This is a genomic window from Novosphingobium sp. APW14 (assembly GCF_032337075.1).
In the GTDB taxonomy this organism is placed as follows: Bacteria; Pseudomonadota; Alphaproteobacteria; order Sphingomonadales; family Sphingomonadaceae; genus Novosphingobium.
Genome location: NZ_JAVYAB010000001.1, coordinates 336,635 through 393,293, shown reverse-complemented (window position 1 = coordinate 393,293; position 56,659 = coordinate 336,635). Strand labels below are relative to the sequence as shown.

At 62.3% G+C, this 56,659-nt stretch carries 53 protein-coding genes, 1 tRNA gene and 1 pseudogene (2 of these 55 cut by a window edge); 30 read left to right on the top strand and 25 right to left on the bottom strand.

Annotation, left to right across the window (positions count from 1 at the left end; all coding sequences use genetic code 11):
* Positions 1-149 carry the beginning of a CvpA family protein gene (locus tag RQP55_RS02005; protein ID WP_315608500.1) on the bottom strand. 388 nt of this gene lie to the left of the window's left edge, so only the first 149 of its 537 coding nucleotides appear in the window; its start codon is at positions 147-149; its stop codon lies beyond the left edge, outside the window.
* A gap of 10 nt (positions 150-159) precedes the next feature.
* Positions 160-1,521, bottom strand: coding sequence for a DNA repair protein RadA (gene radA, locus RQP55_RS02000; protein ID WP_315608499.1), 1,362 nt, complete (start codon positions 1,519-1,521; stop codon positions 160-162).
* A 94-nt stretch (positions 1,522-1,615) separates the two neighbouring features.
* Here radA and RQP55_RS01995 point away from each other — a divergent pair, with 94 nt between their 5' ends.
* Positions 1,616-3,934: a patatin-like protein gene (locus RQP55_RS01995; RefSeq protein WP_315608498.1), complete on the top strand. Its 2,319-nt coding sequence runs from the start codon at positions 1,616-1,618 to the stop codon at positions 3,932-3,934.
* Here the strand turns inward: RQP55_RS01995 and dnaJ are convergent.
* Both dnaJ and dnaK read right to left on the bottom strand, forming a co-directional pair.
* Positions 3,931-5,061 (bottom strand): molecular chaperone DnaJ, encoded by a 1,131-nt coding sequence (dnaJ, locus tag RQP55_RS01990; RefSeq protein WP_315608497.1) that lies wholly within the window; start codon positions 5,059-5,061, stop codon positions 3,931-3,933. The two genes, RQP55_RS01995 and dnaJ, sit on opposite strands and share 4 nt — an antisense overlap.
* Before the next feature lie 143 nt (positions 5,062-5,204).
* Positions 5,205-7,124 carry a molecular chaperone DnaK gene (gene dnaK, locus RQP55_RS01985; protein WP_315608496.1) on the bottom strand — a complete coding sequence of 640 codons (1,920 nt, stop codon included), beginning with the start codon at positions 7,122-7,124 and terminating at the stop codon, positions 5,205-5,207.
* 173 nt (positions 7,125-7,297) lie between these two features.
* Here dnaK and RQP55_RS01980 point away from each other — a divergent pair, with 173 nt between their 5' ends.
* On the top strand, positions 7,298-7,816 hold the full coding sequence (locus tag RQP55_RS01980) for a copper chaperone PCu(A)C (RefSeq protein ID WP_315608495.1): 519 nt from the start codon (positions 7,298-7,300) through the stop codon (positions 7,814-7,816).
* Between the two features lie 62 nt (positions 7,817-7,878).
* The gene (locus RQP55_RS01975; protein WP_315608494.1) at positions 7,879-8,310 is read left to right on the top strand and encodes a vgr related protein; all 432 of its coding nucleotides are present in this window, start codon (positions 7,879-7,881) and stop codon (positions 8,308-8,310) included.
* Here the strand turns inward: RQP55_RS01975 and grpE are convergent.
* Together grpE and hrcA are read right to left on the bottom strand one after the other, a co-directional pair.
* Positions 8,307-8,873, bottom strand: coding sequence for a nucleotide exchange factor GrpE (grpE, locus tag RQP55_RS01970; protein WP_315608493.1), 567 nt, complete (start codon positions 8,871-8,873; stop codon positions 8,307-8,309). The genes RQP55_RS01975 and grpE overlap by 4 nt on opposite strands.
* 16 nt (positions 8,874-8,889) lie before the next feature.
* Positions 8,890-9,930, bottom strand: a complete 1,041-nt coding sequence (gene hrcA / locus RQP55_RS01965) for a heat-inducible transcriptional repressor HrcA (RefSeq protein WP_315608492.1) — start codon at positions 9,928-9,930, stop codon at positions 8,890-8,892.
* A gap of 81 nt (positions 9,931-10,011) precedes the next feature.
* Between hrcA and rph the strand changes: the two genes are divergently transcribed.
* The 4 genes from rph to RQP55_RS01945 are packed head-to-tail and all read left to right on the top strand — an operon-like array spanning position 10,012 to position 13,408.
* Positions 10,012-10,728 carry a ribonuclease PH gene (rph, locus tag RQP55_RS01960; protein WP_315608626.1) on the top strand — a complete coding sequence of 239 codons (717 nt, stop codon included), beginning with the start codon at positions 10,012-10,014 and terminating at the stop codon, positions 10,726-10,728.
* On the top strand, positions 10,725-11,354 hold the full coding sequence (gene rdgB / locus RQP55_RS01955; RefSeq protein ID WP_315608491.1) for an RdgB/HAM1 family non-canonical purine NTP pyrophosphatase: 630 nt from the start codon (positions 10,725-10,727) through the stop codon (positions 11,352-11,354). The genes rph and rdgB overlap by 4 nt, the downstream gene beginning before the upstream one ends.
* Positions 11,355-11,363: 9 nt before the next feature.
* Positions 11,364-12,515 carry a radical SAM family heme chaperone HemW gene (gene hemW, locus RQP55_RS01950; protein WP_315608490.1) on the top strand — a complete coding sequence of 384 codons (1,152 nt, stop codon included), beginning with the start codon at positions 11,364-11,366 and terminating at the stop codon, positions 12,513-12,515.
* Positions 12,512-13,408: a tyrosine recombinase XerC gene (locus RQP55_RS01945; RefSeq protein WP_315608489.1), complete on the top strand. Its 897-nt coding sequence runs from the start codon at positions 12,512-12,514 to the stop codon at positions 13,406-13,408. The genes hemW and RQP55_RS01945 overlap by 4 nt, the downstream gene beginning before the upstream one ends.
* On the opposite strand, the gene RQP55_RS01940 is transcribed toward RQP55_RS01945, so the two are convergent.
* Genes RQP55_RS01940 through rsmI form a run of 4 tightly spaced genes read right to left on the bottom strand, consistent with a single transcriptional unit; the run spans position 13,405 to position 16,148 of the window.
* Entirely contained in the window at positions 13,405-13,992 is a 588-nt protein-coding gene (locus RQP55_RS01940; RefSeq protein WP_315608488.1) for a DedA family protein, read from the bottom strand. The genes RQP55_RS01945 and RQP55_RS01940 overlap by 4 nt on opposite strands.
* Before the next feature lie 12 nt (positions 13,993-14,004).
* Positions 14,005-14,961, bottom strand: a complete 957-nt coding sequence (gene gshB, locus RQP55_RS01935) for a glutathione synthase (RefSeq protein ID WP_315608487.1) — start codon at positions 14,959-14,961, stop codon at positions 14,005-14,007.
* 9 nt (positions 14,962-14,970) lie between these two features.
* Positions 14,971-15,324 (bottom strand): YraN family protein, encoded by a 354-nt coding sequence (locus tag RQP55_RS01930; RefSeq protein WP_315608486.1) that lies wholly within the window; start codon positions 15,322-15,324, stop codon positions 14,971-14,973.
* Complete coding sequence (rsmI, locus tag RQP55_RS01925; RefSeq protein WP_315608485.1) at positions 15,321-16,148, bottom strand: 16S rRNA (cytidine(1402)-2'-O)-methyltransferase; 828 nt, start codon at positions 16,146-16,148, stop codon at positions 15,321-15,323. Before rsmI ends, RQP55_RS01930 begins: the two co-directional genes overlap by 4 nt.
* A gap of 38 nt (positions 16,149-16,186) precedes the next feature.
* Between rsmI and RQP55_RS01920 the strand changes: the two genes are divergently transcribed.
* Positions 16,187-17,332 (top strand): penicillin-binding protein activator, encoded by a 1,146-nt coding sequence (locus RQP55_RS01920; protein ID WP_315608484.1) that lies wholly within the window; start codon positions 16,187-16,189, stop codon positions 17,330-17,332.
* Between the two features lie 57 nt (positions 17,333-17,389).
* Positions 17,390-19,375, top strand: a complete 1,986-nt coding sequence (gene parE, locus RQP55_RS01915; RefSeq protein ID WP_315608483.1) for a DNA topoisomerase IV subunit B — start codon at positions 17,390-17,392, stop codon at positions 19,373-19,375.
* 8 nt (positions 19,376-19,383) lie between these two features.
* On the opposite strand, the gene RQP55_RS01910 is transcribed toward parE, so the two are convergent.
* Positions 19,384-20,277: a sensor histidine kinase gene (locus RQP55_RS01910; protein WP_315608482.1), complete on the bottom strand. Its 894-nt coding sequence runs from the start codon at positions 20,275-20,277 to the stop codon at positions 19,384-19,386.
* A gap of 255 nt (positions 20,278-20,532) precedes the next feature.
* Between RQP55_RS01910 and RQP55_RS01905 the strand changes: the two genes are divergently transcribed.
* The 3 genes from RQP55_RS01905 to RQP55_RS01895 all read left to right on the top strand — a co-directional run bounded on the left by RQP55_RS01905 (position 20,533) and on the right by RQP55_RS01895 (position 23,452).
* Positions 20,533-21,378, top strand: a complete 846-nt coding sequence (locus tag RQP55_RS01905; RefSeq protein WP_315608625.1) for a MoxR family ATPase — start codon at positions 20,533-20,535, stop codon at positions 21,376-21,378.
* Between the two features lie 18 nt (positions 21,379-21,396).
* Positions 21,397-22,578, top strand: a complete 1,182-nt coding sequence (locus RQP55_RS01900; protein ID WP_315608481.1) for a vWA domain-containing protein — start codon at positions 21,397-21,399, stop codon at positions 22,576-22,578.
* A gap of 70 nt (positions 22,579-22,648) precedes the next feature.
* Entirely contained in the window at positions 22,649-23,452 is an 804-nt protein-coding gene (locus RQP55_RS01895) for a lipid II flippase Amj family protein (protein WP_315608480.1), read from the top strand.
* Positions 23,453-23,456: 4 nt separating this feature from the next.
* Here RQP55_RS01895 and RQP55_RS01890 read toward each other — a convergent pair whose 3' ends face one another.
* The 3 genes from RQP55_RS01890 to RQP55_RS01880 all read right to left on the bottom strand — a co-directional run bounded on the left by RQP55_RS01890 (position 23,457) and on the right by RQP55_RS01880 (position 26,560).
* Positions 23,457-24,758: an MFS transporter gene (locus tag RQP55_RS01890; protein ID WP_315608479.1), complete on the bottom strand. Its 1,302-nt coding sequence runs from the start codon at positions 24,756-24,758 to the stop codon at positions 23,457-23,459.
* 87 nt (positions 24,759-24,845) lie between these two features.
* Positions 24,846-26,048: a DUF1343 domain-containing protein gene (locus RQP55_RS01885; RefSeq protein WP_315608624.1), complete on the bottom strand. Its 1,203-nt coding sequence runs from the start codon at positions 26,046-26,048 to the stop codon at positions 24,846-24,848.
* Between the two features lie 2 nt (positions 26,049-26,050).
* Positions 26,051-26,560, bottom strand: coding sequence for a hypothetical protein (locus RQP55_RS01880; RefSeq protein ID WP_315608478.1), 510 nt, complete (start codon positions 26,558-26,560; stop codon positions 26,051-26,053).
* Between the two features lie 92 nt (positions 26,561-26,652).
* Here RQP55_RS01880 and tyrS point away from each other — a divergent pair, with 92 nt between their 5' ends.
* From tyrS to cysK, 5 genes are all read left to right on the top strand, one after another.
* Positions 26,653-27,876: a tyrosine--tRNA ligase gene (gene tyrS / locus RQP55_RS01875; RefSeq protein ID WP_315608477.1), complete on the top strand. Its 1,224-nt coding sequence runs from the start codon at positions 26,653-26,655 to the stop codon at positions 27,874-27,876.
* A gap of 96 nt (positions 27,877-27,972) precedes the next feature.
* On the top strand, positions 27,973-28,314 hold the full coding sequence (locus RQP55_RS01870; protein ID WP_315608476.1) for a PilZ domain-containing protein: 342 nt from the start codon (positions 27,973-27,975) through the stop codon (positions 28,312-28,314).
* A gap of 76 nt (positions 28,315-28,390) precedes the next feature.
* Positions 28,391-30,490 carry a TonB-dependent receptor gene (locus tag RQP55_RS01865; protein WP_315608475.1) on the top strand — a complete coding sequence of 700 codons (2,100 nt, stop codon included), beginning with the start codon at positions 28,391-28,393 and terminating at the stop codon, positions 30,488-30,490.
* 55 nt (positions 30,491-30,545) lie between these two features.
* Positions 30,546-31,829, top strand: coding sequence for an MFS transporter (locus RQP55_RS01860; RefSeq protein ID WP_315608474.1), 1,284 nt, complete (start codon positions 30,546-30,548; stop codon positions 31,827-31,829).
* Positions 31,819-32,736 (top strand): cysteine synthase A, encoded by a 918-nt coding sequence (gene cysK, locus RQP55_RS01855; protein ID WP_315608473.1) that lies wholly within the window; start codon positions 31,819-31,821, stop codon positions 32,734-32,736. The genes RQP55_RS01860 and cysK overlap by 11 nt, the downstream gene beginning before the upstream one ends.
* Positions 32,737-32,748: 12 nt before the next feature.
* Here the strand turns inward: cysK and RQP55_RS01850 are convergent, their stop codons facing one another.
* From RQP55_RS01850 to RQP55_RS01830, 5 genes and pseudogenes are all read right to left on the bottom strand, one after another.
* On the bottom strand, positions 32,749-34,551 hold the full coding sequence (locus RQP55_RS01850; RefSeq protein ID WP_315608472.1) for an acyl-CoA dehydrogenase C-terminal domain-containing protein: 1,803 nt from the start codon (positions 34,549-34,551) through the stop codon (positions 32,749-32,751).
* 24 nt (positions 34,552-34,575) lie between these two features.
* Positions 34,576-35,022, bottom strand: coding sequence for a MerR family DNA-binding transcriptional regulator (locus RQP55_RS01845; RefSeq protein ID WP_315608471.1), 447 nt, complete (start codon positions 35,020-35,022; stop codon positions 34,576-34,578).
* Between the two features lie 33 nt (positions 35,023-35,055).
* Positions 35,056-35,427, bottom strand: coding sequence for a phosphoribosyl-AMP cyclohydrolase (gene hisI / locus RQP55_RS01840; protein WP_315608623.1), 372 nt, complete (start codon positions 35,425-35,427; stop codon positions 35,056-35,058).
* Positions 35,428-35,694: 267 nt separating this feature from the next.
* Positions 35,695-36,162: a ComF family protein gene (locus RQP55_RS01835; RefSeq protein ID WP_315608622.1), complete on the bottom strand. Its 468-nt coding sequence runs from the start codon at positions 36,160-36,162 to the stop codon at positions 35,695-35,697.
* Positions 36,163-36,240: 78 nt separating this feature from the next.
* Positions 36,241-36,435: pseudogene (locus RQP55_RS01830) on the bottom strand (double zinc ribbon domain-containing protein); the annotation flags it as partial.
* A 53-nt stretch (positions 36,436-36,488) separates the two neighbouring features.
* Here RQP55_RS01830 and RQP55_RS01825 point away from each other — a divergent pair.
* Complete coding sequence (locus RQP55_RS01825) at positions 36,489-37,247, top strand: methyltransferase domain-containing protein (RefSeq protein ID WP_315608470.1); 759 nt, start codon at positions 36,489-36,491, stop codon at positions 37,245-37,247.
* On the opposite strand, the gene ppdK is transcribed toward RQP55_RS01825, so the two are convergent.
* The 3 genes from ppdK to RQP55_RS01810 are packed head-to-tail and all read right to left on the bottom strand — an operon-like array spanning position 37,239 to position 42,857.
* On the bottom strand, positions 37,239-39,911 hold the full coding sequence (gene ppdK, locus RQP55_RS01820; protein WP_315608469.1) for a pyruvate, phosphate dikinase: 2,673 nt from the start codon (positions 39,909-39,911) through the stop codon (positions 37,239-37,241). The genes RQP55_RS01825 and ppdK overlap by 9 nt on opposite strands.
* A gap of 52 nt (positions 39,912-39,963) precedes the next feature.
* Positions 39,964-41,958 (bottom strand): glycine--tRNA ligase subunit beta, encoded by a 1,995-nt coding sequence (gene glyS, locus RQP55_RS01815; RefSeq protein ID WP_315608468.1) that lies wholly within the window; start codon positions 41,956-41,958, stop codon positions 39,964-39,966.
* On the bottom strand, positions 41,955-42,857 hold the full coding sequence (locus RQP55_RS01810; RefSeq protein ID WP_315608467.1) for a glycine--tRNA ligase subunit alpha: 903 nt from the start codon (positions 42,855-42,857) through the stop codon (positions 41,955-41,957). The genes glyS and RQP55_RS01810 overlap by 4 nt, the downstream gene beginning before the upstream one ends.
* A gap of 109 nt (positions 42,858-42,966) precedes the next feature.
* Between RQP55_RS01810 and RQP55_RS01805 the strand changes: the two genes are divergently transcribed.
* From RQP55_RS01805 to RQP55_RS01780, 6 genes are all read left to right on the top strand, one after another.
* Positions 42,967-43,875 carry a TraB/GumN family protein gene (locus tag RQP55_RS01805; RefSeq protein WP_315608466.1) on the top strand — a complete coding sequence of 303 codons (909 nt, stop codon included), beginning with the start codon at positions 42,967-42,969 and terminating at the stop codon, positions 43,873-43,875.
* Complete coding sequence (locus RQP55_RS01800; protein WP_315608465.1) at positions 43,865-44,731, top strand: TraB/GumN family protein; 867 nt, start codon at positions 43,865-43,867, stop codon at positions 44,729-44,731. Before RQP55_RS01805 ends, RQP55_RS01800 begins: the two co-directional genes overlap by 11 nt.
* Before the next feature lie 108 nt (positions 44,732-44,839).
* The gene (locus tag RQP55_RS01795; protein WP_315608464.1) at positions 44,840-45,454 is read left to right on the top strand and encodes a 50S ribosomal protein L25/general stress protein Ctc; all 615 of its coding nucleotides are present in this window, start codon (positions 44,840-44,842) and stop codon (positions 45,452-45,454) included.
* A 102-nt stretch (positions 45,455-45,556) separates the two neighbouring features.
* A complete protein-coding gene (pth, locus tag RQP55_RS01790; RefSeq protein ID WP_315608463.1) occupies positions 45,557-46,126 on the top strand; it encodes an aminoacyl-tRNA hydrolase in 570 nt (189 codons plus the stop codon).
* 100 nt (positions 46,127-46,226) lie between these two features.
* Positions 46,227-47,327 (top strand): redox-regulated ATPase YchF, encoded by a 1,101-nt coding sequence (gene ychF, locus RQP55_RS01785; RefSeq protein ID WP_315608462.1) that lies wholly within the window; start codon positions 46,227-46,229, stop codon positions 47,325-47,327.
* A gap of 19 nt (positions 47,328-47,346) precedes the next feature.
* Positions 47,347-47,805, top strand: a complete 459-nt coding sequence (locus tag RQP55_RS01780) for a MaoC family dehydratase (protein WP_315608621.1) — start codon at positions 47,347-47,349, stop codon at positions 47,803-47,805.
* Here the strand turns inward: RQP55_RS01780 and mutL are convergent.
* Entirely contained in the window at positions 47,802-49,592 is a 1,791-nt protein-coding gene (gene mutL / locus RQP55_RS01775; protein ID WP_315608461.1) for a DNA mismatch repair endonuclease MutL, read from the bottom strand. The two genes, RQP55_RS01780 and mutL, sit on opposite strands and share 4 nt — an antisense overlap.
* A gap of 189 nt (positions 49,593-49,781) precedes the next feature.
* Here mutL and RQP55_RS01770 point away from each other — a divergent pair, with 189 nt between their 5' ends.
* From RQP55_RS01770 to RQP55_RS01745, 6 genes are all read left to right on the top strand, one after another.
* Positions 49,782-50,831, top strand: coding sequence for a rod shape-determining protein (locus tag RQP55_RS01770; protein ID WP_315608460.1), 1,050 nt, complete (start codon positions 49,782-49,784; stop codon positions 50,829-50,831).
* Positions 50,832-50,859: 28 nt separating this feature from the next.
* Positions 50,860-51,750 (top strand): rod shape-determining protein MreC, encoded by an 891-nt coding sequence (gene mreC / locus RQP55_RS01765; RefSeq protein ID WP_315608459.1) that lies wholly within the window; start codon positions 50,860-50,862, stop codon positions 51,748-51,750.
* On the top strand, positions 51,750-52,301 hold the full coding sequence (locus tag RQP55_RS01760; RefSeq protein ID WP_315608458.1) for a rod shape-determining protein MreD: 552 nt from the start codon (positions 51,750-51,752) through the stop codon (positions 52,299-52,301). The genes mreC and RQP55_RS01760 overlap by 1 nt, the downstream gene beginning before the upstream one ends.
* Positions 52,301-54,373, top strand: coding sequence for a penicillin-binding protein 2 (gene mrdA, locus RQP55_RS01755; RefSeq protein ID WP_315608457.1), 2,073 nt, complete (start codon positions 52,301-52,303; stop codon positions 54,371-54,373). The genes RQP55_RS01760 and mrdA overlap by 1 nt, the downstream gene beginning before the upstream one ends.
* Positions 54,370-55,485 carry a rod shape-determining protein RodA gene (gene rodA, locus RQP55_RS01750; RefSeq protein WP_315608456.1) on the top strand — a complete coding sequence of 372 codons (1,116 nt, stop codon included), beginning with the start codon at positions 54,370-54,372 and terminating at the stop codon, positions 55,483-55,485. The genes mrdA and rodA overlap by 4 nt, the downstream gene beginning before the upstream one ends.
* A gap of 91 nt (positions 55,486-55,576) precedes the next feature.
* Positions 55,577-55,652: transfer RNA gene (locus RQP55_RS01745), tRNA-Lys, on the top strand.
* A 70-nt stretch (positions 55,653-55,722) separates the two neighbouring features.
* Here the strand turns inward: RQP55_RS01745 and RQP55_RS01740 are convergent.
* Together RQP55_RS01740 and RQP55_RS01735 are read right to left on the bottom strand one after the other, a co-directional pair.
* Positions 55,723-56,505: an SDR family NAD(P)-dependent oxidoreductase gene (locus RQP55_RS01740; protein ID WP_315608455.1), complete on the bottom strand. Its 783-nt coding sequence runs from the start codon at positions 56,503-56,505 to the stop codon at positions 55,723-55,725.
* Positions 56,506-56,540: 35 nt separating this feature from the next.
* A protein-coding gene (locus tag RQP55_RS01735) for a FadD3 family acyl-CoA ligase (RefSeq protein WP_315608454.1) crosses the window boundary here: on the bottom strand, positions 56,541-56,659 show its final stretch. It continues 1,417 nt past the right edge of the window; 119 of the gene's 1,536 nt are visible here — the last part of the coding sequence; the start codon falls outside the window, past its right edge — the gene reads right to left on this strand; its stop codon occupies positions 56,541-56,543.

Here is a 56,659-nt window from a genome sequence, read left to right as displayed (position 1 = left end):
CCAGTCATCGGCGTATGCAGGTTGTGGATTGCAAACAGAGCGATGACCCAAGCCGCCAGCGCGAGAATTTCCTGCACGAAACCGCGCAAGAACCCAGTGATGGCGCCCAGCCCAACAAGAACCAGTACGGCTATATCGAAACCTGTCATGGCGCTTGATTTATGATCCACCCATTACCTGGTCAACGAGATTTCGGAGCAGGGTAATCTCGCGGTGCCCCTTGGACAAACCAGCGCCATCGCCGGGGCCAAAGGCCTTTGCGAACCCAAGCTTGGCCGCTTCCTTGAGGCGCAGCGGACCATGGGCGACAGGGCGCACCTCTCCTGCCAGCGAAACCTCGCCAAACCAGACGGCATCGTTTGGCAAGGGACGATCCGCCAATGCCGAAATCAGCGCCGCGGCCACAGCCAGGTCCGCGGCCGGATCACCCAGACGGTACCCGCCAGCCACGTTCAGATAGACCTCGCAGGACGAAAAATTCAGCCCGCAACGCGCTTCAAGTACGGCCAAAAGCATGGCCAGCCGGCCGTTATCCCACCCGACTACGGCGCGGCGCGGGGTTGCGCCGCTGGCAAGCCGCACGATCAGGGCCTGGATCTCCACCAACACCGGGCGGGTGCCTTCCATCGCCGGAAAAACCGCACTTCCCGGCACCGCATTCTCACGCCCTGAGAGGAAGAGCATCGATGGATTGCCGACCTCTTCCAGGCCCTGACCGGCCATAGCGAAAACGCCGATTTCGTCGACCGGGCCGAAGCGGTTCTTGAGGTTGCGCAGGATCCGGTATTGATGGCTCCGCTCCCCCTCAAAGCTCATCACCACGTCGACCATGTGCTCCAACACGCGTGGCCCGGCAATCGAGCCGTCCTTGGTAACGTGTCCCACCAGCACCAGCGCCGCGCCGCATTCCTTGGCAAAGCGGATCAGTTCAAACGCCGAAGCGCGAACCTGGCTTACCGTGCCCGGCGCACCCTCGATCTGATCGGAATGCATCGTCTGGATCGAATCGATTACCAACAATGCCGGTGGAGCCATGCTGCCCAGCGTGGTCAGGATGTCGCGAACCGAAGTCGCCGCCGCCAACCGGATCGGCGCGTCGGACAGCCCAAGGCGTTCGGCCCGAAGGCGAACTTGCCCGGCGGCTTCTTCGCCACTGATATAGACCACCTCTCCACCAGCGCGCGCCATCTGCGCGGCGGCCTGGATCAGGAGAGTTGACTTCCCGATCCCCGGATCACCGCCCATCAATACGGCCGAACCGGGTACCAGCCCTCCGCCCAGAGCCCGGTCGAACTCGGCAATTCCCGTGCTGCGACGCACCAGCTTCTCACCCGGCTTGTCCAGCGGTTCGAAGGCAATCGTGCGACCGCCACCGGAAAGATCGTGCTTCGCGGAAAACACCGTTTCCGGGGCCTCTTCACTCAGCGTGTTCCATTCTCCGCAATCGGCGCACTGCCCCTGCCAGCGATGCGTGACGCTGCCGCAGGCTTGGCAGATATATCGACGTTTGGGTTTTGCCATACCTGGGCGATAATCGGAACGAAGCAGGAACGCAAGGCTTGCCAAAAAAGCGACAAGTTATCGCCAAGTGACAATTTGCGGGTATATGAAAGCCATGCGCCAAAAGGAACTCCGCATCGCCCTTATCTGTTACGGAGGGGTGAGCCTTGCGGTTTACATGCACGGCGTGACCAAGGAATTGTGGAAGCTGGCCCGCGCCAGTCGCGCGCACATTTCGGGCGATAAGCCACCTTCAGGTACCGAAGGCGTATACCTTAAGCTGTTGCGCAGCATCGAACAGAACCAAAAACTGCGCATCCGTGTACTGCCCGACATCGTCGCCGGTGCCAGCGCCGGTGGCATTAATGGTGTGTTTCTCGCTCAGGCGATCCACTCCGGCCAAAGTCTGGAGCCCCTGACGGATCTATGGCTGGAGCGCGCGGATGTGGATATTCTGCTCGATCCTGACGCGCGACCATGGTGGCGGTTCGCAAAATTCTGGGCGATGCCCATTGTCTGGTTCCTGCTATCGCGTCGGGGAAATGTCGTTTCCCAAAGCGTAGCACCTGAAACGCGCGGTGAGGTTCGAACCAAACTTTCCCGCCTGATCCGATCGCGCTGGTTTGAACCGCCTTTTGCTGGTCTCGGTTTTTCCCGCCTTCTGGCCGAGGCGCTGGATGCAATGGCCAAGGGACCAGCCGAGGCGCCGCTGCTTCCTCCGGGGCACCCGATTGACCTGTTCGTCACGGCAACCGACTTTAAGGGACATTTGCAAACGCTTAGCTTGAATAGCCCCGCCAATGCCGAGGAAAGCGAGCACAGGCTTTCAATAGGTTTCCGCAGCAAGACCCCTGTTAGCGGCAAGGATGCGTTGGCCCCGATACCTGAGCTTGTCTTTGCAGCGCGCGCGACAGCCAGCTTTCCTGGGGCTTTCCCGGCACTGCAGACTGCAGAAATCGATGCACTTGTTGCAGAGCGCGGCGAACGCTGGGACAGCCGGGCAGCATTCTTCACCCGGATCATGCCAAACCATGCCAAGCTGGCAGACCTTGAAGGGGTTGCACTGATTGACGGTTCGGTTCTGGTGAATGCACCTTTCGCCGAAGCGATGGGCGTCCTGCGCGACCGCCCCGCCCAGCGAGAGGTTGACCGGCGCTTTGTCTATGTTGACCCTCACCCCGACCGGGTGGGCGGCATGCGGCGCAACGACCCACGCCCACCAGGGTTCTTCTCGGTGATCTTTGGGTCGCTGTCATCAATTCCGCGTGAACAGCCCGTGCGCGACAATCTAGAGACAATTGCCGAACGTTCGCGGGAGTTGGATGAATTGAAGCGGGTGGTTGATGCGCTCCGACCGGATGTCGAAGACGCCGTCGAGCGATTATTCGGCCGTACCCTGCTGTTTGAGTGGCCCAGCCAGCGGCGCCTGACCGCCTGGCGAAAAAAAGCGCAAGACGCTGCAGCCATTGGGGCAGGATATGCCTACCACAGCTACGGACAAATCAAATTCACCGCCATCGTCAAGGACCTGGCCCATACGATCCACGCCGCAGCGCCAGACATTTGTCCGTCGGCGAGCGGCTTAGAGCGGCATCTCAAATCCTGGCTAGACGCGATGGGATTTGACCAACTCGCTGCGATCAAAGGCGGGGCATCAATGGAAGCGGTCGCGTTTTTCCGCGATCACGATCTTGGCTACCGCATACGCCGTCTGCGCCATCTTGCCCGGCGGCTGTCCGAGGACTGGGACGACATTGATAGTGAGCATCCCCGTGCCCGCGAAGATGCCCGCGATGCAGTCTACCGCGCGCTGGGGCTTTACTTTGAGCGAGAGGGTGCAGCTTTCCTGGGCCAGGACTTTCTGCCCTTGGCGCGCAAGGTGTTTGAAGATCCTGCACCAGTCTTGGCAACAATGGCCGAGAAGCGCGGACTGGCTGACCTTGACGTGCAAGCAGAAGGTCTGCTGCTGGCGGCTCTGAAGCCCCTGCCCCGCGAATTGCGGAGGCGGATCCTGCTAACCTATCTTGGTTTCCCGTTTTACGACACGGCTACCCTGCCGCTGTTGCGCGGCGAAAACATCAATGAACTTGACCCAGCCAAGGTTGACCGGATTTCGCCCAATGATTGCCCGTCTATTCGAGCCGGCGGTGCGGCCGAGACGCTACGCGGGGTAGAGTTCTATAACTTCGGTGCCTTCTTCAGCCGCGCCTACCGTGAGAACGATTACCTGTGGGGACGCCTGCATGGAGCCGAGCGCATGATCGATCTTGTCGCCTCCGCCCTGCCCGCCGGTAGTATCGTTGAACCAAACGAGCTCATCGCCCTAAAACGGGAAGCGTTCCTCACAATCCTGGAAGAAGAGGATGCGCGTTTGCAAGCGGACCCCAATCTAATCGAACGGATCAGGGCAGAAGTTCAGGCCATCGAAAGCTAATCGGTCAGATCGCTCCAGGCTTCCTTGAGCTTATCAAAGAAGCCTTTGGATTCCGGACATTCATCACCAGTCTCGGTATCCTGAAGCTCGCGCAGCAGTTCTTTTTGCCGGGCGGTGAGCTTGGTCGGCGTTTCGACCATGATTTCCATCACCAGGTCCCCGCGCCCGCGTCCTTGCAGCACTGGCATGCCTGCACCGCGACGGCGGAGCTGCTTGCCCGATTGGATTCCGGCCGGGATCGGCACGGTGTGGCGCTCACCATCGATGCCAGGCAATTCAATCTCCCCGCCCAGTGCCGCAGTGGTGAAGCTGATCGGCACACGAGTCAGCAGCGTCGTACCATCACGCTCAAACACCGCATGGCGGCGAACGTGGACGAAAATGTACAGGTCACCGGCCGGCGCCCCGAATGGGCCCGCCTCACCCTTGCCGCCCAGGCGGATCCGGGTGCCGGTATCGACGCCCGGTGGAATTGTAACGTCAAGCGTTTGTGGTTGGTCAACTCGCCCTTCCCCGCCGCACTTGCGACAGGGCTTTTCGATCACCTCGCCGCGGCCGTGACAGGTCGGGCAGGTCCGCTCAACCATGAAGAAGCCCTGCTGGGCCCGAACCTGACCATGCCCGCCGCACAGGTTGCAACGCCGCGTTCCGGTTCCTGGCTCGCTGCCTGAACCGTTGCACGGCTGGCAATTGGCCGCGACTTCAATTTCGATCTGGGCTTGCTTGCCGTGGAAGGCTTCCTCGAGGCTGACCTCTAGATCATAGCGCAGGTCCGCGCCGCGCCGCGCCTGCTGGCGGCCACCGCCACCGAAGGCACTACCAAAGATCGTCTCGAAAATGTCACCCAAGTCGGAGAAACCGCCACCGGATCCGGCGCCACCACCCATGCCGCCATTCTGGAAGGCCGCATGGCCGAACCGGTCATAGGCTGCGCGCTTTTGTGGATCCTTCAGGCAATCGTAAGCCTCGCTGATAGCCTTGAATCGTGCTTCGGCTTCGGCATCGCCGGGGTTCTTATCCGGGTGCCAGCGCATCGCCAGCTTGCGGTACGACGACTTGATCGTGGCATCGTCCGCTCCGCGCTCCACCTCAAGCAATTCGTAATAGTCGATTTCGGCGCCCGCCACGTCGGTCTATCCCCCAACAAACCCCGTCACCCCCGCAAAAGCGGGGCCCCACCTCGAATGGTTGCGTTCGGCGGAACGAACCGGAGATGGGTTCCCGCATTCGCGGGAATGACGACGGCTGCTTTTTCGTGCTTCGATCAGGCTTAGCCCTTGTTGTTATCGTCGACTTCCGAGAATTCGGCATCGACCACATCTTCCGATCCCTCGGCAGCGGTCGCGCCGGCACCCGGGGAAGCGGCCGCGGCCTGTTCCTTCTCGTAAATCACCTGGCCCATTTTCATGGCCTTTTCGGTCAGGGCCTGGGTCTTGGCAGTCATGTCATCAGCGTCACCGCTTTCGATCGCGGTCTTCGCCTCGGCAATGGCAGCTTCGATTTCAGCCTTAAGGTCGGCATCAAGCTTGTCGCCATGCTCAGCCAGCTGCTGCTCGGTGGCATGGACCAGGCTGTCAGCATTGTTCTTCGCCTCGGCAGCAGCACGACGCTGCTTGTCTTCCTCGGCAAAGCGCTCGGCATCCTTGACCATCTGATCGATATCGGAGTCAGAGAGACCGCCCGATGCCTGGATCTTGATCTGCTGTTCCTTGCCCGTGCCCTTGTCCTTGGCACTGACGTTCACGATGCCGTTGGCATCGATGTCGAAAGTCACTTCGATCTGCGGCACACCGCGGCGGGCCGGTGGAATACCGACCAGATCAAACTGGCCGAGCAGCTTGTTGTCGGCCGCCATCTCGCGCTCACCCTGGAACACGCGGATCGTCACCGCCTGCTGGTTGTCCTCGGCAGTCGAGTAGACCTGGCTCTTCTTGGTCGGGATCGTGGTGTTGCGGTCGATCATGCGGGTGAACACCCCGCCCAGCGTTTCGATGCCGAGCGACAACGGCGTCACGTCGAGCAGCAGCACGTCCTTGACGTCGCCCTGCAGCACGCCAGCCTGGATCGCCGCGCCCATCGCCACGACCTCATCCGGGTTCACGCCGGTGTGCGGTTCCTTGCCGAAGAAGTCCTTCACAACTTCGCGAACGCGCGGCATGCGGGTCATCCCGCCGACCAGCACGACATCGTCGATGTCCGAAGCCTTGAGGCCGGCATCAGCCAGCGCCTTGCGGCACGGTTCCAGCGTGCGCTGGATCAGGTCTGCAACCAGCTTTTCCAGATCCGCACGGCTGATCGTTTCGACCAGGTGCAACGGCGTGGTGGCGCCGCCTTCCATGCGAGCGGTGATGAACGGCAGGTTGATTTCGGTGGTCTGGGCGCTCGACAGTTCGATCTTGGCCTTTTCGGCGGCTTCCTTAAGCCGCTGAAGCGCCAGCTTGTCGGTCTTCAGATCCATGTTTTCCTTGGCCTTGAACTTGTCGGCCAGGTACTCAACCAGCTTCGAGTCAAAGTCTTCACCGCCCAGGAACGTGTCACCGTTGGTCGACTTCACCTCGAACACGCCATCACCGATCTCAAGGACCGAGATATCGAAGGTGCCGCCGCCAAGGTCATAGACCGCGATGGTCTTACCGTCGTTCTTGTCGAGGCCATAGGCCAGCGCGGCCGCAGTCGGCTCGTTGATGATGCGCAGCACTTCAAGCCCGGCGATCTGGCCGGCATCCTTGGTTGCCTGGCGCTGCGCGTCGTTGAAGTAGGCCGGAACCGTGATTACCGCCTGGGTGACCGTTTCACCCAGATAGCTCTCTGCCGTTTCCTTCATCTTCTGCAGGGTGAAGGCGCTGATCTGGCTGGGCGAATAGTCTTCCCCGCCGGCTGCCACCCAAGCGTCGCCGTTCTTGCCCTTGGTGATGTTGTAAGGGACGAGCTCCATGTCCTTCTTGGTCAGGGGATCGTCAAACCGGCGGCCAATAAGGCGCTTCACCGCGAAAACTGTATTGTCAGGATTGGTCACTGCCTGGCGCTTGGCCGGCTGGCCAATCAGTCGCTCACCATCCTTGGTGAATGCGACGATCGAGGGGGTCGTCCGCGCACCCTCGGAATTTTCGATAACCTTAGGCTTACCGCCATCCATCACTGCAACGCAGCTGTTGGTCGTGCCGAGGTCGATACCGATTACTTTACCCATAGTACTGCCCATCCTTGGTCATATTCTGGACACCGCCCCCGCACCTTCCCAATCCCGGCAAAGGTGCCCTGCGGCTCATTGACCCGGCGGATATAGGAGCGGTTTTGCTTGGCACAAGGGCAGCGCAGCATTAGTCAGCACAGCAATATAGAACCCCAGCCCCGAGGATCCCCATGAAGCGCCTTGCCCCCCTGCTCCTGGCAATTTCGATCACTGCACTCGCCGCATGCGGACAGCAGGCCAGCAAGGATTCGGCAGCAGAATCTGCACCGGAGGCCAAGCCCGGTCTGGCCGTTACCGGGGCCGAACTGGTGCTGCCCGCGGTTAAGGGCAATCCGGCCGGCGGCTATTTCACCCTCGTCAATAACAGCGACAAGCCGGTTACCTTGGCGGCCGTCAGCATTGACGGTGCGGCCAAGGCCGAAATGCATGAAACCAAAGGTGGCACGATGGCTCCGCTAGCCAATCTCGAAATCAAGCCTGGTGAGACCGTAAAGTTTGAGCGCGGCGGCAAACACGTGATGGCCTTTGACCTCGATGCCAAGCTTACCGCAGGCGGCAATTCAGAGCTTACCCTGACCTTTGCCGATGGCGACAAGGTTTCGGCGCCCATCAAGCTAGCAGCAGCTGGTGCGGCGATGGAGCATATCGAAGGTATGGAAGGCATGGATCACTCGGAGCATTCCAACTGAGCAAGGCTGGCGCGGGTCATGCCTGCCCGGTCGGCGGTGAACGGCCGCTGACCGGCGGCGAAGTGGCGCTGGTCCAATCGGTTTTTAGCGCGGCGATTGACTGCGACATCGTCCGCATTCGCCGCCGCCGCTGGTTCCCGCTGCAACCGCGCCGGGTGACCATGGCGCCGATGGGGCACCTACACTTTCACCCGGCGTCCGAAAACTACTGCGACGATTTCGCCGCTGCCGACCTGCAACTGCAGGGGCATTTTATCCACGAGATGACCCACGTCTGGCAGGCCCAGACCCGCGGGCGCTGGCACCTGGTCCTGCGCCGTCATCCATTCTGCCGCTATGCCTATAGTCTGAAGCCGGGATGGCCACTCGAACGCTATGGGCTGGAACAGCAGGCAGAGATCGTCCGCCATGCCTTCCTGCTGCGCAACGGCCTACGGCTGGCCGGGGTCAGCGACCCCGGCGCCTATGCCGAACTGCTCAGATTTCCGGCCTAGTCCGGCTTCTTCGCCACGGCGACCATCGCCGGACGCAGCAGGCGGTCCTTGATCATGTAACCGGCCTGAAGCTCCTGAATCACCGTGCCCGGCGCGGCATCGGCCGAGGGCACTTCGATCATGGCTTGGTGCTGATTGGGATCGAGCGGCAGCCCCATCGCGGCAATGCGGTTGATGCCATGGGCCGCGAAGGCCTTGTCAATTTCACGCGCGGTGGCTTCGATCCCGGCGACCAGGTTCTTGAGCTTGTCATCCTCACGCAGTTCGGCGGGGATCGATTCCAGCGCGCGACTGAGGTTGTCCGACACCGAGAGGATATCCCGGGCGAAGCCCGTTGCCGCGTAAGCCCGCGCATCCTGGATATCCTTCTCGAGACGACGGCGGACATTCTGCGTCTCGGCCTTGGCGTAAAGCACTTCCTGCTTGGCCGCTTCAAGGTCTTCGCGCAGCCGGTCGAGCGCTTCGCCCAGCTTGTCGGTTTCCTGGTCCAGCAGTTCTTCGGGAACGCCAGCGAGTTCGGCTTCCACCGCGGGATCACCCTGCGGCTTGGTATCGTCAGTCATGTGCTCAAAAACCTGTCTATCGGATCAGCTTGCCCAGCGACTGGGCTGTGAAATCCACCATGGGGACTAGCCGCGCATAATTCAACCGCGTCGGCCCGATAACTCCCACCACGCCCACGACACGCCCATCCCGATCACGGTACGGCGAAGCGATCACCGAAGATCCGGAAAGCGCGAACAGCCGGTTTTCCGATCCGATGAATATCCGCGTCGCCTCTGCCTCGCGCGCGGCGTCAAGCAAGTCGGCCACCGATTGGCGGTTTTCCAGGTCGTCGAGCAATTGCCGGACCCGGTCGATATCGGTCATCGCGCCTTCGTCCAGCAGGTTGGCCTGCCCGCGCACGATCAGCACCGGACGCTGGGCTGCATCCTGGCTCCAGACCGCCAGGCCGCGTTCAACCAGGTCGCGGCTGGCCGCGTCCAGCGCGCTCTGCCCGGCGGCAATTTCAGCCCGCATCGCCCGCGCCGCTTCTGCCAATGTCCGGCCAGCAAGATGGGCGGTGATGTAATTCGATGCCTGCTCCAACGCGCCGGGAGTCAGCCCCAGCGGCAGCTCGACCACCCGGTTCTCTACCGCGCCGTCTGCGCCAACCAGCACGGCAAGCGCCCGCCCGGGAGCCAGCGGAACCAACTGCAAATGCTGCAATCGCGGCTCACGGCGCGGCACCATCACGACCCCGGCTGCGGCGGAAAGCTCGGACAGGATGGCACTGGTTGCCGTCAAGGCCGCCTCGATCGGGCCGGGTTGGCCCAGGCGACTTTCAATCGCGGCGCGCTCTTCAGCCGTCGGCTCGGCCACCTGCATCATGCCGTCCACAAACAGTCGCAGCCCCTGTTCGGTCGGCATCCGGCCTGCGCTGGTATGCGGCGCAGCCAGCAGGCCCAGCATCTCAAGCTCTTGCAGCACCGAGCGGATTGACGCCGGAGAAAGGTTCAATCCCGTCCCAGCCAAGGTCTTCGAGCCAACCGGTTGGCCCGAAGACAGATATCCCTCCACCACCAGGCGGAAAATATCGCGAGCGCGAGAGGTCAATTCGGTGATCGGCGAGGTGGACATTACAATGACAATTTAGAGCATGGGCTTGCAGCCTCAAGCCCAATGCGCCTAACGCTCCCCGAAACCAAGCGAGGATTTACCATGCGACCTTCCGGCCGCGCGCCCGACGAGATGCGCGCTATCAGCTTTGAGCCCCACTTCACCAAGCATGCCGAAGGTTCGGTGTTGGTCAGCTTCGGCCATACCAAGGTGATCTGCACGGCCTCGGTCGAGGAGCGCGTCCCGCCGTTCCTGCGCGGCAAGGGCGAAGGCTGGGTCACGGCGGAATACTCGATGCTGCCCCGCGCCACCCACACCCGCGGCAGCCGCGAAGCCGCCAAGGGCAAGCAATCGGGCCGCACCCAGGAAATTCAGCGCCTGATTGGCCGCAGCTTGCGCGCCGTCACCGATCTCAAGGCCCTCGGCGAACGCCAGATCACGCTCGATTGCGATGTGATCCAGGCCGACGGCGGTACCCGCACGGCGGCGATTTCCGGCGCCTGGGTGGCGCTGCGCCTTGCTGTTGACGGGCTGATCAAGCAGGGGCTGATCAGTGGCGATCCGCTGCCGCGCAAGGTTGCGGCAGTCAGCTGCGGCATCCATCAGGGCACCCCGGTGCTTGACCTGGATTACGATGAGGATTCGTCGGCCGATGCCGATGCCAACTTCGTGCTGATCGAAGGCGGCCAAATCGCTGAGGTGCAGGCGACCGCAGAAGGTGCAACCTATGATGAGGAAGGCCTGCTGCGCCTGCTTCGCCTCGCCCGGATCGGCTGCAACGGGATCTTCGCCGCGCAGGACAAGGCGGTTGGCAAGTGACCAAGCGACTGGGCGCCGAGACCCTGGTCATTGCCACGCATAACGCGGGCAAGCTCAAGGAAATCGGCACCCTGCTTGATCCCTATGGCATCAACTGCATCTCCGCCGGTTCACTAGGGCTTCCGGAGCCTGCAGAAACCGGCAAGACCTTTATCGAGAACGCGCTGATCAAGGCGCACGCCGCGGCAGAAGCTTCGGGCCTTCCTGCCTTGGCCGACGATTCCGGCCTCTGCGTCGATGCGCTTGGCGGGCGTCCCGGTGTCTACACCGCAGACTGGGCCGAGCGGCAATGGTTCGAGGGGCCCGCCGGGCGCGACTGGTACATGGCGATGGGCAAGGTTGAAGGGCTGCTGTGCGAACTTGGCCCCGCTGCCGATCGGTCATGCCATTTCGCCTGCGTCCTAGCGATTGCCTGGCCCGACGGGGAAAGCCTTGTTTACGAAGGCCGAGCCAATGGTACTTTGACCTGGCCCCCTCGCGGAACCTTGGGTTTCGGCTATGACCCAGTCTTCGTGCCACTGGGTGACACCCGCACCTTTGCCGAGCACGACCCCTTAGAAAAGCACGCAATCAGCCACCGCGCCGATGCCTTTGCCAAGCTGGTGGCGGAGCAGTTTGGCGGTTAAGACCGCAATATGGCCCGCGCACTCTACATCCATTGGCCGTTCTGCCTCGCAAAGTGCCCCTATTGCGACTTCAATAGCCATGTCCGCGAGACGGTAGACCATGCCGCGTGGGAAGCCACACTACTGGCAGACCTGCGGCATGAGGCAGAGCTTGCCGCCGGGGAACCACTCGGCAGCATTTTCTTCGGTGGCGGCACGCCATCGCTGATGCCGCCTGCCCTGGTCGCGCGGTTGCTGGCTGAGGCCGAACAGCTGTGGGGCTTTGCGCCAGGGATCGAGATTACCCTTGAAGGCAACCCATCATCGGTTGAAGCGGCGAACTATGCCGCACTGGCTGCCGCCGGCGTAAATCGGGCATCGCTTGGCATCCAGGCGCTCGATGACCAGACGCTGCGTTTCCTGGGCAGACTGCACGATGCGGACGAGGGATTGCGGGCGCTGGAAACGGCGCAGCGCGCGTTCAGCCGCGTCTCGTTTGACCTGATCTATGCCCGGCCGGGACAGACTGCTGAAGCATGGGCCGCCGAACTGCAACGCGCGCTCGGCTTCGGCACCAGCCACCTCTCGCTTTATCAACTGACGATCGAGCCGGGAACGCGGTTTGAAAGCATGGTCCGCCGAGGCGAATTTGCGCCGTTGGATGACGATAGTTGCGCCGATCTGTTTTCCCTGACCCGTCAAATAACCGCTGCTTCCGGTCTGCCGGCCTACGAAATCAGCAACCATGCGCGTCTGGGTGACGAGAGCCGCCATAACCTGACCTATTGGCGCTATCAGGATTACGTCGGGATCGGCCCCGGGGCGCACGGCCGCCGCAACGGGACAGCAACCGTGCGGCACAAGAAGCCGGAAAACTGGCTTAACGCCGTCGCAGCCAATGGCCATGGCATTGCCGAAAGCCGGGTTTTGGGGGATAATGAGCAAGCCGCCGAAGCCATGCTGATGGGCCTGCGGCTGCGCGAAGGGATCGATCTGGCAGCCATGTCTGCACGGTTCGGGCTGGCCGAGACTGCCCTGCTCGTTCCCGCCAAGGCTGAGCTCTACCAGCAACAAGGCCTGGTCTGGCAGAATGGCGCGAAAGCCGGCGTGACCGAAGCGGGAATGCCGCTGCTCGACGCCCTGCTCGGTGAACTGGTCCCCGCGGAACTGGTCGACGCATGAGCGCCAGCACCATTCTCAATGCCTGGCACGATCACCTGAGCCAAAGCCGCCGCCGCTCACCCCACACGGTGCGCGCCTATGTCGCCACGGCCGAGCGGCTGATCGAGGCGACCGGCCAGACCGACTGGCCAGCCCTCGCCCGGATCGATGCCGCCGCCCTGCGTCAGCAACTCGCCCGCCGCCGGGCCGAGGGGATTGGCAATGCCTCGACCGCGCGTGAACTTTCGGCCCTCAAGGGCTTTGTCGCTTTTGCCCGGGCTCAGGCGGGGATGACTGACCCTACCGCCCCACGCATGCGCGGCCCTCGCGTCAAGAAAGGCCTGCCGCGTCCGGTCACGCCGGACGAGGCGATAAATCTGGCAGCTGGGGTCGAGGAGAACACCGCGATCGAATGGATAGGGGCACGTGATCGGGCCGTCCTGCTGCTGCTGTACGGCGCAGGCCTACGTATCGCCGAGGCGCTCTCGCTCACCGGCGGGGCATTGCCGCTGGGCGATGTCCTGACCGTTACCGGCAAAGGCGGCAAGCAGCGCGCCGTGCCAGTCTTGCCGCTGGTTGCCGAAGCCGTTGCCGACTATGCGGCCAAGTGCCCGTGGTCGCTGGAACGCGACAAGCCGCTATTCTTGGGCGCACGCGGCGGGCCACTGTCGCAAGGCATGGTGCAAAAGGCGATGGCGGGAGCGCGCAAGGCGCTGGGCCTGCCGCCCACCGCAACGCCCCATGCGCTGCGCCACTCCTTCGCAACCCATCTGCTTAGCGCGGGGGCTGACTTACGCAGTTTGCAGGAACTACTCGGCCACGCCAGCCTGGGGTCGACCCAGATCTACACCAAAGTCGATGCGGCTGTGCTGTTGGATGTCTATCGCCACGCGCACCCGCGCGAGGTCGGTTAACCCTTTGGCTTCCAGGTAATCACGCGCCAGAGATAGGCCGCGACCGCCAATCCCATCATTCCGGTCACCGCCGGGCCGATCAGGTCTTGCTGGGTAGCCAGCCATTGCCCGCCCAGGATCAGGGCGGTGTTCCAGATCGCAGCGCCGGCAAAGGTAAACACCAGAAACCGGATATGGCTCATATGGGCCAGGCCGGCGGGCAAGGAAACAACGGTCCGCAGCAAAGGTGAAAAACGCAGGAAGAAGACAACCCACTGGCCGTGTCGCCGGAAGAATTCGGTGCCCTTCTCGATATCGTCCCACTCCACCGTAAGCCAGCGCCCCCAGCGAACCACGAAAGGCTCAAGCCGCTTGTAGGACAGCCGGTCACCCAGCAGGAACCAGACGTAATTGCCCATAGTCGAGCCAATCGTACCGATCAGCAGCAGCGGCCAGAAGGCAAATGTGCCCCGCGCCACGCCGACGCCGCCCAGACCCATAATGACCTCTGACGGGATCGGCGGGAAAACGTTCTCCAGGAACATCAGCAAGGCGATGCCCCAATATCCGCCCTGCTCGATCAGGCGGAGAATCCACTCATGCATTATCGGGGTTCCCTAACGGTGCTGCAGCCGCGCCTCGATTGCGTCCCAGATCCTGCCCGGCGTATCCGTGCCGTTGAAGCGATCGATCGCCAGGATCCCCGTGGGCGATGTCACGTTGATTTCCGTCAGCCACTTTCCGCCGATGACGTCGATGCCGACAAAAATCAAACCAAGCCGCTTCAGCTCAGGACCCATCGCGGCGCAAATTTCCAGCTCGCGTGCGGTAAGCTCGGTCGCTTCCGCGCTGCCGCCAACGGCCAGGTTGGACCGGAACTCCCCCTCGCCCGGCTTGCGGTTGATCGCGCCGGTCACTTCACCGTCGATCAGCACGATCCGCTTATCGCCCTGCGCCACTTCGGGCAGGAACGGTTGGACCATGTGCGGTTCTGGCCAGGTCTGGTTGAAAACCTCGAACAGGGCAGACAGGTTGTCTCCCTCGGCAGGCACGCGGAAGATTGCCTTGCCGCCGTTGCCGTGGATCGGCTTGACCACCACGGCCCCATGCTCAGCCTGAAAGGCGCGTACCTCGTCGACCGAGCGCGTGACCAGCGTTGGCGGCATGAAGCGGCGATAGTCCAGCACCATGACCTTTTCGGGCGCATTGCGGACCGAGCGCGGGTTATTGACCACAAGCGTCTCATGCTCGATCCGCTCCAGCAGGTGGGTCGCAGTAATGTAGCCCATATGAAACGGCGGATCCTGCCGCATCAACACCACATCGATATCGCGGCCCAGATCAAGCCGGACGGGATCGCCCTTGGTGAAATGATCACCGGAAACGCGCTGTACGGTTACCGGGTGCGCCACGGCGGTCAGCCGGTCATTGGCATCGAGCGTAAGCGCATTCACGTCATAGTGATAGACGCGGTGCCCGCGGGCCTGCGCCGCCAGCATCAGCGCAAAGCTGGAATCGCCATGGATGTTGATCGTTTCGATGGGGTCCATCTGGACCGCGACACGCAGGGTCATGCAAGTTCCTCAAGCCACCAGGGCGTTTTCCAGATGGCGCGGGAAGCGCCACGGTGCAAGCAGGAGAACGTCGATCCGGACAAGATCACCCTGTTTGGCATAACGGTGCGCCACGGCCTCGGCCGCTGCGGCGACCCGCCGCAACCGCCATGGATCAACCGCCTGATCGAGCAGAATGGCCGAAGCGCGCCATTTAACCTCAACGAAAATAACCGTTTTGCCGCGCCGGGCGATGAGATCGATTTCCCCACGCGGCGTCTTCACCCGCCGGGCCAGCATCCGCCATCCCTTGAGCCCCAGATAGAGCGCAGCCAGCGCCTCACCGCGGCGCCCCTGTGCCTCGCGCCGCGCGCGCTCGTTCACTTGAGCTCCAGCGCGCGGGCGTAAAGCACCTTGCGGTCCAACCCGGTTGCCCGGGAAACCGCCGCCGCAGCTTGCGAAGCTTTCTCGGTGGCCAGTGCAGCGAGCAGCAGGGCGTCGACATCGTGTTCAACCGCCGGGCCTGCTCCCGGCGGGGCAATGACCAGCGCGATCTCACCCTTGGGTGGGGCGGCGGTGTAATGGGCGATCAGTTCGGCTGCACTGCCGGTCCGGCATTCTTCAAACCGCTTGGTCAATTCGCGGGCTACGGCAATTTCGCGCGCCGGCAATTCCTCACCAATCGCAGCCAGGGCATCGGTCAACCGGGGCGCGGTTTCATAAAGCACCAGCGTGGCATTGATCGCGGCCAGTCCCCGCAGCGCTTCGCGCCGTGCCTTGTCCTTGCTGGGCAGGAAGCCCGCAAACAGGAAGCGGTCGCTTGGCAAACCGGCCAGGGTCAAGGCCATGATCGCCGCGCTCGGTCCCGGCAGGCTGGTCACCGCAATGCCCCGTTCGCGTGCGGCTCGAACCAGCTTGAACCCCGGGTCGGAGATCAACGGCGTCCCGGCATCGCTGACCAAAGCCACCGGCTTTTCACCAGCAAGAGCAAGGATATGATCGCGGGTCGCCTCGCTCGCATGATCATCATAGCGGATAAGCCGCTGTTTTATTTCGAGATGGTGCAGAAGTTTGCCGGTGACACGGGTATCCTCACAGGCTACCGCAGCCACGCCACGCAACGTCGTGATGGCACGGAGGCTTATATCCCCCAGATTGCCAATCGGTGTGGCAACAATATAAAGTCCCGGTGAAAGCGGCGCGTCCATAATCGGTTAATGGACTGCCACGAGGAGAGCGTAAAGTGATGACCTTCAATCGGCGCAATGTCGTCATGCTGGGTGCCCTCGTTCTGCTCGCCGGGTGCAAGGTCATACCCAAGGGCGTGCCGTCTTCGGCCCCGCCGCCGGATGAGCGTCCGGGCGATGGCCTGCCCGCCGATCAGCTGCGGCACCGGGTCGCCCTGCTGGTTCCGCTAAGCGGCCCGAATGCCGATGTCGGCCAGTCGATTGCCAATGCAACAACCATGGCCCTGCTTGATACCAATGCGCAGAACCTGCGCATCACCACCTATGATACCTCTGCCGGTCCCGCCGCGGCTGCGAACAAGGCTGTCCAGGATGGCAACAAGCTGATCCTCGGCCCGCTGGTGGGCGCTGAGGTGCCGTCCGTGGCCACCATCGCCCGCGCCGCCAAAGTGCCGATGATCTCCTATGCCACGGACCTGGGGGTGAATGCCCGCGATGTATTCGCGATGGGCACTGCACCGGGCAATTCGCTGGAACGGACCGTGGCTTTTGCCAAGGGCCGCGGGCTTGAACGGTTCGCGCTGCTGTTCCCCAATGGCGACTATGGCGCACGGGTCCGCGTGGCCTATGACAACGCCATCAAGGCCGCCGGCGGCAGCCTGGTTTCGGTTGAAAGCTATGACCGTTCCAACCCTTCGATCGTCAGCGCGGCCCGCCGCCTGCGCACGCGCGGCGGCTTTGATGCGGTCCTGATCGCGGATGGTGCCCGGTTCGCAGCCATGGCCGCGCCACAGCTCAAGGCTGCCGGCGCCGCGTCGCCGCGGATCCTCGGTACGGAACTGTGGAGCGGCGAAAGCGTGCTCAGCGCCACGCCGGCCCTGCGCGGTGCCTGGTTCTCCTCGATCACCGATTCCCGGTTCAAGACCTTTGCCGAAAGCTACCAGACCCGGTTCGGCGCGCGGCCATTCCGCGTTGCGACCCAGGGCTATGACTCAGTCTTGCTGACGATCCGCGTTGCGCGCGATTGGCGACCGGGCACCCCCTTCCCCACTGCCCGATTGGCTGATGTGGGCGGCTTCCTTGGCTTGGATGGCCCGTTCCGCTTCTCTCCCTCAGGCCAGATTGAGCGTGCGCTCGAAGTGCGCGAAGTCCGCGCTGGCTCCATCGCCGTGGTCAGCCCCGCCCCAGACAAGTTCGCGGACTGACGAAAACCCTCGCCCCCGCCTTGCTTCGCGGATTCCCTGCGTTCTATAGCCATGCCCATGGCTGATGACCTGTTTGAGAAGCTGCCCCAAAGCAGCGGCGATTCCTACGATGGTTCCGCGATTGAGGTTCTGGAGGGGCTTGAGCCCGTCCGGCGGCGCCCGGGCATGTACATCGGCGGTACCGATGAGCGGGCGCTGCATCACCTTGTGGCCGAAGTGCTCGACAACGCGATGGATGAAGCCGTTGCCGGCCATGCCAACCGGATTGAAGTGACGCTGGAAGAAGGCAACCGCCTGACCATCACCGATAACGGCCGCGGCATCCCGGTTGACGAACACCCGAAGTATCCCGGCAAATCCGCGCTCGAGGTGATCCTCACCACGCTGCACTCGGGCGGCAAGTTCTCGGGCAAGGCCTATGCCACTTCGGGCGGCCTGCACGGGGTTGGGGTCTCTGTGGTCAATGCGCTCTCCACCCTCACCCGGATCGAGGTGGCCCGCAACAAGGAGCTTTACGCGCAGGAATTCTCGCGCGGTTTGCCCACTGGCCCGCTTCAGCACCTGGGCGGCACCCCCAATCGGCGCGGCACGTCCGTCACCTTTGTCCCGGATCTCGAGATTTTCGGTGAGGATGCAAAGTTCAAGCCGGCCCGCCTGTTCAAGTTGGTCCGCTCAAAGGCATACCTCTTTGCCGGGGTCGAAATCCGCTGGAAGTGCGCCGCCAGTCTTGCCAGCGAAGACGTGCCGGCAGAGGCCGTGTTCCAGTTCCCCGGCGGCCTGGCCGATCACCTGAAGGAACAGATTGGCCCGCGCGAATGCGTTACCAGCCAGTTCTTCTCCGGCTCGCAGGACTTTCCCGGTGAAGAACAGGGACGCGTCGAATGGGCTGTCGCCTGGCCGCTGTGGAGCGACGGCGCCTATTCGTGGTATTGCAATACGATCCCGACCCCCGATGGCGGCACCCACGAAGCCGGCCTGCGCGCCGCGCTGACCAAGGGCATCCGCGCCTTCGCAGATCTTGTCGGCCAGAAAAAAGCCAAGGATATCACACCGGAAGACGTGATCACCGGCAGCGAGATCATGCTTTCGGTCTTTATCCGCGACCCCCAGTTCCAGAGCCAGACCAAGGACCGACTGACTTCGCCCGAAGCCGCGCGACTGGTGGAAAACGCGGTGCGCGATCACTTCGACCATTTCCTGACCGACAACATGGAGCGCGGCAAGGCGCTGCTCGGCCATGTGCTGGAACGGATGGATGAGCGCCTGCGCCGCAAGCAGGAGCGCGAGGTCAAGCGCAAGACCGCAACCAATGCCCGCAAACTGCGCCTGCCCGGCAAGCTGACCGACTGCACCGGCGAAGGCGATGCCGAAACCGAACTGTTCATCGTCGAAGGCGATAGCGCCGGTGGCAGCGCCAAGCAGGCCCGCGATCGCAAGACCCAGGCGATCCTGCCGATCCGCGGCAAGATCCTGAATGTCGCCAGCGCCACGGCGGACAAGATCCGCGCCAACAGTGAAATTGCTGATCTTGGCCTCGCGCTTGGTTGCGGCTTCCGCAAGGACTGCAACCCGGATAACCTGCGCTATGACCGCATCATCATCATGACCGATGCCGACGTGGACGGGGCGCATATCGCCACGCTGCTGATGACCTTCTTCTTCCAGGAGATGCCGGAAATCGTACGCCGCGGACACCTTTATCTGGCGCAGCCGCCGCTCTACCGCCTTACCGCCGGCAAGGAGAGCGCCTATGCCCGCGACGATGCCCACCGTGCCGAACTGGAAGCAACCCGGTTCAAGGGGAAGAAGGTTGAAGTCGGCCGGTTCAAGGGTCTGGGGGAAATGAACCCTGGCCAGCTGCGCGAAACGACGATGGACCCGGCCAAGCGCAGTCTGATCCGCATTACTCTGCCTCCCGAATACGAAGGCCGCGCGGCGGTAAAGGATCTGGTTGATCGCTTGATGGGACGCGATCCTGCGCAGCGTTTCATGTTCATCCAGAACCGCGCAGCCGATATCGATCCGGATTTAATCGACGCCTGATCCGAATTTCAGTCTGACGGCGCCAGAGCGGCCACTGCAAGCTTAAGCCGCATCTGGCACTTCAGTCCGTCAGGCTCGAAGGACAGGATCGCCGGCCCAAGGCTTGGGTGCACCAAAAGTGCGCTGCCGAGACCTTGATGCACAGGACGGCGCACGGCAGGGCCGCCAGTCTCCTTCCAGAGAAGACTTGCTTCATGATAGGTCTGATCGATCTCAAGTTCGATTGTGACCCTTCCACCAGGCACAGAAAGCGCCCCGTGCTTTAACGCGTTGGTGCAAAGCTCGTGAACCGCCAAAGTCAGCGGAACGCAGCTCGCCCCTGCCAAATCACCTGTTGATCCAAGCACTTCGATACGGTTGTCCTGCATGAATGGTTCACACGCGATCTCCACTATTTCGCGCAGATCGCATTGATCGGCGCCATTGCGCGACAGGATATCCAGACCGCGCGCCATAGCGTTCATGCGCTTGGTAAAAATGGGCATGAACCCCATCGGATCAGACTTGTAAGTTAGCGCGGCCAGGGCGTTTACGATGACCAGCGAGTTTCGAACCCGATGCATCAACTCGCGGTTAAGAAACTCTGCTCGATTGTTGGCGTCTTGCAGCCGTGCGACGGTAACGCGCAAGGTTTGTGCAATCGCAACGAGCATCAGGCAAGACAGGACAAACAGCCCCATCATCGCCATCATCTGCCAATCGCCGAATGCAGCGTCCCGCGCTCGCCAGAAAACCAGCTTCACCACGGCTATTGAAATGAAGATGCTGACAACACCAGCGCGCCAGCCAGCCAGCAGCGCAACAATCACGATGGCGGGGAAATAGGTGACAAATGGAAGGTAATCTGCGGCCATTCCGAATGCCAGGCGCAAAATGGACGCACTCGTAATCAGCACGGCCATTATCACAGCGCTGCGCCATGGGCTCGGAGCCCGCAAAAGCTGAGATTGCACGAATTCTTGTCGCGTCATCACCACCACTCCGTGCGGCTCGTCAAAGGACTAGCTCGGAATGGGGACGGCTGGCAATGACATCGCACCGCAGCAATCTGATGATCGAAGGCCGCGCGGATTAAACTGCGCTATTCGCGCTTGCCTAGCCCGGCTGGCCTGCTTATCGTTTAACCGTACGATTAATGACCGGGGATGACCATTTCCATGCAGCGCTTTGAAGGGACTTCGAACTACGTCGCCACCGACGACCTGAAGGTGGCGGTCAATGCCGCAGTTGTTCTGCGCCGCCCGCTGCTGGTGAAGGGTGAACCAGGCACGGGCAAGACCGTACTGGCCCACGAAATCGCCAAGGCTACCAACGCCCCGCTGATCGAGTGGAACATCAAATCGACCACCAAGGCCCAGCAGGGTCTCTATGAGTATGATGCGGTTGCCCGCCTGCGGGATGGCCAGCTGGGTGACGAGCGGGTTCACGATATCGCCAATTACATCAAGAAGGGCAAACTGTGGGAGGCCTTCACCTCGCCCCAGCTTCCGGTTCTGCTGATCGACGAGATCGACAAGGCCGATATCGAGTTCCCGAACGACCTGCTTCAGGAACTCGACCGGATGAGCTTTGACGTGTACGAAACGAAGGAGCGGATCGCGGCCAAGGAGCGCCCGATCGTCGTCATCACCTCGAACAACGAGAAGGAACTGCCCGACGCCTTCCTGCGCCGCTGTTTCTTCCACTATATCAAATTCCCTGATCGGGAGACGATGCAAGCCATCGTCGATGTCCACTTCCCCGGTATCCAGAAGACCCTTGTCGCCAAGGCGATGGACATCTTCTACGAAGTGCGTGAAGTGCCCGGCCTGAAGAAGAAGCCCAGCACCAGCGAACTGCTCGACTGGCTCAAGCTGCTTCTGAATGAGGACATGCCGCTTGATGTCCTCCAGAACCGCGATCCGGCCAAGGCTATCCCTCCGCTCCACGGCGCGCTGCTCAAGAACGAGCAGGACGTTATGCTGTTCGAACGACTGGCCTTCATGGCCCGCCGCCAGAGCTGATCGGGAACGGCCGGGCCCATGTTCTTCAATTTCATCGACGAGCTGCGCAGCGCAGGCATCCAGGCCTCCTTCAAGGAGCACCTGGTTCTGCTCGAAGCGCTCGACAAGGATGTGATCGAACAGACGCCCGAGCAGTTCTATTACTTGTCACGCGCCATTTTCGTGAAGGACGAAGGTCTGCTCGACAAGTTCGACCAGGTCTTCAACAAGGTCTTCAAGGGCATCCTGACCGACTATGGCCAGAACCCCGTCGACATTCCCGAAGAATGGCTGAAGGCGGTCGCTGAAAAGTTTCTGACGCCCGAGGAAATGGAAGCGATGAAGTCGCTCGGTTCCTGGGAAGAGATCATGGAAACGCTCAAGAAGCGGCTCGAGGAGCAGCAGAAGCGCCACGAAGGCGGCAACAAGTGGATCGGCACCGGCGGCACCTCGCCCTATGGTAACAATGGCTACAACCCTGAAGGCGTCCGGATCGGCGGCGAAAGCAAGCACAAGCGCGCGCTGAAGGTTTGGGAAAAGCGCGAGTTCCAGAACCTCGACAACACGCGGGAGCTGGGCACCCGCAACATCAAGGTTGCGCTCCGCCGCCTGCGCCGCTTCGCCCGCGAAGGCAACCCGGATGAGCTGGACCTTGAAGGCACGATCGAAGGCACGGCCAAGCAGGGCTGGCTCGACATCCGCATGCGGGCCGAGCGCAAGAACGCGGTCAAGGTGCTGCTGTTCCTTGACGTTGGTGGTTCGATGGATCCGTTCATCAAGCTGGTCGAGGAACTGTTCAGCGCAGCCACCACCGAGTTCAAGAACCTGGAATTCTTCTACTTCCACAACTGCCTTTACGAAGGCGTGTGGAAGGACAACAAGCGCCGCTGGAGCGAGCGGACCAACACCTGGGACATCCTCCACAAGTACGGCCACGATTATAAGGTGATCTTCGTCGGCGATGCGGCGATGAGCCCCTATGAGATCACCCATCCGGGCGGCTCGGTGGAGCATTTCAACGAGGAAGCCGGCTCGGTCTGGCTGCAGCGCATGGCCCATGTCTATCCCGCCACGGTCTGGCTGAATCCCGTGCCCGAAAAGCAATGGGGCTATTCGCAAAGCACCAAGGTGATCAAGGAACTGATCGGCGGCAACATGTTCCCGCTGACCCTGGATGGCCTGGACGGCGCGATGCGCGAGCTAACCCGCAAGAAACATTAGGCCATCGGGAAACTGTGGAGCGATGAGGCCGCTGCTGGCCCATCGCGATCCGGCCCGCTAGAAGCGCGCCATGGATAGTCAGCTCCTTGTCATCTGCCTGCTTACGGCAGCGATCAACCTGATCGGCACCCTTGCCTATGCCGCCCGCATTGCCGGAGTAAGAACGCGCCGCATCGCGATGAGCTTTGCCCTGTTCAACATCCTGGTGCTGGTCAGCCGGACATCCAATTCCTTCCTTGGGCCGTTCCTGGCCAAGCGGATCGAAGTGCGCATTACCGAAGGCGGCGGCGAAGCCCTGTTGTTCGATTTCCACCTGGTGCTGGCATCGGCCTCGCTGGCGGTGCTGATCGGCATCCTGCTGGTGCCAACCGGTCAACGGCTATTCGCTGCGGCAATTGGTCATTTTCAGGAGCATCGCTCCACCACCCGGATGTTGCTGCGTACGGCCACGCCTGCAGGGCTCAATACCTTGCGCACCGCGCTTACTCCGCCCAGCCCGAAAATCATCCGGGAACTGGTCAAAGAGCGGGGCGTAAGCTGGAGCGTTTTGCTAGCCAACTGCCTGGCCCAGGCGCTGATCACCGTTGGCGTGGTCGCCTCGCTCTATGCCGGATATCTCAATCCCGATTTCCGCGTAACCGCATCGCAGCTGTCAGCCGTGGTCAATGGCTTCGCCACGATCCTGCTGTTTGCGCTGATCGATCCGCAGTTGTCGGTCATGACCGATGACGTGGTCGAAGGTCGGGTCAGCGAGCCGTTGTTCCGGCGCACCATCGTCTGGATCAGCCTCAGCCGCCTCGCTGGCACCCTGCTGGCGCAGCTGCTGTTCCTGCCTTCCGCCCAGGCAATCGCCTGGGTGGCCAATTACGTTTGAGCCCTCACCCCTTCTGATCAAGCTCGGCATTCAGACGAAGGCTGCAGCGCCAAAAGAAGAAGGCCGGGACGAGCCCCAGCCAAGCCGCGCCAAACAGCACGTAGCGTACCGAATCCGTTCCGTATTCCGGCTTCAGCCATTCTGACAACATGCCGAAGAACAGCGGGCCGAACCCGAGCCCAATAAGGTTCTGGCAGAACAGCATCACTGCTGCGGCAATGGCCCGGGCGCGCATCGGCACCAGCCCTTGGGTGCTGGAATAGCAAGGGCCGTAATACAACGAATTGAGCACTGTCGGGACCATCAACAGCAACAGGGCCAGGCGCCAGTCTGTCATGAAATAGGCCGCAAAGGCCATTGGCGCGGCGATTACCATCCCGATGGCCGGTGCCGTCATCACATGGCGGCGATTGTGCTTGCCATAGCGATCAGCCAACCAGCCCCCCAACCACGTGCCAAAGGCCCCGGCGATCCCGCCCCACAGGCCAAACCAGAACCCAACCTCACCCGGGGTCAGGCCGTGGCTGCGCTGGAAGAAGATCGTCGTCCAGGTCGATTTGCCGTAAGACAGGAACGAGGCCGATGAACCTGCGGCCAGTAGCAGGATAAACGCGCGCGACCCGAAGATGCTCTTAAGCGCGTCCCACGTTGCCATCGTCGGCGCGGAGCTGCCCATGTTCAGCGAGGTTCCGTCGCGCCGGGGCTCCTTCAGCAAGACCAGCACCACCAGCGCGAGCAAAAGACCCGGGATGCCGACCCAGACGAAAGCGCCACGCCAGCCAACAGTGTCGGCCAGCACACCACCAATCAGCATGCCCAGCAAACCGCCGAGCGGAATACCCAGCGAATAGAACGCCAGCGCGGAGGCGCGACGGTTGGCCGGGACTTTGTCTGCAATCAGCGAATGAGCCGCCGGGGTGCAGCCCGCCTCCCCAACCCCAACCCCGATCCGGGCCAGGAGCAGCTGCGCATAAGTGGTCGCCATGCCGCTCACCGCGGTCATGGCTGACCATAGCGCCAGCGCCCCGGCAATCATACGGCCCCGATGCGTGCCAGGCCGATCGGCATAACGCGCGATCGGCAATCCCAGCACGGTATAGAACAGCGCGAAAGCGATGCCCGTCAACAACCCGATCTGGGTATCGGAAAGGTTCAAATCCCTCGCGATCGGCTCGGCCAGGATATTGACGATCTGCCTGTCAATGAAGTTGAAGATGTAAACGACCAGCAGCAACCACATGGTCAGCCGCACAGAGTCCCCGGCACGAACCGAAGAACGGGCCGAACCCGCCATCGCATCGCTCATTAATCATCCTCTCGCCGGGCGGTCGTTGCCGCCTTGATTCCCATCCTCGGCCAAGGTGACGGGCAGGCGCGACCGGGTCAACCCGGCTCAGGGATAAAGCAGGTATGCCTGCGAAGTTTCGGCCCAGGCGGCCTCATCATGGCCGGCAACGGCCTCAAGATCGCCCGCCTGTGCTGCCGGATCGTCAACCCATTCCCGCAGCGCAGGCCCGCCATTGATCACATCGATCGCAAGGCGATTGAACTCATACTCATAGGGGAAGTCCCGCCACAGCGCATATTCGGGATAGAGCTGGCGGATCGCCTTGAAGGCCAGCGCCTGCAAACGCCACGGGCGGAACGCGTGGTGGTCGTAAAAGCCACCCTCGGCGTGGATCATCAGCCCATTGCACAGCGTCTTGGCATGCTTGTGAAACGTCGGTTCAAACCAGCATTCGCGCAAGGCGCAGCCCGCCAGCCAATGCGCGGCCAGTCGCTGCATTTCGGCATGGACCGCCTTGGCATCGACATCGGGCGCGCCAAACAGCACTTCCAACGGACGGGTGGTGCCGCGTCCTTCAGACAGGGTTGCACCTTCCAGCATCACCGTGCCGGCATAGGCGCGCGCCATGTTGAGGCTTGCAGCGTTTGGACTGGGGTTGATCCAGATCCGGCTTTCCGGCCAGCCCCACCCCGGCCCACTCTCAGGCGTCCAGCCTTCCATCGTGACCACGCGGTAGGGAACGTCGAGCCGGTTCTCCGCGATGAACCACTGGCCCATCTCACCCAGCGTCAACCCGTGGCGCATTGGCATTGGCCCTGCACCAACAAAGCTTTCCTGCCCCGGCACCAGCAGCGTCCCCTCAACCGGACGTCCGGCTGGATTGGGGCGATCAAGCACCCACACTTCCTTGCCGGTGCCCGATGCAGCCTCCAGCAGGTAAAGCAACGTGGTGACAAAGGTGTAGATCCGGCAGCCCAGGTCCTGCAGGTCGAACAGGAAGACATCGGCCGTGGACATCATCTGCCCGGTCGGGCGCCGGACTTCGCCATAAAGGCTAAAGATCGGGATGTTGTATTGCGGATCGAGTTCATCCGGCGTCTCGACCATGTTGTCCTGCTTATCGCCCTTAAGCCCGTGCTGCGGGCCAAAAGCCGCAGTCACGTTGATCCCGGCGGCGATTAGCGCATCAAGCGAATGGGTCAGGTCCGCGGTCACGCTGGCCGGGTGCGCCACCAGTGCCACGCGCTTGCCCACCAGCGGCGCGCGCAGCGCAGGATCGGCCAGCAGACGATCGATGCCGAACATCACGCTCATGCCGCCAGCTCCAGCGCGCGGCATTCACTGGCGTGAAATTCGGGCGCGCCGGTTCGGAAGGCCAATGCCCAATAGCGGTTGATGCCGTCTTCATCCTCGATGATCGCGTTCAGGGCCACGGTCGCAGGAAGCGGCAAAGCGGAGCGAATGTCCGCAACCAGCATCAGCTCGCTCGCATTCGCCGTTACCGCAATCTCCACCGCGGCGGGCGCATCGCGCATGCCTTCCCGGAAGGCGTCAAAGTCATAGCAGGCCCAGCGCGTGGACGGAGAAAGGTTGAACTCGCGATAGCTGGTGCCGTCGTGGCTCCAGAAAATCTCGAAGCAGGTCGTTTTCCAAAGGTTATCAAACCGGCCGGGCGCGGCGACGGCCGGAACGGCGATCTTTGCCACAGCGCCCTGCGCCACAAAGGTTGCGCGGCAACCGTCGGCGGTGGGGACAATATCGGCCGTGATCGAATGGATCGATCCCGGCGCGCAATCGGGGTGGAGAACCAGCGTCTGCATCGCTGCCTAATGCCCGGAGCCACCCCTGGCATCAAGCCGCTCTTCATGCAGCACTTGGGCTTGTCCGCAACCGCTGCTATGGGCCCGGCGCGATGACATACCAATCCAGCCTCCTGCGCCTGCTCGAAGAGCGTGGCTACATCCACCAGCTGACCGATGCCGAGGGCCTTGATGCCCTTGCCAGCAAGCAGGTCGTGCCCGGCTATATCGGCTTCGATGCGACCGCGCCTTCGCTCCACGTCGGCAGCCTGGTGCAGATCATGCTGCTGCGCCGGCTCCAGCAGGCCGGGCATAAGCCCATCGTGCTGATGGGCGGCGGAACGACCAAGGTGGGCGATCCGTCGGGCAAGGATGAAAGCCGCAAGCTGCTGACCACCGAAACGATCGCGGCCAACATCGCTTCGATCCGCCGGGTCTTTGAACGGTTCCTGACCTTCGGTGATGGCCCAAGCGATGCGATCATGGTCAATAACGATGATTGGCTGGGGCAACTCGGTTACGTTGACCTGCTGCGCGAAGTTGGCCCGCACTTCACGATCAACCGGATGATGACCTTTGATTCGGTCAAGCTCCGGCTTGAGCGTGAACAGCCGCTGACCTTCCTCGAATTCAATTACATGATCCTTCAGGCCTACGACTTCCGGGAACTGGCCTTGCACCAGGGCTGCCGCCTGCAAATGGGTGGCAGCGATCAGTGGGGCAATATCGTCAACGGGATCGAGCTGTCGCGGCGGATGAACGGGATCGAGGTGTTCGGTGTCACCACTCCGCTCCTGACCACGGCCGACGGGGCCAAGATGGGCAAGACTGCCGCGGGCGCCGTCTGGCTTAACGAAGATGCCCTGCCCGGTTACGATTTCTGGCAATACTGGCGCAACACCGATGATCGCGATGTGGGCAAGTTCCTGCGCCTGTTCACCGACCTGCCGCTGGAAGAGATCGCGCGGCTGGAAGCCCTGCCAGGGGCTGAAATCAACCAGGCCAAGATCGTTCTGGCCAATGAGGTGACCCGCCTGTGCCGCGGCGATGAAGCCGCCAAGGCTGCCGAAGCAACGGCCGCGGCAACCTTTGCTGGCGGCGGTGTCGGGGAAGACCTGCCCGAGCTTTCGTTGCCGGCGGAAGGTCTGGGGCTGATCGATGCCATCGTCGGGATCGGCTTTGCCGCCAGCCGTGGTGAAGCCAAGCGGCTGATCGCCGGTGGCGGCGCCCGGGTTGATGGGGAAAGCATTACCGACGAATCGCACCACATTACGGGTGGGTCCGAGGTCCGCATTTCAGCGGGAAAAAAGAAGCACGGCGTGCTTCGCCCGGCCTGACATGCTTAAGAGGAAATAAGCGCCTCAAGTTTACGCTTTCTTTGTCCATTTTCGCGAGAATGCGGGCCTACCAACCTTCATGGAGGCGGACTGGGCATGGGATCGGGAGCGCAATTGACAGTAACCGATCTGCGCCAGGCAACCCGGCACCCTGTGGAATACAGGGTGACGGGCGAACACCGTCGGCTTGGAGACGTCGATCTCAAGATCATCAATATCTCAGCCCACGGGTTCATGACCGAAGGCGATTGCACCCTGCAACGCGGTGAACGGATTGTTATCCGCCTGCCGCAATTGGGGCAGATTGAAGCGCACATGATCTGGATGACCAACGGTCGAGCCGGCTTCCAGTTTGAGCGCATCATCCGGCTTGAAGACTTTATGAAGCTGGTTGACGCGCTCCAGCCCAATCCACGGCTTCGCCCCCTACGTCGGTGACAAGCTGTTGCCAGCAATCGACGAAGCACACGTTTCCGGCTTGATATAGTATAACATAGCGCGTAAATCGCGCACCATGTTGAAACATACCCTTAGCCTTGCCGCACTGGCCATCACCCTTGCTCCCCACACCGCATTCGCTGGCGAGGAACACGGGACCGGACCCCACGACGATGCCCATTCCGATGACCAGGGGATCGTGGTGGTTGGTCACCCGCCGGTCGATTTCAATCTGCTCAACAGCACCAGCACCATCGAGGGCGACACGCTTGATGTCAGCCTGCGCGGACAATTGGGCGAGACGCTTGCCAGCCTCCCCGGCGTTTCGGCCACCTCGTTTACACCCGGCGCCTCGCGACCCGTGCTCCGTGGCTTTGATGGTGACCGAATCCGCGTTCTGACCGACGGGATTGGCGCGATTGACGCCTCCAGCGTCTCGGCTGACCATGCTGTGGTCTTCGATGCCCTGACGGTCGATCACATCGACGTGCTCCACGGCCCCGCAGTGCTGTTGTTCGGTGGCCAGGCAATCGGCGGAGCCGTCAATGCACTCGATAAGCGCATACCACGCGCGGTTCCCGATGGCGTCAGCCTTGATGTGCTGGGATCCTATGGCTCGGCAGCGAATGAGCGCGCGATGTCCAGCGCCGCGCAGTTCCGGCTTGGCGATCGCTGGGCCGCCAGTGTCGACGCGGCCTGGCGCAAGAGCGACGATCTTGAAGTACCCGGCTTCGTCAATTCGCCCAGTCTGCGTTCGGATCTCTTGACCGAGGCAGCCGAATACCGCGCCCAGGGTGATGCTGCCGAAGCCGACGAATTTACCGAACTTGCCAACCTGACCGGCAAGGTGCCCAACACGGCCACCCGCAGCACCACCTTTGGCGCGGGCCTGGCCTTTATCGATGCCGGTGGGAACCTGGGCATATCGGTGCAGCGTCAGGACATGCGCTATGGCCTACCGTCACGCCCGGGTGCGGGCCATCACGATGGCGGCGACCATGGCGAAGCCCCGGTCTCGATCGACCTTGGCCAGACCCGCGTCGACCTGCGCGGCGCCGTTGAGCTTGGCGACGGGCTGTTCGACTCGATCCAGGTGCGGGGCGCCTTTGGCGACTATCAGCATATTGAATTCGAAGGCGACGAGGTTGGCACGACCTTCACGGGACGCGGCGTTGAGGCCCGCGCCGACCTTGTCCAGAACGGCAACGGCGGCTGGCGTGGACGCAGCGGAGTGCAATACTTCACCCGCAACCTCTCGATCGTCGGCGCCGAAGCTTTCGCTCCGTCGAATGACGTCGCCCGATTTGGCGTGTTCACGCTGCAATCGATCCGCCTTGGCCAGATCGAGCTTGAAGGCGCAGGTCGCTATGAGCGCGCCACTGTTCGCGCAAATGCGGTAGGCTTCCAGCGCACCTATGACCTGTGGAGCGGTTCGACCGGGGCGACATGGCGCTTCGCCCCCGGCTGGAAGCTGGGTGCCAGCTACATTCGCGGCGCGCGCGCTCCTGCGCCCGAAGAGCTGCTCTCTGATGGCCTTCACGTCGCAACGCAGTCATACGAACTCGGCAATTCGACCTTCCGCCCAGAGACCAGCAATGGCGGCGAGGTCTTCGTGCGATACGATGGCGGTAAGACCAGCCTCTCCGTTACAGGCTACCTGACCGATTTCGACAGCTTCATCGCCGCCTTGCCCAACGGCACTGAGAACGATGGTTTCCCAGTGTTCGAATATCGTCAGGGCGGTGCTCGTTTCCAGGGGTTCGAGGCATCGGCCAGCGCCAAGCTCCTCGACTGGACCAATGGTGGCCTGACGATCGATGCCCAAGCGGATTACACCCATGCCGAACTTAAGGATGTCGGCCCGGTGCCGCGCATTCCGCCATTGCGGCTACGCGGCGGGGCCGGGCTTGAGTTTGGCCCATTACACCTGCGTGGAGAGGTGGAATGGAACGACAAGCAAGACCGGGTTGGCAGTTTCGAAACCCCAGTTGCCAGCTTTACGCTCGTCAATCTCTCTGCCGTCTGGCACGCCATGGGGGATGAGGGTCCGTTGACCCTCAGCCTGTCGGGCAACAACCTGTTCAACGTGTCCGCCCGCCGCGCCGCCTCGTTCACCCGCGATTTCGTGCCGCTCGCCGGCCGCGACATCCGGTTGAGCGCGAAGCTTTCCTTCTGAGGAAAGAAGCACGTCCCCGCTTGGCAAGCGTCTTTGGCGCTGCCATGCCGCGGGCGTGAGTATTCCGACCCATCCGCTGCAGATCCGCGACTATCGCCTGGTCTGGCTTGCGCGGTTCGCATCGGTTGCTGCCACGACTGCGATGGTCGTGGTCGTGGCAGCGCAAACCTATCAGATTGCGCGAACCGACTATGGTTACGATACCAAACAGGCGGCCTTCCTGATCGGCACGCTGGGGCTGGCCCAGTTCATTCCATTCCTGCTGCTGACTCCCATTGCCGGACTGGTGGCCGATCGCATGGATCGGCGCTTCGTCGGTGCAGCATCGATGCTGCTCGATCTGATTGTGGCAATCGGCCTGATTGCGGCCAACACGCTTGGCCTGGTCAGCCTGCCGCTGCTGTTTGTCATGGCCTCACTGCACGGGGCCGCGCGCGTATTCATCGGGCCGGCCATCAGTTCTATCGTGCCCAATGTCGTACCCGCAGAGCTCCTGCCAAAGGCTGTCGCGACCGGCTCAATCGCCTGGCAGAGTGCCTCGGTACTTGGCCCGGCGCTGGGGGGCTTCCTGCTCGCGCGCGGTGATGCCCAGCCCTATGTCTGGTCGGCCGTACTCCTGACGATCGCCATTACCGGCCTGCTGTTGATCAAGCCCCTGCCGATCAAACCGAAAAGCGCCGAGCCACCGCTGCGCCAGATGGCCGAAGGCGCCCGCTTTGTCTGGCGTGAACGGTTCCTGCTGGGTTGCGTCTCGCTCGATCTGTTCGCCGTGCTACTGGGCGGGGCCACCGCCATGTTGCCAGCCTTTGCCTATGACGTGCTCCATGTCGGCGATGAAGGCCTTGGCCTGCTGCGCGCGGCGCCGGCGCTGGGCGCCGCCTTGGTGGCGCTGTTCCTGGCGTTCTTCCCGCTCTCGCGCAATGTCGGCCCGAAGATGCTGTGGGCCGTGGCCATATTTGGGCTGGCAACGTTGGCCTTTGGTCTGTCCAAGAGCTTCCCCTTCTCGCTTGCCATGCTGGCGCTGCTCGGCGGGGCTGATCAGGTTTCGGTTTTCGTGCGCGGCACGCTGGTCCAGCTCAACACGCCGGATGACATGCGCGGCCGGGTCTCCTCGATCTCGGGCCTTGCGATCTCCGCGTCCAACGAACTGGGCGAAATGCAGTCCGGCCTGGCTGCCGGGCTGTTTGGCGCGGTCTGGGCCGTTACCCTGGGCGGCGTTGGCGCGATTGTGGTCACAGTGGCCTGGGCCATGCTATTCCCCGAACTGCGCCGCGCAAAGACCTTTGCCCCGCAGTACCGTCATGTTCCCCAAAAGAAGGATCCGCACCATGAAGGCTGATTCCGTCCTCGCCACGATCGGCAACACCCCGCACATCCGCTTGGCGCGCATGTTCCCCAACCATGAAGTTTGGGTAAAGTCTGAGCGCACCAATCCTGGCGGCTCGATCAAGGACCGCATTGGCCTGGCCATGATCGAAGCTGCCGAGGCTGATGGCAGCCTGAAGCCGGGTGGCACGATCATTGAGCCGACCAGTGGCAATACCGGGATTGGCCTCGCCATGGCCGCCGCGGTCAAGGGCTACAAGCTCGTCCTGGTCATGCCGGAATCGATGTCAGTCGAACGCCGCCGTCTGATGCTGGCATATGGCGCCACCTTTGACCTGACCCCGCGCGAAAAGGGCATGAAGGGCGCAATCGAACGGGCGCACGAACTGGTCGCCACCACCGCCGGGGCGTGGATGCCGCAGCAATTCGAAAACGCCGCCAATATCGCGGTTCACGTTCGCACCACGGCGCAGGAAATCCTGGCTGACTTTGCCGACACCCCCATCGATGCGTTGATCACCGGGGTCGGCACCGGCGGCCACCTGACCGGCTGTGCCGAAGCGCTCAAGGCCAAGTGGCCCGCGATGAAGGCCTGGGCGGTGGAGCCAACGCTGTCACCGGTCATTTCGGGTGGACAGCCCTCGCCCCACCCGATCCAGGGCATTGGCGCGGGCTTTATCCCGGCGAACCTGCACACCCAGGCCATCGACGGCGCGATCCAGGTCGATCCCGCCGACGCCAAGGAAATGGCCCGCCGCTGCGCCCGCGAGGAAGGGATGCTGGTGGGTATCAGTTCGGGCGCAACTCTCGCCGCGATTGCCCAGAAGCTGCCAGATCTGCCCGCCGGGTCGCGCGTGCTCGGCTTCAACTATGATACCGGTGAGCGCTACCTTTCGGTCCCGGACTTCCTGCCCGAGTAACCGGCCTAGAGGTCACGCGGTAGCAAAAGCCTCGACCGGCAGGGCCATGACCGCCTCGCTGCCCGCCTCGATCTTGCGGCGCAGCGCGGCGGCATCGGGGCAGAACCGCTCACCATAATAGCGTGCGGTGGTCAGCTTGGCTTCGTAGAACGCCTTGTCCCCCGCACCGCCGGCCAGAGCCGAAAGCGCTGCTTCACCCATCCGCAGCCATTGCGCGCCCAAGGCGACGATGCCCATGATGTGCATGTAATGGTGCGCACCGGCACCGACCTGGTTGGGGTTGGTCATGCCATTGGCCATGAACCACATGGTCGCGGCCTTCAGCTCGCCATTGGCAGCTTCAACCGCAGCCGCAAGGCTGGCCAGCTCCGGCTTGCCCTTGGCCGCTGCACAATCGGCATCGACCAGCGCAAAGAAAGCCTGGACCGCGCGCCCGCCGTTCTGAGCCAGCTTGCGGCCAACCAGATCCATCGCCTGAACGCCGTTGGCACCTTCATAGATCATGGCAATGCGGGCATCGCGCACGAACTGGCTCATGCCCCATTCCTCGATGTAGCCGTGGCCGCCGAAGACCTGCTGCATGTTGGTGGCCACGTCATAGCCCTTGTCGGTGCCATAGCCCTTGATCACCGGGGTCAGCAGGCTGATCAGATCATCCGCCGTCTGGCGCTCTTCCTCGCTCGCAGCCTTGTGGCTTAGGTCAACCTGAAGCGCACCCCACAGGCAGAGCGAGCGCATGCCTTCAGTGAATGCCTTAGCATCCATCAGCATCCGCCGCACATCGGGATGGACAAACAGGGTGTCGGCCTTCTCGGCCGGTTCAGCAGCACCCGTCAGCGCGCGGCCCTGACGGCGATCGCCGGCGTACTTTACCGCGTTCTGGTAAGCCACTTCAGCCTGGGCCAGGCCCTGGATCCCCACGCCAAGCCGGGCCGCATTCATCATGATGAACATGGCAGCCAGGCCCTTGTTCTCCTCACCCACCAGGTAACCGGTCGCGCCGTCGTAGTTCATCACACAGGTGGCATTGCCGTGAATGCCCATCTTGTGCTCGATCGAACCACACGAAACCGCGTTGCGCGCACCCAGGGTTCCATCATCATCGACCAGCACCTTGGGCACGATGAACAGCGAAATGCCCTTGGTCGAGTCCGGGGCATCAGGCAGCTTGGCCAGGACCAGGTGAATGATGTTCTCTGCCAGATCGTGCTCGCCCGAAGAGATGAAGATCTTGGTGCCGGTGATCGCATAGCTGCCATCGGCCTGCGGCACAGCGCGGGTGCGGATCAGGCCCAGGTCGGTGCCGCACTGCGGCTCGGTCAGATTCATCGTGCCAAGCCACTCGCAGGTGACCATCTTTGGCACGTACTTGGCCTTCTGCTCAGGCGAGCCCTTGGCGAGAATGGCTGAGATCGCCCCGGCAGTCAGGCCCGGATACATCGAGAAAGCCTGATTGGCGGAAGACATGAACTCTTCCATCATCATGCCCAGCACGTGCGGCAGCCCCTGCCCACCAAACTCTTCCGGCACCGACAGGGTTGACCAACCGGCCTCGCGGAACTGGGCAAAGGCTGGCTTGTAAACCGCCGGCACCGTGACCGACCCGTCAGCATGGCGTGTGCAGCCTTCCTGGTCACCGGCCAGGTTGATCGGGGCGAGAACTTCGCCGCAGAACTTGCCGGCTTCCTCAACCACGGCCTCAACCATGTCCGTTGTCGCACCGCCAAAGCCGGGCAGCGCTGCATAGTTCTGGATACGCAGAACCTCGTTGATCAGGAAACGGGCGTCGCGCGTGGGAGCCTTGTAAACCGGCATGAGATCCTCGTTTGGATTGGTCGATCAGCCGCGGGGGGCGCGATCGATGTTTTCGACAAGCGTGATGAAGTCAGTCAGTTCCTTGATCGCCGCATCAATGTCCGCACGTTGCTGCTGCATGCGATCAACTTGCTGCTTGCAGCGGGCCACCGTTACGCGGCGCTGCTCGACCCGGCCATCGCCAAGGTCGTAAAGGTCGATCATTTCCTTGATCTCGGTCAGGCTGAAGCCGACATTCTTGGCGCGCATGATCCAGGCCAGGCGGGCCCGATCGCGCTTTGAATAGATCCGGCTCAACCCCTGCCGCGCGGGAGCAATCAGCCCTTCATCTTCGTAGAACCGAAGTGCGCGGGCGGTAAGCCCAAATTCCGCCGTCAGATCCGAGATGGTAAAACTTTCCCGAGCAAGCGCATCGGGGCGCTCAAGGTGCGCACCATCGTGGGCGGGAGGTAAGGAAACCGGCGAGTCCATCGAGGCCTCCTCTAGGTTCCCTTTACGTAAGCGTCAATTGTCGATCCGGATCAGGCGATCCCCGTCCAGTTTACGATAAAAGCAACTGACGGCCCCAGTGTGGCACGCCGGCCCCGCCGGGCGAACCAACATGACCAGCGCATCCTGATCGCAATCGACGCGGATCTCCTCAACCTTCAGCACATGGCCAGAGCTTTCACCCTTCATCCACAGCCGCCCGCGCGAGCGCGAGTGAAAATGGGCCAGGCCGGTCTCACGGGTTTTCGCCAAGGCCTCGGCATCCATATGCGCCAGCATCAGGATTTCGCGGCTTTCTGCATCGACTGCAACCGCAGTCATCAGGCCTGTTGCGTCAAAGCGAGGCTGGAACGTTGTGCCCTGCTCGCGGTCATCGGTCTCGGTCATGGTCGCTTCTTGTTGCACGATAACCACATGTGTCGACCAAAAAGTGCACGGCAATGGCTTGAAGCTTCCCTGCACCCGCAACTTCGGGGAAACAGGCGCTGCGGATAAGCAAGCGGCCAAGGTTCAGGGACCGGGCCGGCTCCCCACGATGGAGCCACCGCATGAGGGATTGGCGAGGCAGTCAAAGGGGGACTGCCTTATCGCGCAAGCGGCGCCAGACAGTTTCGTCACGAGGACGCCCGGGGCCATGCTCCGGGCGTTTTCTTTTCAGACCACGTCCAGCGCCTCGTCGAGCACACGGGCAAAGCAACCAACCACAACCCTGCCTGCACCGGCCCGTTTGAGCGCTTTGACGCAGGCATCGCTGGTTGAACCACTGGTAAGCACGTCATCCACCAGAAGGACCGACTTACCGTGCAAAGACCCGGCCTGCCTGGGATTGACCGTTATGGCGCCGCTCAGCGCCCGCATCCGGGCCGCGCGCCCCATGCCGCCCAGCATCGGTGTCGGCTTGCTTCGCACCAGTCCATCGACAAGCAGCGTAGCCCCCGTTGCCTTAGCCAACTCGCGCCCCAGCAAGGCCGACTGGTTGAATCCACGCCGCCAGAGCCGCCAGCGGTGGAGCGGGACCGGAACAATCACCCAATCCGCCTTCACCATGCTAAGCCTCTGCGCAATCAGCCGGGCGAGCAGCGGTGCAAGCGCGATCTTGCGCCCGTGCTTGAACCCAAGCACCAGGCGTCGCGAACCTTCGGTATAAAGGGTTGCCGCAGCAATCCCATCGTGCAGTGGTGGGTTCGCCAGGCATGGCGCGCAAACCGCCCCGTCGGGTGTGCCCTCGGCAAATGGGCGCTGGCAAAGGGCGCAACACGGGTCCCCCGGGATGGCCAGGTCCGACCAACAATCACTGCAAAGACCGCCCTGCCCCGCCAAGGCCGCTCCGCACAGCGGACAGCGCGGCGGGAACACCAGATCGACAAGCGGGGCAAGAGCGGCTGGAACCTGCATCAGCGGCAGACTATCGCTTGCACCTGCGCCGCGCGCAAGGCAGTGGCGGGACCGTGACTGGCCAGACCCCTCCCCAGATCTTCGCACCGCAGCGGCGATTGGCCGTTCGGCGGCGCGCGCTGGCGCTTCAGGCCAGGCCAGGTGCGGCCGATTACCTGATGGCCGATATGGCCGAGGACCTGATCGAACGGCTTGGCTTCCTGCGCCACGAACCCAAGCGCGCCCTGTTGATCGGCATGGTTCCAGATGGTCTGGTGGCACAGCTCCGCGCCCAGGGGGCAAATGTTACTCTGGCTGAACCTGCCAGCGGATTTGCCGAAGAGGAACCGTTCCCGGAAAGCGGGTTCGACCTGATCGCCAGCCTCGGCACGCTCGACACCGTGAACGACCTACCCGGCGCTTTGATCCATATCCGCAATGCCCTGGCCCCGGGAGGGCTGGCAATTGCCAGCTTTGTCGGCGCCGGCAGCCTGCCGGCGCTGCGCGCCGCCATGTTGGAGGCAGATGGTGATCGCCCAGCTCCGCGGATGCACCCGGCGGTTGACGTCCGCGCTGGCGGACAATTGCTCCAACGCGCCGGCTGGGCCGATCCGGTAATCGACAGCCGTCCGCTCGACGTGCGTTTTCGCCACCTCTCGAGCCTGATCGATGATCTTCGCAGCCAGGCCCTGACCAATGTGCTGAACCACCCCGGACCGCCCCTTGGTAAGCGGCAGTTTTCAACTGTAGAAGAGCAGTTTGGCCGTGGTATCGTAGAACGATTCGAGATCGTTACGCTGAGCGGGTGGCGCCCTTCGACAAGCTCAGGATGAACGGTTAAGCGCTGCCTGGGCCGCTGCCAACCGCGCGATCGGCACCCGGTATGGCGAAGCGCTGACGTAATCGAGCCCCACAGCTTCGCAAAAGACGATCGAAGCCGGATCACCGCCGTGCTCTCCGCAGATCCCCAACTTTAGGTCAACCCGGGTCTGGCGCCCGCGCTCCGCAGCAAGTTCGACCAGTTGGCCAACACCCTCGACATCAAGGCTGACGAAGGGATCACGAGGATAGATCCCCTGCTCGACGTACGGCGTCAGAAAGCGCGCCGCATCATCCCTCGAAACGCCAAGAGTTGTTTGCGTCAGATCATTGGTTCCAAATGAAAAGAACCTTGCCTCCTCGGCAATTTCCCCCGCCATCAAGGCAGCACGCGGTAGTTCGATCATGGTTCCGACCAGATAATCCACCCGGCGCCCCTGCTCGGCAAACACGGCCTCGGCCGTGCGCTCGACCAACGCCTTCAAGATCGCCAGTTCCTTGCGGGTGGCAACCAACGGGATCATCACTTCAGGCACCGGCGCCTCGCCGCTTTCCGCAGCGACTGCACAGGCCGCCTCGAAGATCGCCCGCGCCTGCATTTCGTAGATCTCGGGGAACGTAATCCCCAAGCGGCAGCCGCGGTGCCCCAGCATCGGGTTGAACTCGTGCAGCTCGCCGGCCCGGCGCTTGAGCGTTTCAACACCGATGCCAATTGCTTCGGACAGCTCGACAAAATCCGCCTCGCTGTGCGGCAGGAATTCATGGAGCGGCGGATCGAGCAGCCGGATGGTGACCGGAAGCCCGGCCATGACCGCAAAAATTGCCTGAAAATCGGCACGTTGCTCGGGCAACAGCTTGGTCAGCGCGGCACGGCGGCCGACTTCATCCTCGGCCAGGATCATCTGGCGCACGGCAGAGATGCGGCTCGCTTCAAAGAACATGTGCTCGGTGCGGCACAGGCCGATGCCCTCAGCCCCAAACTGGCGCGCCATACGGCAGTCATCGGGTGTCTCCGCATTGGTGCGAACCCGCATCCGCCGGTGCTGGTCGGCCCAGGCCATCAGCGTCCCGAAATCGCCAACCAGTTCGGGCTCGATCGTCGCCACCTTGCCGGCCATGACTTCGCCGGTGGTGCCATCAAGCGTGATGACATCACCCTCTTTCAATTCGCGCGCACCGACCTTGATCGTGCGGCTGGCCAGATCGATCGAGACGGCCGATGCACCGGACACACAGGGCCGCCCCATCCCGCGGGCAACCACTGCCGCGTGCGACGTCATGCCACCTCGCGCGGTCAGAATACCCTTGGCGGCGTGCATGCCGTGAATATCCTCAGGGCTGGTTTCAACCCGGACCAGAATCACCGCTTCACCCATGCCAGCGCGCTTTTCTGCGGCATCGGCATCGAGAACGATCGCACCCGAGGCGGCGCCTGGGCTGGCCGGAAGCCCCCGGGCCAGCACATCGCGTGGAGCCGACGGATCGAGCGTGGGGTGCAGCAGCTGGTCAAGCGCCATTGGATCGACGCGTCCGATCGCTGTCGCTTCATCGATCAGCCCTTCGCTGACCATATCTACCGCCATTTTGAGCGCAGCCTTGGCAGTGCGCTTGCCCGAACGGGTCTGAAGCATCCAAAGCTTTCCGCGTTCGACGGTAAACTCGATATCCTGCATGTCGCGGTAGTGCTTCTCAAGCAGTTCGAACACGCCAGCTAGCTCGGCATAGGCATTAGGCATGGCCTCTTCCATGCTCAGCGGCTTGGCTCCGGCCCGTTCCCGCGCAGCCTTGGTCAAATACTGCGGGGTACGAATGCCTGCGACAACGTCCTCACCCTGGGCATTGACCAGCCATTCACCGTAATAGGCCCTCTCACCCGTCGCGGGATCGCGGGTGAAGGCAACGCCAGTTGCACTGGTATCACCCATGTTGCCGAAGACCATCGCCTGGACGTTGACTGCGGTACCCCAGTCACCCGGAATGTCGTTCAGGCGGCGATAGACCTTGGCCCGATCGGAATCCCAGCTATCGAACACCGCGCGGATCGCGCCCCACAGCTGCTCATGCGGATCCTGCGGGAAGGAGCAACCCAGCTCACTTTGCACGATAGCCTTGTACTCGCTTACCAGAACCTGCCAGTGCGAAGCCTCCATATCAACATCAGCATGGAAGCCGTTGTCTTCCTTGGCAATTTCAAGCGCATCTTCGAAGAGGTGGTGATCGATCCCAAGCACCACATCTGAATACATCTGAATAAAGCGCCGGTAGGAATCCCAGGCAAAACGGGGATCACCCGATGATGCCGAAAGCCCCTCTACCGTCGCATCATTGAGGCCCAGGTTAAGCACCGTGTCCATCATTCCGGGCATAGAGACCCGCGCGCCCGAGCGGACTGAAACCAGCAACGGATCGGCCGGATCGCCAAACCTTTTGCCTGCCGCCGCTTCGATATGCCCAAGCGCAGTTTGCACGTCGGCCTTCAGGCTGGCTGAAAAGTCACCGCCTTCTGCCAAGTAGCGAACGCATTCCTCGGTCGTGATGGTGAACCCTGGCGGCACCGGCAGGCCAATTCCAGCCATCTCGGCCAGGTTGGCGCCTTTTCCGCCGACTACAGTCTTGTCCTTCGCCCGGGGATCACTGTGGCAAACGCCGCCGCCGAACGCGAATACGTATGTAGTCATGGAAAACCGCCATTGCTGAAACCGGCGATTCGCTTGCCGGTGTGCGGTGTCCCTAGCCCTCGATCTTTCCGAAGTCAGCCACTTTGTGCACTGCAGCACGGAAAGCCGCAAGCAAGCCTAACCGCGCCGCGCGCTTGGCCGGATCGGCATCGTTGACCGTCACAGACTCGAAGAAGGCGTCGATTGGCGCACGCAGCGTGGCCAGCGCAGCCATCGCGCCGGCAAAATCCTCGACCGCGATTGCAGCATCGGCCTGCGGCCCCGCCGCATGCAACGCCGCCGACAGCGCCGCTTCAGCCGGTTCAGGGGCCGAATTGGTCACACCGGCTTCGAACTCTTCCTTCTTCAGGATATTGGCGGCGCGCTTGTAGCCGGCGAGGAGGTTGGCGCCATCCTCGGTCCCGACAAAGGCTTGAAGCGCATGGACGCGGGCCAGCAGGCGGACAAGATCATCCTCGCCGCCGAGGGCGAAAACCGCATCGATCAGGTCGTGGCGCACGCCGGCTTCACGCTGCTGGACCTTGAGGCGATCAGCGAAGAAAGCCAAAACATCACCCTCAGCCACGCCAAAGCGCAACGCATTGACGGTCACGATCTGAATAATGCCCAGCGCAGCACGGCGCAGCGCGAAGGGATCCTTTGAGCCAGTCGGCTTCTCATCAATCCCGAAGAAGCTGCGGATGGTGTCCAGCTTGTCTGCCAACGCCACCGCAACCGTCACCGGCGCGGTCGGCACGTCATCGCCCTGCCCGACCGGCTTGTAGTGATCGCGGATCGCGTCAGAAACGGCATCACCCAATCCTTCGGCACGGGCATAGTAACCACCCATCAGGCCCTGAAGCTCGGGGAATTCGCCAACCATTTCGGTGACGAGATCGGCCTTGCACAGGCGCGCTGCCAGTTCGGCCTCATCGGCGCTGGCGCCCTTGATTACGCCCTCCTCCACCAGCCAACGCGCCAGCTTGGCGACCCGCTCAACCTTGTCGGCTACGGTGCCCAGCTTTTCGTGGAAGGTGATCCGCTCAAGCTTTTTCGCCTGATCCGACAGCGCGGTCTTGCGATCCTGCTGCCAGAAGAACCGCGCGTCTGACAGGCGCGCGGCCAGCACCTTGCGATTACCGGCGACAATCGCCGCGCCGCCATCGGCAGCGGCAATGTTGGCGGTGCAGACGAAAGCATTGGCCAGCTTGCCGGCCGCATCCTCGCAAACGAAATACTTCTGGTTGGTCCGCGCGGTCAGCTGGATCACTTCGGGCGGCACTTCGAGGAACTGTTCGTCAAACCGGCCGAGTAGCGGCACGGGCCATTCAGTCAGCCCGGCGTTCTCGATAACCAGGCCTTCGTCCTCGACCAGCTTGAGGCCCGCCGCAGCGGCAGCCTCGCTCGCCTTGGCGCGGATCGCATCCTGGCGCTCGACATGGTCGACGATGACATGGGCAGCGCGCAACTTGGCGGCGTAATCATCAACACCATCGATGCTGATTTCGCCGCTGGAATGGAAGCGGTGGCCCTTGGTCAGGCGTCCGGCCTTGATCCCGCCGACTTCGCAATCGACCACCTGCCCATCGAACAGTGCGACAATGGCCGAAAGCGGCCGCACCCAGCGCAGGCTTTCGGTGGAGATCGAGGGAGCGCCCCAGCGCTGTGACTTGGGCCAGGGGAAAGCGCGGATGATCGCCGGTATCGCTTCAGCCAGAACTTCAGCCGTGGCGCGTCCCGATTTTTCCGTGATCGCAAAGAGCACGCCATCGCGCTCAACCAGCTGGTCTTCGGTCAGCCCGGTCTTGCGCAGGAAACCTTCCAGCGCCTGCGGCGGGGCACCAACGCGCGGCCCCTTCACTTCTTCCGAGACCGCTGCCGTCGCTTCTGGCAGACCACGCGCGATCAGCGCCAGGCGACGCGGGGTTGACCAGACGGCGACTTCGCCTGCGGTAACGCCGGCCGCTTCCATTTCCTTGCGGAACAGCTTTTCCAGATCGGCGCGCGCACCGGCCTGCATCCGCGCCGGGATTTCTTCGGAGCGCAGCTCAAGCAGGAATTCGCTCATACCGTCCACCCCGGATACTTGGCTTCCCATTCGGCCTTGTTCTTTTCGATCCACGCCTGGCACGATCCCTTGGCAAGATCGCGGACCCGGCCAATGTAGCTGGCGCGTTCCTGGACCGAGATCACGCCGCGTGCCTGCAGCAGGTTGAACAGGTGGCTGGCCTCGATCGCCTGATCATAGGCGGCCAGCGGCACTTGCGCCGCGATGCAGCGCTGGCACTCCGCCTCGGCGTGCTGGAAGCCCTTGAACAGCTGTTCGGTGTCCGCCACTTCGAAGTTGTACTTCGAATGCTCCTGCTCGTTCTTCAGGAACACGTCGCCATAGGAAACGCCTTCGGCATTGAAGGCCAGGTCATAAACGTTGTCGACGCCCTGGATGTACATGGCGAGCCGCTCAAGCCCGTAGGTCAACTCACCTGCAACCGGCTTGCAGTCAAACCCGCCAACCTGCTGGAAATAGGTGAACTGGGTTACTTCCATCCCGTCGCACCAGACTTCCCAGCCCAAACCCCAGGCGCCCAGCGTCGGACTTTCCCAGTCATCCTCAACAAAGCGGATATCGTGCGCCAGCGGATCAACGCCAATTTCGGCCAGCGATTGCAGGTAAAGCTCCTGCAGATTTTCCGGGTTCGGCTTCAGGATCACCTGGTACTGGTAATAGTGCTGCAGGCGGTTAGGGTTCTCACCATAGCGGCCGTCAGTCGGGCGGCGGCTCGGCTGCACATAGGCAGCCTTCCACGGCTCTGGCCCCAAGGCGCGGAGCGTGGTCGCAGGGTGGAAGGTGCCGGCGCCCATGCGCATGTCATAGGGCTGCAGGATCAGGCAGCCCTGCGCGCTCCAGAACGCATGGAGCCGCAGGATCATCTCCTGGAACGAGAGCGGGCGGGTATTGTCCGTCATGGTCGAGGCCTTTGGCGGATGGGCGGTTTCTGGTCAACCGGAGAGCGGCAAGGTTGCGTCAACTGCGATCATTCATCGACGGGCATGAAAGCTGCGCTATAGCTGTGCCATGTTTGCGCGCCTGATTGCCCCTGTCGCCCTGTTGCTCGGCACTGTCGCCAGCGCCCAGCAATCGCTGCCCACGCCGCAGCCGGTGGTGGCAGAGCCGGTGCCGGCTGATGTCCACCCGGCAATGTGGAAGGTCAGCGATGCCGATACCACGATTTACCTCTTCGGTACGATCCACTTGCTCCCCAAAGGGCTCGACTGGTTCCGCGGCCCCGTCGCACAGGCTTTTCGCGGAGCGGGTGAACTGGTGACAGAAATTCCCGAGGTTGATCCTGCCGACAGCCAGGCCGTGCTGCTGAAGCGCGGAATTTTGCCGGCCAACCAGAGCCTGCGCGATCAGATGTCACCAGCCGAGCGTGCCAGGTTTGAGCAGACCCTTGCTGGGTTTGGCCTGCCGCCCGCAGCCTTTGACCGCTTCAAGCCTTGGTATGCTGCTGTCGTACTCACCACCTTGCCGTTGAATCGCGGTGGCTATTCACTGGCTAATGGGGTGGAAACAGAACTTGCTGCCCGTAATCAGGCGTTGGGCCGCCCACGGATCGGGCTGGAAACGCTCGATTACCAACTGGCGCTGTTCGATGGCTTCCCGGCGAAAGTCCAGCGCCGCTATCTGTTCGAGGTTATCACTGCGCTCCCCGGTATCGATAAGGATGTTGGCGAGATGGTCGAAGCCTGGCGGACCGGCGACGCCGCCAAGCTGGCCACGCTGATGAATGCCGAAGAAGACGATCCCGCCATGGTTGAGGCACTGCTGGTCAGGCGCAACAAGGCCTGGGCGCAATGGATCAGGGCGCGCCTTGATCAGCCTGGCACCGCATTCATCGCGGTGGGCGCAGGGCATCTTGGTGGCAAGGGGTCGGTCCAGGATCAACTCAAGGCATTGGGGGTCAAGTCGGCTCGTGTTCAGTAGGTTGGCCGCAGCGCTGTTGGCGCTGCTGCTGGCGGCCTGCCAGCAAATTGAGAATGCCCGCCCCGCCTTGTGGCAGGTCGATGGCCCGAACGGCGAGCGCGCTTGGCTGCTCGGCACGATCCATGCCCTGCCGATGCCAATCAGCCTGGATAGCCCTGCCTTTGACCGCGCCATAACCCAAGCCAGCGGCCTTGTGGTTGAAGTCGCTGCGCTTGAAGATGACAAACGCACCGCGTTGATCTTTCATAAGTTGTCGGCGGTTTCCTCTGCCCAGCCTATTGAGGATCGGGCGAACCCGGCAGACCGCCCCCCCCTGGCAAAGCTGCTGGCTGACGCCAAGATTCCACCCGATCGCTTAAGCCAGATGGAAACCTGGGCTGCCGCCTTGGCGCTGGGCCAGGCGATCTCGGCCCGCAGCGGCGATGACAGCGGCAATGGAGCCGATCGGCTCGTCCTGAAGGCAATGCGCGGCAAGCCGCTGACTGAGTTTGAAGGCGCCGAGCGTCAGCTGGCGATTTTTGACGCCCTGCCCGAAACTGAACAGCGCGACCTGCTTTCCGCGGTGATCCGCTCTGCACAGAATGCCCCTGCGGATGGCCTGCGCCTGCAACAGGCCTGGCTCAGCGGCGATATTGCCGCGCTTGAGTCGCTCGACCACCAGGGGCTGCTGGCCGATCCAGAATTGCGCGAAGCACTGCTGGTACGCCGCAATTCGGCGTGGATCGCGCAGCTCTTGCCGATGCTTCAGCGCGGCGAGCAGCCTCTCGTCGCGGTTGGCGCATTGCACTTGGTCGGGAAAGATGGGCTGGTTGCCCAGCTTCAGGCAAAGGGATTCAAGGTTTCCCGCCAGCAATAGCCTTGCATTTCCTGCCCATTGCCGCTAACGGCCCGCGCTTCCCGTCATGGTCATCCCTGGAGGCGTGACGGAGAAGAACTGTAATCCAGAGTTTTGAAAGGCAATGCAATGAGCGATACGCTGCACCTGCCGGCCGAGACGCGCGAACGGGCTGGCAAGGGAGCCTCCCGTGATCTGCGTCGTAATGGCCGCGTCCCCGCCGTCGTCTATGGTGGCAATGAAGAGCCCCTGGCGATCCACGTCGAAGAAAAGCTGCTGGTCAAGCAGCTTGGCACCGGCCACTTCTTCAATTCGATCGTTGAAGTCGAAGTCGGCGGCAAGACCGTGCGCACGCTCCCCAAGGACGTTGCCTTCCACCCCGTCACCGATCGTCCGATCCACGCGGATTTCCTGCGCGTTTCGAAGGACCACAAGGTTCACGTGAACGTGCCGGTGCACTTCGCCAACGAGGATGCGTCGCCGGGCCTGAAGCGCGGCGGCGTGCTCAACATCGTGCTGCACGATCTTGACGTCGTCTGCTCGCCCGACAACATCCCTGACGAAGTCGTGATCGACGTTACCGGCCTCGAAGTTGGCGCCTCGATCCACATTCACGACATCAAGCTGCCCGCCGGTGTCACCGCTGCCCACGCCGATCGCGACGACACCGTTGCCACGATCGTCGCGCCTTCGGGCCTGCGCAGCGAAGAAGGCGACAACAGCAAGACCGAAGCCGGCGAATAAGCCCTTCAGGTTGACCGGGGCGGCCCTGCTGCCCCATCAGAAGCCGGACCGCAGCGATGCGGTCCGGTTTTCTTTTGACCATACCAGTTTGGGAGAACACGCGTGCAGCTTTGGGTCGGCCTTGGCAATCCGGGTCCGCAATATGCCCTGCACCGGCACAATGTCGGCTTCATGGCGATCGATGCGATCGGCGAGGTGCATGACTTCGGACCCGAGACTAAGAAGTTCCAGGGCTGGCTGCGCGAAGGCCGGATCGGCGGGCAAAAGGTGCTGCTCTTGAAGCCGGCAACCTTCATGAATGAGAGCGGTCGCGCGGTCAGCGAGGCGCTGCGCTTTTACAAGCTGGGTGTCGATGCGCTGACAGTGTTCCATGACGAGCTCGACCTTGCGCCGTTCAAGGTCAAGGTTCGGCAGGGCGGCGGCCTCGCCGGCCACAACGGTTTGCGGTCGATCGACCGGCACTTGGGCCCGGAATTCCGCCGCGTGCGGATTGGCATCGGCCATCCCGGCCACAAGGACCGGGTGACCGGCCATGTCCTTGGAAATTATGCCAAGGCAGAAATGGACGATCTGGCCGACATGCTGGGTGCGATCGCCGCCGAGGCCGATTGGTTGGCGAAGGGTGAGGATACCCGCTTCATGAGCGACCTGGCCCTGCGACTGCAGGACTGAGCCATCGGCAAAGCGCGACGCGGGCCAGAATTACCAGAGCCCGCTAGCCAAACCGGCCCGCGGCCGCTAGTGCGCCCCGACCCCGAGTTTGGAGTGCGAGATGGGATTTCGTTGCGGTATCGTTGGCCTGCCTAATGTCGGCAAGTCCACCCTGTTCAATGCGCTAACCGAGACGCAGGCCGCGCAGGCTGCGAATTATCCGTTCTGCACGATCGAGCCCAACGTCGGCAATGTCGGCGTGCCCGATCCCCGCCTTGATAAGCTGGCCGCGATCGCCGGCAGCCAGAAGATCATCCCGACCCAGCTCGGCTTTGTTGATATCGCCGGGCTGGTGCGCGGCGCCAGCAAGGGTGAAGGCCTGGGCAACCAGTTCCTGGGCAATATCCGTGAAGTGGATGCCATCGTCCACGTGCTGCGCTGCTTTGAAAACGATGACATCCAGCATGTCGACAACCGCGTCGACCCGGTGTCCGATGCCGATACGGTTGAAACCGAACTGATGCTGGCGGATCTGGAAAGCCTGGAAAAGCGGGTCCCTGCCGCCCAGAAAAAGGCCACCGGTGGAGACAAGGAAGCCAAACTGCTCGCCTCGGTCCTGACCCCGGCGCTGGAACTGCTGCGCGATGGCAAACCCGCCCGCCTTGCCCGCCCTGAGGGCGAGGAAGAGCTGCGCCTCTTCAACCAGGCCCAGCTGCTTACTGCCAAGCCGGTACTTTATGTCTGCAATGTCGAGGAAGAGAGCGCCGCCACCGGCAACGCCTTCTCCGCGGCCGTGTTTGAAAAGGCCAAGGCCGAAGGCGCCAATGCCGTAATCGTTTCAGCCGCGATTGAAAGCGAGCTGATTGGCATGGAGCCGGACGAACGGATGGTCTTCCTCGAAGAGCTTGGCCTGCACGAAACCGGTCTCGCCCGTGTGATCCGCTCGGGCTATGACCTGCTGCACCTGATCACTTTCTTTACCGTCGGCCCCAAGGAAGCCCGCGCCTGGACCGTTCACCGCGGGGCCAAGGCGCCGGAAGCTGCGGGCGAGATCCACTCCGACATGCAGCGCGGCTTCATCCGTGCCGAAACCATCGCCTTTGACGATTTCATCGGCCTGGGTGGTGAAACGGCGTGCAAGGATGCCGGCAAGCTGCGCCAGGAAGGCAAGGAATATGTGGTGCAGGACGGTGACGTGATGCACTTCAAGTTCAACGTCTGAGGCAGCCATGGCAGACGCGCTGCAGTATTTCGAAGACCTGGTGGTGGGCAGCACGGCGCGCTTTGGCCGCTATGAAGTGACGCGTGAAGAAGTGATCGAATACGCCAGCAAGTACGATCCACAGCCCTTCCACCTTGATGACGAAGCGGCCGCAAAGACGCATTTCGGCCGCCTCTCAGCCAGCGGCTGGCACACCTGCGCCATGACCATGCGAATGCTGGTCGATAACCTGAAAGAGCACCGCCAGGCCGGCCTTGGCTCACCGGGGCTGGATGAACTGCGCTGGCTGAAGCCGGTCTATCCTGGTGATGTGCTCCGTGTGGAATCCGAACTGCTGGAAAAGACCCGCAGCCGCTCGCGCCCCGAAATGGGCAGCTTCAAATCGATCATTTCGGTCTTCAACCAGGATGACGTGAAGGTCATGACCTTCCGCTCGATCGGGCTGATTGCGGTGCGCGAACCGGGTGCAACCGACTAGCGCCGTCCAAACAGCTTCTCGACATCCTCCAGAGCCAGTTTGACCCAGGTCGGTCGGCCGTGGTTGCACTGGCCCGAGCGCGGCGTGCGCTCCATTTCGCGCAGCAGGGCGTTCATTTCGGCGACGGAGAGGGGCCGTCCAGCCCGCACTGAGCCGTGACAGGCCATGGTCGCGAGGACGTGGTCAAGCCGCTCTTCCAGCAAAAGCGCCGCGCCATTTTGGGCAAGGTCATCGGCAATATCGCGGACCAGCGCCTGGACATCGCCACCCGCCAAAGCCGCCGGGACCGCGCGGATTAGCATCGCGTCCGGGCCGAAGCGTTCCAGTGCAAGGCCGTGTGCGGCGAGTTGCGGAGCAGCTTCAGCCACCCGGTCGCAGTCGGGCTCGTCCAGTTCGACCACTTCGGGGATCAGCAGCGCCTGCGATGCGGCCATGGCCCCTTGCGCACCAGCAGCCTTAAGCCGTTCCAGCACAAGCCGTTCATGCGCAGCGTGCTGGTCAACGATCACCAGCCCATCCTCGGCCTCGGCCACGATATAGGTGTTGGCAACCTGCCCGCGGGCCACACCGAGCGGGTGGGAAACTGCTGGTTCCGGGGCGGCATCGGCCATTTCGGCCTTAGCGGCAGGAGCAAGCACCGAAGCCTCGTAACCGCGCCAGGCCTGCCCGGCATCGCGGACGGCTGTGGGGGCATAATTGCGTGTAAACAACGATCCAAGAGCAGGCGCGGGTTCGCGGCTGATCGGCTCTGCCTGCCAATTGGCCATGGCGGGCCCGGCTGGCGCCTGAGCTGAGCGCTGCCCTGCCCCTTCCAGTGCGTGGCGCAGGCCAGAGACGATGAAGCCGCGGACAAAGGCCGGATCGCGGAAACGGACCTCGGTCTTGGCCGGGTGGACGTTCACGTCGACTTCCTCGGGCGGCAGGTCAAGGAACAGCGCCAGCACGGCATGGCGATCGCGCGCCAGCATATCCGCATAGGCCCCGCGCACCGCACCCACCAACAGCCGGTCTTTCACCGGCCGGCCGTTGACGAACAGGTACTGGTGATCGGCCACTCCGCGGTTGAAGGTGGGCAGGCCGGCCACGCCGGTCAGCCTCACAGGACCGCGTTCCAGCTCAATAGCAACCCCGTCTTCCGCCAGCTCGCGCGCTACCAGCTGAGCAACGCGGGCCGCCAGCGATTGCCCGCCCTGCACCGCCAGGACCCGGCGACCATCGTGCTCCAGCGTGAAACCGACTTCAGGCCGAGCCATAGCCAGACGACGGACGACATCGAGGCAGGCGGCGTATTCGCTGCGCGGGGAGCGCAGAAATTTGCGCCGTGCCGGGATTTTTCCGAACAGGTCTTCAACCCGGATGCGAGTTCCGGGCGGAAGCGCGGCCGGCCCATCGGCAACCTGCTGGCCGTGATCGACCACCACCTGCCATCCGCCGTCAGCACCGCGCACGCGGCTTTCCATCGTGAAGCGGGCGACACTCGCGATCGAAGGCAGTGCCTCGCCACGAAAGCCCAGGGTCGCTACAAGTTCGATCGCTTCGTCAGGAAGTTTGGACGTGGCGTGACGTTCGAGAGCGAGAGCCATGTCTTCACGCGTCATCCCGCAGCCATCATCAGTCACTTCGATCAGGCCCAGCCCCCCCTCACCCAAGCGAACGGCGATGGTGATTGAACCCGCATCGATGGCGTTTTCGACCAGCTCTTTGAGCGCGGCGGCCGGCCGCTCCACCACTTCGCCGGCCGCGATGCGGTTGACCAAGGTCTCGGGAAGGCGGCGGATCACAGACATCGTCTTATTGCCCTAGCGATGAACCGCACCGATTTCGAGACGGAAGCGCATCGGCAATCCCCACCTTTCAGACAAATTTTTGGCCTTTGAGCGGCCCTTGCGGTAATGAGCCGCGATTCACGCCAACCTTCTCGCCTTTGACTTCTGCAATTCACGCAGTAAACGGCTGGAAAAATAACGGAAAATTCAATGGCCTCGTTCCTGTCCCGATTCTTCAAATTTGGCTCCCAGAACATGGCGATCGACCTCGGAACAGCGAATACGCTGGTCTATGTGCAGGATCGTGGCGTCGTGCTGAACGAGCCTTCGGTCGTCGCAATTGAGACGATCAACGGAATCAAGCGGGTCAAGGCCGTGGGTGATGACGCCAAAATGATGATGGGCAAAACCCCTGACAGCATCGAAGCGATCCGCCCGCTGCGCGATGGCGTGATCGCCGACATTGAGATTGCGGAAGAAATGATCAAGCATTTCATCCGCAAGGTGAACGGCAAGCGCACTTCGATGTTCTCGCCACCAGAAATTGTGATCTGCGTTCCCTCGGGATCCACCTCGGTTGAACGCCGTGCAATCCGCGATGCCGCCAGCAACGCCGGCGCCAGCCAGGTCTACCTGATCCTGGAACCAATGGCCGCCGCGATTGGGGCGGACATGCCGGTGACAGAGCCGGTCGGCTCGATGGTGGTCGACATCGGCGGTGGCACCACCGAAGTCGCCGTGCTTTCGCTGCGCGGCCTGGCCTATACTACCTCGGTCCGCGTTGGCGGGGACAAGATGGATGAAGCGATCGTTTCCTATGTCCGTCGCCACCACAACCTGCTGATCGGTGAAGCCACGGCTGAACGGATCAAGAAGGACTACGGCGTTGCCATGGTCCCGACTGACGGTATCGGCGAAACGATCCAGATCAAGGGCCGCGACCTTGTTAACGGCGTGCCCAAGGAAATCACCATCACCCAGGCGAACATCGCCGAGGCACTTTCTGAACCGATCGGCGCAATCATCGAAGGCGTGCGCATCGCGCTTGAAAACACCGCGCCCGAACTGGCAGCCGATATCGTCGACCAAGGCATTGTCCTGACCGGTGGTGGGGCTCTGATCCAGGGGCTGGACGATTACCTGCGCGAGGAAACCGGCCTGCCGGTGTCGATCGCGGAAGATCCGCTGTCCTGCGTTGCGCTGGGCACTGGCCGGGCGATGGAAGATCCGATCTATCGCGGCGTGTTGATGACGGCCTAAGCGGCCACTGAAGGGGAGTAGGCACCGCATGGCGCCGTCGTCGAACCGGCGCCCCGGCAGTTCCCGCAGGGCGCAGTACTCGACATTTCTGGGCTACGTCATCGCCTTCCTTGGCGTGGCTGCTGGTGTTGCGGTTCTGCTGATATCCTCGGGCAATCCCGGCGCCTTTTCCACCCTACGCAGCGGCGCGACCGACCTGGTCGCGCCTGCATCCGAGGCGGCAGCAGCCAGCCGCAGCGAGGGCCGTGGGGTCTGGTCAGCGCTGCAGGGCTATTTCACCTATGGCGTGCGCGTTGCCCGCAATGAGCAGGAACTCGCCCTAGCCCGGGTGCGGTTGGCTGAAGCGGAGGCCCTGAAAGAAGAGAATCGCCGGCTTAAGGCGCTGCTTGACCTAAAGGACAGTGAGCCGCAGCCTGTCGCCGTGGCCCGACTGATCGGTTCGACAGCTGCCAGCACCCGCCGCTTTGCCTTCTTGGGCGCCGGTCGGAACAAAGGCGTTGCCGTCGGCATGCCGGTTCGATCCCCGCTTGGTCTGATTGGCCGGGTGCTCGAAACCGGGGAACGCAGCGCCCGTGTGCTGCTTATTACAGACACCGAGAGCGTCGTGCCGGTGCGCCGTGCGAGCGATGGCATACCCGCGTTTGCGACCGGTCGTGGCGACGGCACCCTACAATTACGGCTGATCAACCTCGGAACAAACCCACTCAAGGTCGGCGATGCCTTTGTTACTTCGGGTTCGGGTGGGCTTTATTGGCCAGGGACCGCCATAGCGGTGGTGACCCGTCTCACCCGCGATGGGGCGATCGCCCGTGCACTGGGCGATCCGGGCAATACCGAATTTGTCCAGGTACAGCCGCTTTGGGACGAAGGTGCCGCAGCGCAGCAGCTTCCCGCGCCTGCCAGCACTGGAGCGCAGTGATGCCGGTTCCGATTCCGGAACAGCTTAAAAACTTGGCCCGTCCGCGGATCAACCGCGCTCCCTCGCCTGTACTCGCTCTCTCGCTGCCTTGGTTGCTGGTCATGCTAGGCAGCCTTACGCCCGCATTGCCTGTGATCGCTTCCGCACCAATCATGCCCCCGCTTGGCTTCCTGTTCCTGCTTGGCTGGTTGCATTTGCGCCCGGGGATTATGCCGGTTTGGGCGGGTCTGCCATTGGGGCTGCTAGATGACCTATTCAGCGGCCAGCCCTTGGGCTCGGCGATGATGCTTTGGTCGCTGGCGACGATCGGCATGGATTTTGTTGAAACACGGTTCCCCTGGCGCGGATTCATGCAGAACTGGCTGGTGGCATCAACAGTGATCGCGGGATACCTACTGATGGCCGCCTGGTTCGCTGCGGTTCACCGCCAGCCAGGTCTCTTACTGGCCATGTTGCCACAAATTGCCCTTTCAATCCTGATTTACCCCATTGCGGTGCAGGTTGTTGGCCTGATTGACCGCCTGCGTCTTATCCCTGTGCGGGTTGTCTGATGCTGTTGGGATCGAGCAAGCACGTTAGCTCAGGCACGCTCAAGAATGCCTATGATCGCCGGGCCATGCTAATCGGCGGTTTGCAAGCGGCCGTTGGCATCCTCCTGGCTGGAAGGGTCGCCTGGATCAGCCTTGCGCAAAATAAGAAATACACGCTCGCCTCAGAGAGCAACCGGGTCAACTTAACGCTGATCTCGCCCCGCCGCGGCGCCATCCTTGATCGCAACGGTGCACCGATTGCCGCCAACCGGGCCGACTTCCGCGTTGACCTGATACCGGACCGACTGGTCGATACGGACCGCACCCTTGGCGAGCTGGGCCGTTTGCTCAAGCTGAGCGACGTACGGATCAAGGATCTTAGAGACAAGCTGGACAAGGCGCGGGGTTTTCAGCCTGTCGAGGTCGCCGCTGGCCTTGACTGGGACAGCTTTGCTGCAATTTCCGTACGCCTGCCAGACCTTCCCGGGGTGCTTGCCCAACGCAGCTTTTCGCGGTGGTATCCAACTGGCCCCTCGGTGGGCCACCTGATCGGCTATGTCGGCCCGGCCTCGGCAGAAGACTACGAAAAGGAACGCAACCCGCTGCTTGTTACGCCGGGGTTCAAGATCGGCAAAGACGGTCTGGAAAAGCGATTTGAAAAGGTCTTGCGCGGCACGCCCGGGGCACGACGTGTGGAAGTAACCGCCAGCGGCAAGGTCGTCCGCGATCTCGACATGCGCGAGGATTCCCCCGGTCAGCCGCTTCACCTGGCGATCAATGCGCCCTTGCAGGATTTTGCCGCCCGCCGGCTTGGCGTCGAATCCGGCTCGGTCGTGGTAATGGATTGCCTGACGGGTGATATCCTGGCGATGGCTTCGATGCCAAGCTACGACCCCAACAGTTTCTCTGATGGCATCGGTCGGATCGAGTGGAAAATGCTGTCAGAGGACGATCACGTCCCGCTGCGCAACAAGGTGCTGCGCGGGCTCTATCCGCCTGGCTCGACGGTCAAGCCGATGGTTGCCCTGTCCTTCCTTGAGGCCGGTCTTGATCCAGATGAAAGTGTCTTCTGCGGCGGCGGCCTTCGCGTCGGCAACCGCGTGTTCGGTTGCTGGAACCGAAAGGGCCACGGCCAAGTCAACATGGCTAAGGGCATTTACCAAAGCTGCGACGTCTACTTCTACCATTTCGCCCAGCGAATCGGGATGGACCCTATTGCAGCGATGGCGCGCCGTCTCGGCCTTGGTCAGAAATTTGACTTGCCTGTGGTCGGGCAATCCTATGGCACGGTTCCCGACGCCGCGTGGAAGATGCGCAAGTACAACAAGCCCTGGGCAGTGTTCGACACGGTCAACGCCACAATCGGTCAGGGTTACATGCTGGTGAACCCGCTGCAGCAGGCGGTAATGGCCGCACGGATTGCCAGCGGCAAGCAGCTCCAGCCCCGGCTTTTGCTGGACCGCAAAGCCCCCAGCACACCCTCGATGGGTTTCAACCCCGAGCACTTGGCCTATGTCCACAAGGCGATGTTCGACGTGGTCAACGGCCCTGGCACGGCCGGCAAGGCCCGCCTGCCCTTCCCCGACATCCAGATCTCCGGGAAAACGGGAACGGCGCAGGTTGTCGGTTTGCACCTGTCAAACGGCAAGTCGGGCCCTTGGAAATACCGTGACCATGGGCACTTCATCTCCTTCGCTCCGTTTGATAACCCGCGCTATGCCTGCGCAGTGGTGATTGAACACGGCGGCGGATCATCGGCCGCCTACCCCATCGCGCGCGACGTCATGACTTTTCTGTTTGATCCGGCCAAGGCCATGCAGGTCCTGCTTGAAATGGAAGCCGGCTGGGGCGGGACGCCGCAGCAGCGGATGACTACCCGATATAGCGTCTACGAAGCACGCTATGGCAGCAGCGCGCCAAAACCTGCGGAAGAAAACCCGGTGCAAAGCGCCGATGCGGCGGCGGAGGCTGCGAGCGCTCGTCCCCAACCAGAGCAAACAGAGGCCGCCGCACCACGAACAGAAGATTCCGATCCTGCTCCGGCGCCATCCAGCACGGCCGCGCCAGCACCATCAGCGAATGCGCCACAATGAGGGCCGGCATTATCCCCGCCGCCATTGCGAGGCAGCCTTGGGGCATCATTCTACCGCTGATTGTTCTGACCACATTTGGGGCAGCGGTTCTCTATTCGGCGGCAGGTGGCAGCTTCCAGCCCTGGGCCTTGCAGCATCTGATCCGCTTTGGCGTCTTCCTGACGATGGCAATGATCATCATGCGGCTGCCGCAATCGCTGTTCAGATTAACCGCATACCCAGCGTATGGAGTGTTGGTTTTTCTGCTGATGCTGGTTGATCTGATTGGCGCCGTCGGCGGTGGTAGCCAACGATGGCTGAACCTTGGATTCATGCAGTTGCAGCCCTCCGAGTTGATGAAACCGGCGATCGTTCTGGCCTACGCGAGGTTCTACGACACGTTGCCACCAGCGATGACCCAGAACTGGCGCTCGCTTATCCCCGCATTGGGGCTGCTGGCGCTACCCGCTTTGCTGGTAATGCTCCAGCCTGACCTCGGAACCGGCCTCGCCATTACGTTTGGCGCCGTTGCGGTGATGTTTATGGCGGGTCTACCGATGAAGTGGTTTGTAGGCGCCGGCGCTGCTGCGGTGGTTGCGGCGCCCGTCGCATTCTTCACCCTACTCCATGATTACCAGCGCAAGCGTGTGCTGGTCTTTTTGGATCCGGAAGGTGACCCGCTTGGATCGGGCTACCACATTTCGCAATCCAAGATCGCCATTGGATCAGGTGGCTTCTTCGGCAAGGGATTTGGCAATGGCTCGCAAAGCCACCTCGAATATCTGCCGGAAGCCCACACGGACTTCGTCTTCGCAACCATGGGCGAGGAATGGGGACTAGTCGGCGCGCTGTTCGTGCTGTTCATCTTCATGCTGATCCTGCGTTGGGGATGGCGCGTTGCCCAGAATGCTCCGGACCGCTTTTCCCGCCTGCTAGCCGCAGGTATGACTTGCACCGTATTCTTCTATGTCGCGATCAATCTGTTAATGGTGGTTGGGCTTGCCCCGGTGGTGGGGATACCCCTCCCCTTCATGAGCCACGGCGGCTCATCCATGATGACCAACATGATCTGCCTGGGCACGATTATGGCCGTAGATCGTTGGAGCCGGCGTAGTTCTGGCATCGCTGGATAGAAAAACCTCAATCTCCCCCTTTTCACCGGCGAAACACCCGCTATAGGGGGCGCTCCCGACGATTCGGGACCTCGCGGAGTACCGCCCGTGTGGACGCATAGCTCAGTTGGTAGAGCAGCTGACTCTTAATCAGCGGGTCCTAGGTTCGAGCCCTAGTGCGTCCACCACCTTCTTCGTCAAACTTTTGAAATATCGGAATTTTTTCCGGCGGAACAATTGGCATCTGGTGCGGATGGATCAGGTGGGCTGCGTTTGCTGCCGACCGTAACCTCCACCCAGCAGAGCATCAAATCGAGCGCGGGCCGAATCCTTTGTGAGGTCGCTTGAGAATATCACACGTTCACCCGCCGCAAGCCGATCAAAGGCTATTTGAGAAAGTCGCTGGGCGCTAATTCCGTGGCTTTGCATACGCAGCTGCAGTCTGGCCAGCAGCGGAGTGTCACCATCTGCAATTCCGGTTTGAACGGCCGCCGGACATAGAACAGCAGTGCGTACAGAGGCGTTGGCCAGAGCCAGTTCTGCATCCAGAGCCTCCGCCATTGCCAGCAGTCCGTGCTTACTGGCGGCATATCCAGCGTACCCCGGGCTCGCCAGGAGCATCGAACTCGACCCGGTAAACACAAAAATCGACGGATCTATCTGACTGCGCATAAGCGGCACCAGCGCCCGTGCTGTCCGAATTGCGCCAACAAGATTGATCGCAAGCATCTGCTCGATATCTGCGATCGGCTGATCTAAAACCTCACCCGCTCGCAGAACCCCTGCATTGGCAAAAGCAAGCCGCAGCGGCCGACCAAAAGCCATAACAGTATCGCTGAATCGTTCGAGATCCGCGTCGCTTGTGACATCGCCGGGACATATCCGGCATCGATCTGGTCCCAACTTTGCTTGAAGCGACGCCAACGCAGGCTGATTTTGGTCAAACGCGGCGACACTGTACCCGCGCTCAATCGCTTCACACGCTAAGGCCAGACCAATCCCGCTGGCTGCTCCAGTGACCGCGACCACACCGATTGTCATAACCCGCGCTCCGATGCCCTATTCCGCAACAAGCTTCAGGAGCGCAGCTCAATCTTCAGAACCTTGCCGGACGCATTGCGTGGGAGATCATCTACCACGACCACTCGCCGCGGCACCTTGTAATTGGCCATGTTATCGCGCGACCAGGCTATAA

Excerpts from the sequence above, each read along its gene's own strand:
- radA (WP_315608499.1), bottom strand. The coding sequence starts at position 1,521 with ATGGCAAAACCCAAACGTCGATATATCTGCCAAGCCTGCGGCAGCGTC.
- RQP55_RS01995 (WP_315608498.1), top strand. The coding sequence starts at position 1,616 with ATGCGCCAAAAGGAACTCCGCATCGCCCTTATCTGTTACGGAGGGGTG.
- dnaK (WP_315608496.1), bottom strand. The coding sequence starts at position 7,124 with ATGGGTAAAGTAATCGGTATCGACCTCGGCACGACCAACAGCTGCGTT.
- RQP55_RS01980 (WP_315608495.1), top strand. The coding sequence starts at position 7,298 with ATGAAGCGCCTTGCCCCCCTGCTCCTGGCAATTTCGATCACTGCACTC.
- grpE (WP_315608493.1), bottom strand. The coding sequence starts at position 8,873 with ATGACTGACGATACCAAGCCGCAGGGTGATCCCGCGGTGGAAGCCGAA.
- hrcA (WP_315608492.1), bottom strand. The coding sequence starts at position 9,930 with ATGTCCACCTCGCCGATCACCGAATTGACCTCTCGCGCTCGCGATATT.
- rph (WP_315608626.1), top strand. The coding sequence starts at position 10,012 with ATGCGACCTTCCGGCCGCGCGCCCGACGAGATGCGCGCTATCAGCTTT.
- hemW (WP_315608490.1), top strand. The coding sequence starts at position 11,364 with ATGGCCCGCGCACTCTACATCCATTGGCCGTTCTGCCTCGCAAAGTGC.
- RQP55_RS01945 (WP_315608489.1), top strand. The coding sequence starts at position 12,512 with ATGAGCGCCAGCACCATTCTCAATGCCTGGCACGATCACCTGAGCCAA.
- RQP55_RS01940 (WP_315608488.1), bottom strand. The coding sequence starts at position 13,992 with ATGCATGAGTGGATTCTCCGCCTGATCGAGCAGGGCGGATATTGGGGC.
- gshB (WP_315608487.1), bottom strand. The coding sequence starts at position 14,961 with ATGACCCTGCGTGTCGCGGTCCAGATGGACCCCATCGAAACGATCAAC.
- rsmI (WP_315608485.1), bottom strand. The coding sequence starts at position 16,148 with ATGGACGCGCCGCTTTCACCGGGACTTTATATTGTTGCCACACCGATT.
- RQP55_RS01920 (WP_315608484.1), top strand. The coding sequence starts at position 16,187 with ATGACCTTCAATCGGCGCAATGTCGTCATGCTGGGTGCCCTCGTTCTG.
- parE (WP_315608483.1), top strand. The coding sequence starts at position 17,390 with ATGGCTGATGACCTGTTTGAGAAGCTGCCCCAAAGCAGCGGCGATTCC.
- RQP55_RS01910 (WP_315608482.1), bottom strand. The coding sequence starts at position 20,277 with ATGGCCGTGCTGATTACGAGTGCGTCCATTTTGCGCCTGGCATTCGGA.
- RQP55_RS01905 (WP_315608625.1), top strand. The coding sequence starts at position 20,533 with ATGCAGCGCTTTGAAGGGACTTCGAACTACGTCGCCACCGACGACCTG.
- RQP55_RS01900 (WP_315608481.1), top strand. The coding sequence starts at position 21,397 with ATGTTCTTCAATTTCATCGACGAGCTGCGCAGCGCAGGCATCCAGGCC.
- RQP55_RS01895 (WP_315608480.1), top strand. The coding sequence starts at position 22,649 with ATGGATAGTCAGCTCCTTGTCATCTGCCTGCTTACGGCAGCGATCAAC.
- RQP55_RS01890 (WP_315608479.1), bottom strand. The coding sequence starts at position 24,758 with ATGAGCGATGCGATGGCGGGTTCGGCCCGTTCTTCGGTTCGTGCCGGG.
- RQP55_RS01880 (WP_315608478.1), bottom strand. The coding sequence starts at position 26,560 with ATGCAGACGCTGGTTCTCCACCCCGATTGCGCGCCGGGATCGATCCAT.
- tyrS (WP_315608477.1), top strand. The coding sequence starts at position 26,653 with ATGACATACCAATCCAGCCTCCTGCGCCTGCTCGAAGAGCGTGGCTAC.
- RQP55_RS01870 (WP_315608476.1), top strand. The coding sequence starts at position 27,973 with ATGGGATCGGGAGCGCAATTGACAGTAACCGATCTGCGCCAGGCAACC.
- RQP55_RS01865 (WP_315608475.1), top strand. The coding sequence starts at position 28,391 with ATGTTGAAACATACCCTTAGCCTTGCCGCACTGGCCATCACCCTTGCT.
- cysK (WP_315608473.1), top strand. The coding sequence starts at position 31,819 with ATGAAGGCTGATTCCGTCCTCGCCACGATCGGCAACACCCCGCACATC.
- RQP55_RS01850 (WP_315608472.1), bottom strand. The coding sequence starts at position 34,551 with ATGCCGGTTTACAAGGCTCCCACGCGCGACGCCCGTTTCCTGATCAAC.
- RQP55_RS01845 (WP_315608471.1), bottom strand. The coding sequence starts at position 35,022 with ATGGACTCGCCGGTTTCCTTACCTCCCGCCCACGATGGTGCGCACCTT.
- hisI (WP_315608623.1), bottom strand. The coding sequence starts at position 35,427 with ATGACCGAGACCGATGACCGCGAGCAGGGCACAACGTTCCAGCCTCGC.
- ppdK (WP_315608469.1), bottom strand. The coding sequence starts at position 39,911 with ATGACTACATACGTATTCGCGTTCGGCGGCGGCGTTTGCCACAGTGAT.
- glyS (WP_315608468.1), bottom strand. The coding sequence starts at position 41,958 with ATGAGCGAATTCCTGCTTGAGCTGCGCTCCGAAGAAATCCCGGCGCGG.
- RQP55_RS01810 (WP_315608467.1), bottom strand. The coding sequence starts at position 42,857 with ATGACGGACAATACCCGCCCGCTCTCGTTCCAGGAGATGATCCTGCGG.
- RQP55_RS01805 (WP_315608466.1), top strand. The coding sequence starts at position 42,967 with ATGTTTGCGCGCCTGATTGCCCCTGTCGCCCTGTTGCTCGGCACTGTC.
- RQP55_RS01795 (WP_315608464.1), top strand. The coding sequence starts at position 44,840 with ATGAGCGATACGCTGCACCTGCCGGCCGAGACGCGCGAACGGGCTGGC.
- ychF (WP_315608462.1), top strand. The coding sequence starts at position 46,227 with ATGGGATTTCGTTGCGGTATCGTTGGCCTGCCTAATGTCGGCAAGTCC.
- mutL (WP_315608461.1), bottom strand. The coding sequence starts at position 49,592 with ATGTCTGTGATCCGCCGCCTTCCCGAGACCTTGGTCAACCGCATCGCG.
- RQP55_RS01770 (WP_315608460.1), top strand. The coding sequence starts at position 49,782 with ATGGCCTCGTTCCTGTCCCGATTCTTCAAATTTGGCTCCCAGAACATG.
- mreC (WP_315608459.1), top strand. The coding sequence starts at position 50,860 with ATGGCGCCGTCGTCGAACCGGCGCCCCGGCAGTTCCCGCAGGGCGCAG.
- RQP55_RS01760 (WP_315608458.1), top strand. The coding sequence starts at position 51,750 with ATGCCGGTTCCGATTCCGGAACAGCTTAAAAACTTGGCCCGTCCGCGG.
- mrdA (WP_315608457.1), top strand. The coding sequence starts at position 52,301 with ATGCTGTTGGGATCGAGCAAGCACGTTAGCTCAGGCACGCTCAAGAAT.
- rodA (WP_315608456.1), top strand. The coding sequence starts at position 54,370 with ATGAGGGCCGGCATTATCCCCGCCGCCATTGCGAGGCAGCCTTGGGGC.
- RQP55_RS01740 (WP_315608455.1), bottom strand. The coding sequence starts at position 56,505 with ATGACAATCGGTGTGGTCGCGGTCACTGGAGCAGCCAGCGGGATTGGT.